The 57671-nt window shown below is 50.1% G+C and carries 49 protein-coding genes (2 of these 49 running past the window's edge); 34 read left to right on the forward strand and 15 right to left on the reverse strand.

All coding sequences use genetic code 11. The features are described from left to right. Positions 1-371, reverse strand: the 5' portion of a protein-coding gene (gene purB, locus ACQ4MZ_RS26170) for an adenylosuccinate lyase (RefSeq protein ID WP_430850124.1). The gene continues 985 nt to the left of window position 1, outside the view; 371 of the gene's 1356 nt are visible here — the first part of the coding sequence; its start codon is at positions 369-371; its stop codon lies off the left edge, out of view. Positions 372-525: 154 nt separating this feature from the next. Between purB and ACQ4MZ_RS26175 the strand changes: the two genes are divergently transcribed. Next, positions 526-1266, forward strand: a complete 741-nt coding sequence (locus tag ACQ4MZ_RS26175) for an MIP/aquaporin family protein (RefSeq protein ID WP_430850126.1) — start codon at positions 526-528, stop codon at positions 1264-1266. A 1-nt stretch (position 1267) separates the two neighbouring features. Here ACQ4MZ_RS26175 and ACQ4MZ_RS26180 read toward each other — a convergent pair whose 3' ends face one another. Together ACQ4MZ_RS26180 and ACQ4MZ_RS26185 are read right to left on the reverse strand one after the other, a co-directional pair. Beyond that, positions 1268-6727: an alpha-2-macroglobulin family protein gene (locus tag ACQ4MZ_RS26180; protein WP_430850128.1), complete on the reverse strand. Its 5460-nt coding sequence runs from the start codon at positions 6725-6727 to the stop codon at positions 1268-1270. A gap of 141 nt (positions 6728-6868) precedes the next feature. After that, positions 6869-8092, reverse strand: a complete 1224-nt coding sequence (locus ACQ4MZ_RS26185; protein ID WP_430850130.1) for a 4-hydroxy-3-methylbut-2-enyl diphosphate reductase — start codon at positions 8090-8092, stop codon at positions 6869-6871. A 179-nt stretch (positions 8093-8271) separates the two neighbouring features. Between ACQ4MZ_RS26185 and ACQ4MZ_RS26190 the strand changes: the two genes are divergently transcribed. From ACQ4MZ_RS26190 to ACQ4MZ_RS26200, 3 genes are all read left to right on the forward strand, one after another. Then, the gene (locus ACQ4MZ_RS26190) at positions 8272-8835 is read left to right on the forward strand and encodes an RNA polymerase sigma factor (protein WP_090384902.1); all 564 of its coding nucleotides are present in this window, start codon (positions 8272-8274) and stop codon (positions 8833-8835) included. Between the two features lie 267 nt (positions 8836-9102). Beyond that, positions 9103-9711, forward strand: a complete 609-nt coding sequence (locus ACQ4MZ_RS26195; RefSeq protein WP_430850133.1) for a hypothetical protein — start codon at positions 9103-9105, stop codon at positions 9709-9711. Further along, a complete protein-coding gene (locus tag ACQ4MZ_RS26200) occupies positions 9671-10732 on the forward strand; it encodes a hypothetical protein (RefSeq protein ID WP_430850135.1) in 1062 nt (353 codons plus the stop codon). Before ACQ4MZ_RS26195 ends, ACQ4MZ_RS26200 begins: the two co-directional genes overlap by 41 nt. A gap of 9 nt (positions 10733-10741) precedes the next feature. Here the strand turns inward: ACQ4MZ_RS26200 and bshC are convergent, their stop codons facing one another. The 7 genes from bshC to ACQ4MZ_RS26235 all read right to left on the reverse strand — a co-directional run bounded on the left by bshC (position 10742) and on the right by ACQ4MZ_RS26235 (position 21212). Continuing rightward, entirely contained in the window at positions 10742-12292 is a 1551-nt protein-coding gene (bshC, locus tag ACQ4MZ_RS26205; RefSeq protein ID WP_430850137.1) for a bacillithiol biosynthesis cysteine-adding enzyme BshC, read from the reverse strand. A gap of 251 nt (positions 12293-12543) precedes the next feature. Further along, a complete protein-coding gene (locus ACQ4MZ_RS26210) occupies positions 12544-14358 on the reverse strand; it encodes an acyl-CoA dehydrogenase family protein (RefSeq protein ID WP_430850139.1) in 1815 nt (604 codons plus the stop codon). A gap of 165 nt (positions 14359-14523) precedes the next feature. Continuing rightward, complete coding sequence (locus ACQ4MZ_RS26215; protein WP_430850141.1) at positions 14524-17412, reverse strand: putative Ig domain-containing protein; 2889 nt, start codon at positions 17410-17412, stop codon at positions 14524-14526. Between the two features lies 1 nt (position 17413). Then, positions 17414-18529 carry a glycosyltransferase gene (locus ACQ4MZ_RS26220; RefSeq protein ID WP_430850143.1) on the reverse strand — a complete coding sequence of 372 codons (1116 nt, stop codon included), beginning with the start codon at positions 18527-18529 and terminating at the stop codon, positions 17414-17416. Beyond that, entirely contained in the window at positions 18526-19533 is a 1008-nt protein-coding gene (locus tag ACQ4MZ_RS26225) for a glycosyltransferase family 2 protein (RefSeq protein ID WP_430850145.1), read from the reverse strand. Before ACQ4MZ_RS26225 ends, ACQ4MZ_RS26220 begins: the two co-directional genes overlap by 4 nt. Before the next feature lie 106 nt (positions 19534-19639). Further along, the gene (locus tag ACQ4MZ_RS26230) at positions 19640-20818 is read right to left on the reverse strand and encodes an acetyl-CoA C-acyltransferase (RefSeq protein WP_430850147.1); all 1179 of its coding nucleotides are present in this window, start codon (positions 20816-20818) and stop codon (positions 19640-19642) included. A gap of 160 nt (positions 20819-20978) precedes the next feature. Continuing rightward, positions 20979-21212 (reverse strand): PspC domain-containing protein, encoded by a 234-nt coding sequence (locus tag ACQ4MZ_RS26235; RefSeq protein WP_430850149.1) that lies wholly within the window; start codon positions 21210-21212, stop codon positions 20979-20981. A 295-nt stretch (positions 21213-21507) separates the two neighbouring features. On the opposite strand from ACQ4MZ_RS26235, the gene secA reads away from it, so the two are divergent. After that, entirely contained in the window at positions 21508-24852 is a 3345-nt protein-coding gene (gene secA, locus ACQ4MZ_RS26240; protein ID WP_430850151.1) for a preprotein translocase subunit SecA, read from the forward strand. A 327-nt stretch (positions 24853-25179) separates the two neighbouring features. Further along, positions 25180-25839, forward strand: coding sequence for a phosphatidylserine decarboxylase family protein (locus ACQ4MZ_RS26245; RefSeq protein WP_430850153.1), 660 nt, complete (start codon positions 25180-25182; stop codon positions 25837-25839). On the opposite strand, the gene ACQ4MZ_RS26250 is transcribed toward ACQ4MZ_RS26245, so the two are convergent. Both ACQ4MZ_RS26250 and ACQ4MZ_RS26255 read right to left on the reverse strand, forming a co-directional pair. Beyond that, a complete protein-coding gene (locus ACQ4MZ_RS26250) occupies positions 25831-26451 on the reverse strand; it encodes a rhomboid family intramembrane serine protease (protein ID WP_430850155.1) in 621 nt (206 codons plus the stop codon). The two genes, ACQ4MZ_RS26245 and ACQ4MZ_RS26250, sit on opposite strands and share 9 nt — an antisense overlap. 24 nt (positions 26452-26475) lie before the next feature. Further along, positions 26476-27450, reverse strand: coding sequence for a polyprenyl synthetase family protein (locus ACQ4MZ_RS26255; RefSeq protein WP_430850157.1), 975 nt, complete (start codon positions 27448-27450; stop codon positions 26476-26478). Positions 27451-27675: 225 nt separating this feature from the next. On the opposite strand from ACQ4MZ_RS26255, the gene ACQ4MZ_RS26260 reads away from it, so the two are divergent. Beyond that, the gene (locus tag ACQ4MZ_RS26260) at positions 27676-28506 is read left to right on the forward strand and encodes an aminotransferase class IV (protein WP_430850159.1); all 831 of its coding nucleotides are present in this window, start codon (positions 27676-27678) and stop codon (positions 28504-28506) included. A gap of 63 nt (positions 28507-28569) precedes the next feature. On the opposite strand, the gene ACQ4MZ_RS26265 is transcribed toward ACQ4MZ_RS26260, so the two are convergent. The 3 genes from ACQ4MZ_RS26265 to ACQ4MZ_RS26275 form a co-directional block, all read right to left on the reverse strand. Then, positions 28570-29427 carry a COG4315 family predicted lipoprotein gene (locus tag ACQ4MZ_RS26265; RefSeq protein WP_430850161.1) on the reverse strand — a complete coding sequence of 286 codons (858 nt, stop codon included), beginning with the start codon at positions 29425-29427 and terminating at the stop codon, positions 28570-28572. Positions 29428-29570: 143 nt separating this feature from the next. Further along, the gene (gene thiL, locus ACQ4MZ_RS26270) at positions 29571-30593 is read right to left on the reverse strand and encodes a thiamine-phosphate kinase (RefSeq protein WP_430850163.1); all 1023 of its coding nucleotides are present in this window, start codon (positions 30591-30593) and stop codon (positions 29571-29573) included. A gap of 81 nt (positions 30594-30674) precedes the next feature. Then, positions 30675-31130 (reverse strand): hypothetical protein, encoded by a 456-nt coding sequence (locus ACQ4MZ_RS26275; RefSeq protein WP_430850165.1) that lies wholly within the window; start codon positions 31128-31130, stop codon positions 30675-30677. 139 nt (positions 31131-31269) lie between these two features. Here ACQ4MZ_RS26275 and ACQ4MZ_RS26280 point away from each other — a divergent pair, with 139 nt between their 5' ends. The 27 genes from ACQ4MZ_RS26280 to ACQ4MZ_RS26410 form a co-directional block, all read left to right on the forward strand. Next, positions 31270-31506: a cytochrome b5 domain-containing protein gene (locus tag ACQ4MZ_RS26280; protein ID WP_430850167.1), complete on the forward strand. Its 237-nt coding sequence runs from the start codon at positions 31270-31272 to the stop codon at positions 31504-31506. Between the two features lie 20 nt (positions 31507-31526). Further along, a complete protein-coding gene (locus tag ACQ4MZ_RS26285; protein ID WP_430850169.1) occupies positions 31527-32396 on the forward strand; it encodes an N-acetylglucosamine kinase in 870 nt (289 codons plus the stop codon). Positions 32397-32501: 105 nt separating this feature from the next. Then, a complete protein-coding gene (locus ACQ4MZ_RS26290) occupies positions 32502-33752 on the forward strand; it encodes a sensor histidine kinase (RefSeq protein ID WP_430850171.1) in 1251 nt (416 codons plus the stop codon). Then, positions 33752-34438 carry a response regulator transcription factor gene (locus ACQ4MZ_RS26295; RefSeq protein WP_430850173.1) on the forward strand — a complete coding sequence of 229 codons (687 nt, stop codon included), beginning with the start codon at positions 33752-33754 and terminating at the stop codon, positions 34436-34438. The genes ACQ4MZ_RS26290 and ACQ4MZ_RS26295 overlap by 1 nt, the downstream gene beginning before the upstream one ends. A 93-nt stretch (positions 34439-34531) precedes the next feature. Continuing rightward, positions 34532-34771 carry a 50S ribosomal protein L28 gene (gene rpmB, locus ACQ4MZ_RS26300; protein WP_090384950.1) on the forward strand — a complete coding sequence of 80 codons (240 nt, stop codon included), beginning with the start codon at positions 34532-34534 and terminating at the stop codon, positions 34769-34771. Between the two features lie 90 nt (positions 34772-34861). Further along, complete coding sequence (gene folK, locus ACQ4MZ_RS26305) at positions 34862-35353, forward strand: 2-amino-4-hydroxy-6-hydroxymethyldihydropteridine diphosphokinase (protein ID WP_430850176.1); 492 nt, start codon at positions 34862-34864, stop codon at positions 35351-35353. Positions 35354-35633: 280 nt separating this feature from the next. Then, entirely contained in the window at positions 35634-37997 is a 2364-nt protein-coding gene (locus ACQ4MZ_RS26310; RefSeq protein WP_430850178.1) for a TonB-dependent receptor, read from the forward strand. Between the two features lie 35 nt (positions 37998-38032). Beyond that, on the forward strand, positions 38033-38956 hold the full coding sequence (locus ACQ4MZ_RS26315) for a DUF4249 domain-containing protein (protein ID WP_430850180.1): 924 nt from the start codon (positions 38033-38035) through the stop codon (positions 38954-38956). Positions 38957-39045: 89 nt separating this feature from the next. Next, positions 39046-40164, forward strand: a complete 1119-nt coding sequence (locus ACQ4MZ_RS26320) for a P1 family peptidase (protein ID WP_430850182.1) — start codon at positions 39046-39048, stop codon at positions 40162-40164. 236 nt (positions 40165-40400) lie between these two features. Then, positions 40401-41051, forward strand: coding sequence for a response regulator transcription factor (locus tag ACQ4MZ_RS26325; RefSeq protein WP_430850185.1), 651 nt, complete (start codon positions 40401-40403; stop codon positions 41049-41051). A 104-nt stretch (positions 41052-41155) separates the two neighbouring features. Then, complete coding sequence (locus ACQ4MZ_RS26330) at positions 41156-41380, forward strand: response regulator transcription factor (RefSeq protein ID WP_262510557.1); 225 nt, start codon at positions 41156-41158, stop codon at positions 41378-41380. 21 nt (positions 41381-41401) lie between these two features. Further along, positions 41402-42565 (forward strand): hypothetical protein, encoded by a 1164-nt coding sequence (locus tag ACQ4MZ_RS26335; protein ID WP_430850187.1) that lies wholly within the window; start codon positions 41402-41404, stop codon positions 42563-42565. Between the two features lie 156 nt (positions 42566-42721). Further along, the gene (locus ACQ4MZ_RS26340; RefSeq protein WP_430850189.1) at positions 42722-43654 is read left to right on the forward strand and encodes a hypothetical protein; all 933 of its coding nucleotides are present in this window, start codon (positions 42722-42724) and stop codon (positions 43652-43654) included. Between the two features lie 32 nt (positions 43655-43686). After that, positions 43687-46155, forward strand: a complete 2469-nt coding sequence (locus ACQ4MZ_RS26345; RefSeq protein ID WP_430850191.1) for an ATP-dependent Clp protease ATP-binding subunit — start codon at positions 43687-43689, stop codon at positions 46153-46155. Positions 46156-46197: 42 nt separating this feature from the next. Continuing rightward, positions 46198-46665: a hypothetical protein gene (locus tag ACQ4MZ_RS26350; RefSeq protein ID WP_430850193.1), complete on the forward strand. Its 468-nt coding sequence runs from the start codon at positions 46198-46200 to the stop codon at positions 46663-46665. Between the two features lie 43 nt (positions 46666-46708). Next, positions 46709-47548, forward strand: a complete 840-nt coding sequence (locus tag ACQ4MZ_RS26355) for a hypothetical protein (protein WP_430850195.1) — start codon at positions 46709-46711, stop codon at positions 47546-47548. Between the two features lie 105 nt (positions 47549-47653). Next, positions 47654-48739 carry a hypothetical protein gene (locus ACQ4MZ_RS26360; protein WP_430850197.1) on the forward strand — a complete coding sequence of 362 codons (1086 nt, stop codon included), beginning with the start codon at positions 47654-47656 and terminating at the stop codon, positions 48737-48739. 38 nt (positions 48740-48777) lie between these two features. Then, positions 48778-49608 (forward strand): fibronectin type III domain-containing protein, encoded by an 831-nt coding sequence (locus ACQ4MZ_RS26365; RefSeq protein WP_430850199.1) that lies wholly within the window; start codon positions 48778-48780, stop codon positions 49606-49608. Positions 49609-49612: 4 nt separating this feature from the next. Beyond that, complete coding sequence (locus ACQ4MZ_RS26370; protein ID WP_430850201.1) at positions 49613-50734, forward strand: hypothetical protein; 1122 nt, start codon at positions 49613-49615, stop codon at positions 50732-50734. Continuing rightward, entirely contained in the window at positions 50731-52050 is a 1320-nt protein-coding gene (locus ACQ4MZ_RS26375; protein WP_430850203.1) for an OmpA family protein, read from the forward strand. The genes ACQ4MZ_RS26370 and ACQ4MZ_RS26375 overlap by 4 nt, the downstream gene beginning before the upstream one ends. Before the next feature lie 16 nt (positions 52051-52066). Next, a complete protein-coding gene (locus tag ACQ4MZ_RS26380) occupies positions 52067-53077 on the forward strand; it encodes a hypothetical protein (protein WP_430850205.1) in 1011 nt (336 codons plus the stop codon). 80 nt (positions 53078-53157) lie between these two features. After that, a complete protein-coding gene (locus tag ACQ4MZ_RS26385; RefSeq protein WP_430850207.1) occupies positions 53158-53457 on the forward strand; it encodes a PAAR domain-containing protein in 300 nt (99 codons plus the stop codon). 32 nt (positions 53458-53489) lie between these two features. Continuing rightward, on the forward strand, positions 53490-53939 hold the full coding sequence (locus tag ACQ4MZ_RS26390; protein WP_430850209.1) for a hypothetical protein: 450 nt from the start codon (positions 53490-53492) through the stop codon (positions 53937-53939). Positions 53940-54109: 170 nt separating this feature from the next. Further along, a complete protein-coding gene (locus tag ACQ4MZ_RS26395) occupies positions 54110-55477 on the forward strand; it encodes a DUF5458 family protein (protein ID WP_430850211.1) in 1368 nt (455 codons plus the stop codon). An 84-nt stretch (positions 55478-55561) separates the two neighbouring features. Continuing rightward, positions 55562-55969, forward strand: coding sequence for a type VI secretion system tube protein TssD (gene tssD, locus ACQ4MZ_RS26400; protein WP_430850213.1), 408 nt, complete (start codon positions 55562-55564; stop codon positions 55967-55969). A 2-nt stretch (positions 55970-55971) separates the two neighbouring features. Next, positions 55972-56472 (forward strand): type VI secretion system tube protein TssD, encoded by a 501-nt coding sequence (gene tssD, locus ACQ4MZ_RS26405; protein WP_430850215.1) that lies wholly within the window; start codon positions 55972-55974, stop codon positions 56470-56472. Next, positions 56473-57671, forward strand: the 5' portion of a protein-coding gene (locus ACQ4MZ_RS26410) for a type VI secretion system Vgr family protein (protein ID WP_430850217.1). It continues 640 nt past the right edge of the window; only the first 1199 of its 1839 coding nucleotides appear in the window; it begins with the start codon at positions 56473-56475; the stop codon falls past the right edge of the window. It begins immediately after the preceding gene.

The following is a 57671-nucleotide window of genomic DNA, read 5'->3' on the forward strand; positions in this document are numbered from 1 at the left end:
ATATCCTGCGAAGTAAGGCCAAAGTGGATAAATTCCTGGTAAGATTCGATGCCCAGCTTTTCGAATTGCTCCTTAATGAAGTACTCGACAGCCTTCACATCGTGGTTGGTCACCTTTTCGATGTCCTTTATATGTAATGCGTCTGCTTCGCTGAAATCTTCATAGATCTTGCGCAATGACGCATATTTCTTCTTGTCAAATTCTGATAGCTGAGGGAGGGGAATTTCACAGAGTGCAATGAAATACTCGATTTCTACATACACCCGGTAGTAAATCAGGGCGTATTCCGAGAAATAAGCCGAAAGTTCAGATACTTGTTTGTAATAACGGCCATCAACCGGAGAGATCGCCGTAAGCTGATTTAATGACATGATTTTCAATACAAAAATTGATTATCAGGCAAAGTTAGCAGAATTCACGGTCCTAAAATGGTAAAACCGGAACGAAAAATTCTTTTTGGGATTGGAAACAGAAATTATAAAACTATTCGCATATTCGTTCACTAACCTTGATTATACAAAGCACATGCAGCCTTCGCCTTTCATTGGAGAATTAGTCGGAACCATGGTCCTTATTTTGTTAGGCAACGGCGTCGTCGCCAATGTCGTGTTGAAAAAAACCAAAGGCGAAAGCGGTGGCTGGATCGTCATTACCGCAGGATGGGCGTTTGCGGTGATGTTCGGGGTGTTCACAGCCAATGCATTCGGCAGCGCGGCAGCACATTTGAACCCCGCGGTAACCGTGGGTTTTGCGGTACTTCAAAACGATTACAGCCTTATTTCAACTTTCATTCCGGCGCAGCTGATTGGCGCATTCCTGGGAGCTGTGCTGGTTTGGATGCAATATCTGCCGCATTGGGGCGCTACCGAGGATGGCGGATCCAAACTGGCCTGTTTTTCAACCGGCCCGGCCATTAAAAGTACCGGGGCCAATTTCCTGAGTGAATTTATCGCAACCATGATGTTGATCGTCGGCATTGCAGCCATCGGGTATGCCGGCACTTCCGATCCCGAAAAAGGCGGCATTCCGTCCGGTGTAGCGCCTTACCTGGTGGGTATGCTCGTTTGGAGTATCGGTCTATCGCTCGGCGGTACTACCGGCTATGCGATTAACCCCGTGCGCGACCTCGGCCCACGCATTGCCCACACTATCCTGCCTATTACCAACAAAGGGAGCTCCGACTGGGGTTACGGCTGGATTCCCGTTCTGGCCCCCATTGCGGGAGCCATCATCGGTGGACTGATTTTGCGTAGCTTCTCTTTATGATCTATTCAACTGTAATTTTGCCGCCGCCTGAGTAGCTACGGAATTCGCCCCGGTACATCGCGTCGGCAGCGGCTGGTCCAATCGTAAATGTACCTTTCGCTACAATTCTCACCTGATAGTAGAATGTCCTCGGCTGACCGTCGGCATTGGTGAAGAAATGAATGCGGTCGTCGCGAATATCGTAATATTCCGGAACGGCTGCATTCGTAATCCATGGCATATCGCGCGGCTCGGTGATCCTTGGGTTTTCTATCTCGAAGCCAGCGGGCAGCAGGTCGGTAACGACTACGTCTTCCACCGGCAACCCGTTGTTGCTGCTAAGCGTCAGTTTCACCACCACGAGGTCGTTCTGATGGAAAGTTTGCACCGGCGCTCCATTGCGTGTCAGGAACTGGCGACGAATGCTGATGCCTTGGTCTTCCTCTACATAACTACCCGTGGCCGACATACCATCCGTCTGCGCGAACCAGTACAGATCGCCTTTGCCCTGCGTTTTGACCAACAGTTTCTGGTTCAAAATGCCTTTTGAAATCTTCAACTCCTTACCTGAAAACTGCCCCAGCGATTTGCCATTTGCGGAAACAGAAGCTGTTACCGTCGAATTGGATGTCTTTTTCGCCAGTTTACCCAAAGCCAGCACCGCAAATGCCGCTTCCTGCGTATTCAAATAAGAAGCAGACTGAATGGCCAGTGAAAGTTGGCGCCCCAATACCGGGATTTGCGTGTTGGAAGGATCAGATTCAATCAATGTATTCAAAACCAACGACATATTCCGTAGCGGGGATGAATAGCTGTTGTCATAATAATGCCCCGCATTCTCGGCTACATATTTTTTAGGTAACAATGCATTGAAGCTCCGTGCATCGCCCGCGAGCTGGAAAGCACCAGCGAGTAGATACTGGGAATCCTGCGTGAGCAAATGCGGGTTCTGTTTGTAATAATTCATTGCAGCGCGGTTCGGATGGCCATTCAATGCCAGGACATAAAGCGAATAAATGGCTTCCCGGCGAGCGACCGTTTTTTTCGTTTGAGTACCTTTCGGCTGGCCCTCGTAGGCCAATCCATTATTTGTACTGGCGATAATCACCTCCCTGTTCGCGGTGGTACCACTTTGTGCTGTCAGATATTCCACCGCGCGGCTCAGTGTTTTGGCATTAACCTCAAAACCTGCCCGCCGTGCTTCTTCCAGGAAATGCACAGCGTAGGCGGTAGCCCACCAGTCTTCCAGCTGCGCCCCCGGCCACATGCCCATGCCTCCATTGAAAAGCTGCTGCGATTCCACTTTACGGATGGCTTGCTGCACGTTGGTCATCGGATTAAAATCACTTTCTCCGCTCCTGACCGTGTAAACCGGTGCGGCCATTGCTTTGGTAAGGTCTGCGAAATAGATTTGCGGGAATGCTTTTGACACCATCTGTTCCAGGCAACCATAAGGATAGCCGAGCAATGTCGATAATGCCTTGCCACCACCTTGTACCAACGGCGAACGGCTCAATACCAGCTGACTACTGCTTGTGGTGGGAAGGAACGACGATTTAAGGTCGATCACCCCTTGTTTATCGCCTGCAATAAGGCCCGACGTACTGGTTTTCAGCAATGGTGATGCCGGACGAACCGTAATTTCGGTTTGATTGACGAATGTTTCTTTAAATGCATTCACCTTCACCACCACCTTCCCGATGCCGATGGCCGTAGCCGCTTTCACGGCAAACATCGCGCGGCTTTCTTTTCCGGCCGGAATATTAATGTTCTGGGTAACCGGCGCAGCACCTGCCGCCAGTGGGCCGGAGAGCTGGACGGAAACGATCGCCGTTGTCGCTTTGGCCTCGGTGTTGCTGATGTTAACCGGCAATACCAGCTCGTCGCCCGGGCTCAGGAAACGCGGCAGGCCGGCACTGATCACAATCGGATCCGCGACTTTCATATTTTTGGTAGCCGAACCGAATGCATTATCCTTGTAAGCCACTGCCATAATGCGCAGATCGCCGCTGAACTGCGGGATATTCACATCAAAAGTCACATCGCCGCTGCCATTCGCTTTCAGCTGACCGCTCCAAAACGACACCAGTTCGGTACGGCCGTTGCTCAGCGGGTTAATCCTTCTTTCCAGGTCATAACCATCACCGCCGGAGCTGGATGTTCCTGAAATGGTCAGTTCCGGGAAAAGCTGCGCATACAAATCGTGGCTGGAAACTTCCAACGCCCGTTTTTGATAAAAATGCCCGTGAATATCGGGAGTCTTTGTGTTTTTGATCTGCAAAATACCTTCATCCACCACCGCCAGCGTCACCTCCGCATTCGGTTCCGTTTTGATCCGAATCTGCTGCTTCGTCTTCGATCGGGACTTTTCCACTGCCGTAATCGCGACCTCCAGTTTCCGCTCAGGATCTTCCACCAGGACAGGCTCAAAGCCGTGTGCCACCGTCAGCGGCATATCCGACGAATCCAGCGGACGGATCAGCGTAGCTGTTACAAAAACGTTCGGTAAATGCTCTTTCTTGATTTTAAATGTCAATTCGGCCGCCTTTTTCTCGGTGGTTAGAATGTGCTGCTCGAGGACATTGTTACGCTCCACTGTAACCAGCAACCGGCCATCGAACGGCGTTTTGAACAATACGGTCGCAGTTTCACCGGTTTTGTAATGCGTTTTATCGGTTTCCATCAATACCCGGCCTTCATTGCTTACTTCAAAAGACGAATACTGGGTATAACCATAGCCATAAGCGTAGAACTTCGCGAGCGTGTAATGCGCCGCGCCGGGGCGTCGTACCCGTACCTCATATTCGCCAGAAACCGTGGGTATATATCGGAATGTCCCTTTTCCGCCGGAAAGCGTCAGTTTGTTGGAATATACCAGCTTCTCACTCTTGCGTGAGGTGTATTGCAGGCGGTCATATTTTTTTTCCACGACCGTCTGGTATTCCAGCCGTACTACTTCAATGCTCGCCACGGCGCCGTTCTGCAATGCACCACTTTTATTTACGCCCACAATATCAACAGGTACAGGCGCATTGGTTCCGACATAGGCGTCGGGAAGACGAATGCCGTAGAATACCGGCTGGGTGTACACGTCGAAACGCTGTAACCTGTTGACAGGCCGTCCGTTTTCATCGAAAACCGTTACGTAAATCTTGCCTTCGAGCACGCCGATATCCTGTAAGCCGGATAACAATGTAAACTGCTCATTCGCCTGCCCTTGCTCATTAGTCGTACCCTGGCGGCTATCGCGCTCGAAAGTAGTTTCGGCGGGGATATCGAATGTGTATTCCGGGAAACCTTTGGCCGAAAAGCCTTTCCGCTGCAACTGGAAATCCATTTCATAGGTGCGATTGCTTGCTGGCGGGCCAAACAAATTGGTAGCGGTGGCGGTAAGCGCCACTTTCTGACCTGAAACGTAATCTTTGGCAGCACCGCTGAGATCCACCCTAATGCGATCGGGCATGAACTCCTCCACGCTCACCGCCTGGGAACCGAGCAACACTTCGTTGGCATTGTACACTTCCAGGATGTAGGTACCTGTGAGTACACCGGCATCGAGCGGGATTTCCGATTCTACGGCCCCCTGGTCATTGGTCGTCTTGCGCCATGTGCGGAATTCACGGCCGTTAGGCGTTAACAGCCGCAATTTGAGCGGCACTTTTCCCGCGGTTTTCCAATCCTGGGTCCGCAAAACTGTATTGAAATGCATGGTTTCACCCGGGCGGTAAATATCACGCTGCCCGTAGATGAACACCTGGTACCCCGATGCATTATCCCGCAAGCCCTCCACATCGAACCGCGAAGTAAGTACCTGGGTATCTTCCAGCAACAGGTAATTAAAATCATCCTCCGAGCTCGCCGTAATCATTGCAATCTTAAATCCCGGCGCCTTTTCGCTTAGCTTATCGACATGCGCAATGCCGTCGCCATCTGTTTTGAGGGTGTGTACGGTCTGATTATTGGAGCTGACTAGCGTCAACTCAAGATCTTTGATCGGCTCATTGGTTTTAATGGAATTGGCAAAAACCCAGAGCTCGTCTTTTCCCTGCTTGGCGATGAGGCCGATGTCGGAAATGGAAACGAGCTTTGTGGCTCCTAGATATGCCTCTTCCTCCGAATTTACAGCAACGAGATAAACGCCCTGCCGTTTGTTGTCGTCTGGCAATGCAATATTCAATGCGGATATACCCTTGTTTTTGGATAGGTTAGCAGTCTCGACAATCTTGTTCACGATCACGTCACTTAGCTGGCTTTCGCGGTCGTCGCTGTAATTGAAATTACCTGTCGGCTGCCAGTCGTCGCCCACATATGCGTAGTCGCTCCATCTGTTATTATGGATGTAATGCAGGATATTATTGGCGTAAAGTTTTGAAATACGCACCTGTACTTTGGGCACATTCACGATATTCACACCTATATTCCTTGAACTTTTAGAAGACAAATACAGCCCCTTTTTGTTTGCGAACGAAATCGCTGCAGGCATTTTGCCAAAAAACAGGTCGCGCGATGCTTCTTCTTCCAGCGTTTGACCCAAAATGCCTTTCAAAGACTGTTTCAACTGCAATACGTACGTTTCCGTTTCATTGAAAGCGCCCCGAATGATGAAGCCATTTTCAGTAGGCTCGGTTTCCACGGCCGCTTCGGGTGTCACTGTGAAACTCCCTGCGACGCTCTCCTTGTCAAGCTCCTGTGTGGTCACAATCCGTGCGTAACCCGCATTGTTCTCAAAACCCGTTTTAATATCCACCACTTCCAGATGCAGCGGCGAGGGGATACTTACCGTTTTCGAAAGCGCCTCGTTACTGCTGTATGAAGTATTCTGAACTTTTACACCTTTGTCAATGGCAATACTGACCGGCGTTTCATTATTATCGGCCTTCCCTACCTTCGCCAGGGCCAGCGTAACTGACGTTTCATCCTGCGACGGCAATACCCGGTAATCCAGCGGCTGATCCTCGAACAAGACTTTGAGCTTCTCGGCCACATTCTGCGCATTGACAGGATAATTGAAATTCAGCCTTAACCGCGCCTCCTGCCTGCCACTCTCTGTGGAAAGTGTCCACCAGCTCTCCGTTTCGACCAGTTGCAGATACGGTGTATGGAATGTGATCGGGTCCTGGGAGAGTTTATATTTCTTCTCCTTGTCTGCTTTTTCGGTGATCAGCTCGGTTAGTTGCGCCTGATAGGACGTAGCGGCCCCGAAACCTGCTACCGGTGAAAACACGAGCTCGTTCGGCGCGGTCCATTTGAATTTGCCACGAACCGCCGGCTCGAACGTTACATACTGTGTAGAGTCCCAGTTATTCAGTTCAGCCGTAGAAACTAGGTCCTTGTTAAATGTAAAAACCAGGTTTTGCGATTGTCCCACCTCGTCCGTGAAGTTGGTACCCGCCACGCGGATTTCATTAAAGGAAGAACAGCTGCTAAAAAACCAGGCAAAAAGTAAGACGCAAAAAGAGCTCAGGATGGCAATCTTTTTCATAGGAAAGGAGATATAAAAAACGGATGATTTTTGTAACCAAAACCATCCGCCTAAATTAAACTATACAAGTTAATTCGCTCTTAATAACCGCTTTCAAATGATTCAACGGTGCCCCTGCCAGATTTAGCGGTAGCCGTTGCTTCAAAATGCCTGCATCACCTCCTCGATTGGCCTGGCGCCCTCGAAAAATGAAAGCAACCGCACGAGAATCCCTTCCACCACCGCATCCGGGCACGACGCCCCGCACGTCAGCATAATACGCACGGGAGTTTTTGCCGGAATATAGTTTTCTGTGACCACTTCTTCTTTCTTATGCAGGTCAAAATGGCGGATCAGTTGCCTGTCCAGGATTTTATTGACTGATTCGATAAAGTATGTCGGGAATTTCTGTTCACATAGCTCCACCAAGTGCGAGGTGTTGGAACTGTTATATCCGCCTGCAACAACCACCAGATCGGCATCATGCGTGAGCAATGCGTAGGTAGCATCCTGGTTATCGTTCGTCGCATAGCATAACGTGTCGCGCGTGTTCGCGAAACGGTCCTCCACCTGCTCGCGACGCAGGCTGTAATGCCTGATCATCACATTTTTGAGATAGTCGGCAATACCCTGGGTGTCGGAAGCCAGCATGGTCGTCTGGTTCACGACGCCGATGCGCTGCAAGTCTTTTTCTGGGTCAAAACCCTCCGAATACTGGTTTTTGAAATCTTCAAAAAACTGTGATGCGGGCCTGGATCCCGTCATATATTCGGCCAGGATCTGGGCCTGTCTCATATTCTCCACCACCACGGTCTGGGCATTTTGCTTGCTGTGCGAGAAGGTAGCGCGGGTCTCTTCGTGATTCGGCTTGCCGTGGACCACGATCGTATAGTCTTTCTCCCCGATTTGCGCAGCACGGTTCCAGACTTTCTCCACAAAAGGGCAAGTGGTGTCGTACACGTACGCATTCACGCCCAGTTCCGACAACTTTTGCTGATTCTCCACCGTAGTTCCGAATGCCGGAACGATCACGATATCTTCCGCAGTCAACTGCTCCCAACCGATCAGCTGGTTGCCTTTGGTATCCATGATAAACTGCACGCCGCGTTCTACCAGATCACGATTCACGTCCGGATTATGGATCATTTCGCTCAAAAGGAAGATCCGCTTGCCCGGGTTTTCAGCAATGGCCTTATAGGCAATATCGATCGCGTTCTCTACCCCATAACAAAAACCGAAATGGCGCGCAATGAGAAATTGTACCGGTCCGAAGTCAAGCACGGTGGGAGAATAATCCCTTTTCAGCTTATCGTTCTTACGGCGGAATTCCTTGATTGGCGTGATAATGCGGCTCCGGTAAAAATCGGGGATATTGAAAGTTTTCATGTACTAAAATCGGTAGATTGCATTAGGCAGTGCAAAGATATACCTGCCTTTTCTAAGAACAACACGGTGTCCCCCTTTGTTCGATATGCGGCATTTTGAAAATATTTTTAAAATGAAGTGCAACATGCCGGAGAATCGGTTGTCTTTGATTCAGAACGTTCAAAATATAAACCTTCTGCTTGAAAACACAAATTTACCCCGACCGGCACGTCGAACTGGTGGAGCGTTGTAAACTCGGAGAGCGCAAAGCGCAATACGAGCTTTATAAACATTACTCGAAAGCCATGTTCAACATCTGCATGCGGATACTGAACCATTTGGGAGAGGCTGAGGATGCTTTGCAGGAGGCTTTCGTGGATGCATTCACGAACCTCCACCAGTTCAGGCAGCAGTCGACGTTTGGGGCATGGTTGAAGCAAATCGTGGTCAATAAGGCGATCAACCACATGCGCAGCAGGAAGGTAAAATGGGTGGAAATCGACGAATTCCACGAAACATTGGAGCAAAGCGATCGGAATGAGGATTCTTTCGGACTGGATGAGAGCGACACGACGCTCGAAATAGAAAGGGTCCGCAACGCGGTACAGAAATTGCCGGATGGTTACCGGGTGGTGCTAAGTCTGTATTTGTTCGAAGGCTACGACCACGAAGAAATCGGCGAAGTGCTCGGGATCAGTGAAACCACCTCCCGGACGCAATACATGCGTGCCAAGCGTAAGTTGACCGAAATGCTGGTACGGTAGCGGAGTGGTCAGGAAGTGGTCAGGAGTAGTCAGAAATGGTCAAGTGTGGTCAGGAAGTAGTCAGGTATGGTCATGAATAGTCAAATGGGAGAGAAACAACAAATGACAAGACTTGACAATACATGACTAAAAATGACAATACCTGACCGCGCGGCGGACCGCTACAAATGACTAAAAATCAGATTGTGCAAAACACTAATTACGATACTTACCTAAAACTCTTACGGATTTGAGACTATTATTTACACTTGACAAGTTAATTAATCTATGAAAAATTCTTCTGATAAAAAGGATCGATTGGAGCGGTTTGTGCGTGATAACAGGGATGGATTTGATACTTTCTTACCGCAGGATTCTTTATGGAGCCAGATTGAGAACCAACTACACAACGAGATTCCGATAGTACCTGAAAAATCGAAAAAAAAAATCAGGCGTCTGAGTAACCCCTATTTCGACTGGCGCATTGCTGCGGGGGTATTCCTGGCGCTCGGGATCGGGTTTCTGGTTTATCTCAATAACGAGTATGGCATTACCCGTGATCCGAACGTGGCCCTGAAAGTTCCCGCATATGCCCGCGAATTCAATCAATACAATGTTGCAATAGACCAAAAAAGGGAGGAGATCATCAAGCTGGCCCGGAACAACCCGGAGCTTTACAAAGATTTCTCCGCTGATTTGGAAAGTCTGGAAGCGAACTATAAAAACCTTCGCTCCAACTTATCGAACGCCCCTAACCAGGAAGCACTGCTCGAAGCAATGGTTCAGAACCTGCAATTACAGGTCGATCTGCTGAACCAACAACTGGAAATTTTGCAACGCATTAACAAAGTGAAAAATGATAACGATAAAGAAAATAGCGACGCTCCTGTTATTTAGTGTGATCGCCACACTTCCGCAGGTAGCCAGCGCAGCCCTCGATCCCGACAATTCCGAACAAAACGGTCTGATAGAGAAGCGTAGGAATATTGTGAAAGTATTCGATGTCAAAAAGAGCGACGCGCTTGAAGTTGACAACCAATTTGGTCTCGTAAAAGTGAATCTGTGGGCCAAGGAAGAGATTAAAGTGGAGATCGTCGTTACCGCCAATGCGCCCTCCGACAACCGCGCCGCGGAATATCTGAGCTCCGTGAATATCGATGAAAAACGCGTCAAAAACGTCATTAGCCTCACTACCCGCATTGACCGTAACCAATTCGGTAACAGTGGCTGGAATAAAGGCAAGGGCGACAAGAATTTCATTCAGATCGATTATACGATCTATATGCCGAAGGAGAACTCGCTGACCGTTCGCAACAAATTCGGGAATACCGATATCCCTTCGTTCTACGCCCCGCTGACCGTCGATTCCAAGCACGGTAACTTTATGGCGATGCTCCTCGAAAACCCGGACAATGTGATCGATATCCAGTTTGGAAGTGCCAAAATTGGCAAAATGGACGGCGGGAAACTGGATTGCCAGTATGCCAACGTAAAACTCGACCAAGCCAAGAAAGTATGGCTGAGCAACAAATTCGGCGAGTTAATGATCGGCGATGTCGTTAACCTGGACGCGGCCATTGATTATTCAGGGGCTAAAATCGGTACGATCCGTGGTACCGGTAAAATCAAGCTCAACTATTCGGGTAATTTCAAAATCGACGAGCTGATGCATTCAGCCCAGAATGTGGATATCCAGGCGCAGTACTCTTCGATTGTGTTGCCTGCCGAGTCCAATCAGTTCAATGTAAGTGTAACGTATGGTAAATTCAGTTACCCGACGGAGAACGTCAATTTCTCGATGCAACCGGATAAAGACGGCCGGCCTGACAAAATGAAGCATTACCAGGGAAAGGTTGGTTCCGGCGGGCCCAAGATTACCGTCACTTCGGTCTTCGGTGATGTAAAAATGAAGAATTAAACCCCTCTCCTATTCTTCCAGGAGCACATTATACCTGAAATCCAGCGGATCGAAGGCATTAATCAGCTTCTGAATAAACTGAGGATCGTTGATATAGAAGTTCAGCAGATTGTCATACCGTTCCTGGGCGATTCCGTTCGGGAACAGTTTGTTTTTAAGGGTCAGCAATTGTTCGATCTCCGATTCATGATTGCGCTCCTCTGCGCGGATAATGCGTTTTTCGAGGTGCTTCAATGAATTCAGAAGCCGCGTCTGCTCTGCTTTCACGGCGCCGTGCATAGTTTGATCTACCTCCGTTGCCTTGGCAAGGATCTGGTCAAAAATGGCGTTGAACGCTTCTTTCTGCTCGTTCAGATTTAGCTCGTGCTCGGTATTACGTTCGATGAAGGTCTTACGCAACGCGATTTCGTCGAGGAACAGATCTTTGTAGTCAATTTTCAGCTTCTGTGCCTTCTTGTACTGATGACCATTTATGTACAATGCGAAATTCCGCGGCATCAACATCGGGTAAGGCACGCCGAAATGATCGAAAACGCCTTTCAGTTGCATCCAGTATGGCACTTCTGACGGCCCGCCTATATACGCGAGGTTAGGCAAAATCACTTCCTCATACAATGGCCGCAAGATCACATTCGGGCTGAAACGCTCCGGATTGGTTTCGGCCAGTGCCAACAACTCTGTTTCGCGGAATTCCAACTCGGTATTGAGCACTTTGAACACGTCGCCCTCGCGTACAATGCGTTCGCGCAGGTTGTCGTCAAGGTAGAAGAAATTGATCTCGCGCGCGTGCAGGGGAGTATGGTAACCAAGCGCATTCAACCGGGAAGTGGTTTCTGTAACGAGTTTCTCCGAAATGGAGTCTTTCAGTTCTTCCTGAATGACCGGCAGGAAGTGCCGTTTTAAATCCGCATGGTCGGCGTCGAGGCTAACCAGCCCGTAACGTCCGAAGAGCTCGTGCATATAACATCGCACGGCGTCGGCCAATGTATTGTTTTCCAGATAAGCCTTAGCGAAAAGCAGCGGTTTATCCGGCAACTGCTTCAAAATACCCGCCAATTCTTTTGGATTCAGCCTTCCTACGGCTCCCTTGTGCTCGCCCGTCCATTTGTGCGTCTGTCCGAAAAGATGGAAGGAAGCGATTTCTTCAAAATCATGATCCTCCGTAGCCATCCAGTAAATGGGTACGAAATTGTACTCAGGATACTTTGCCTTTAATGCCTCCGCAAGCTTGATGATCGTTACGATCTTATAAATAATGTACAACGGGCCCGTAAAGATATTCAGCTGGTGCCCGGTTGTTACAGTGAAGGTATTCTCTTGTAGTAAAACCGAAAAATCGGGCAGGAAAGGGAGGCCGTGGTATTGCTTCGTAAGCACATCGACCAGCGTTTTACGCTTATCGGCCGTAAAGCCCTTTTTATTCAAAATAGCCTTTTCCGCGTTTTCTAACGTCGGGAAGATGCTATAAAAAGATTCAAGCGTCGGTTTCTGATCGAGGTAATCGAGTAGTAATGCAGGAAACTGGCCTGTGGTACGCAGATCCACGGAATGCAAAGTCATGAAAGGTGGTTTTTCAGTAGCTAGTAGAGAATCCAACGTATTAATTTTTGCTATTTGACTCAAAAAAGAAACCTAATACCTAACGAGAAAGGCGTCGTTTTTGGTTTCCCAAAATTGCGCATTTTGGCCAATAATCGAAAACCTTTCACCAAGATACAAAAAAGCCGCATCTGAGTCAGATACGGCTTTCAAACGTGTACATTTTGGTTTTCAGTTGTAGCAGGTTATTCGCCTGAGGTATTTATGGTTTCTTAAAAGACGTAGTCATTTTTGGCTATCAGTTCGTCGGCAATACGGCGGCGCGCATCTTTGAGGTTCATAGGCTCGATCTTCGTGAATCTTTTCAGTCCCATCAGCATTACACGGAGCTCATCGCTCCCGGCAAAACTGGTAATCGCCGAACGGCCCGCATTGTTCACCCTTTCCACCGCGCGGTTGAGGTAAATGAGCGCTATATCCTTATGCAATGCATTCGCCCCTTCCCCCAGCAGCCCAATCCGCTTTTCTACCCGTAACAACACGGATTCCGCCACATAAATTTCAATGACCATATCGGCAATATTCATGATAATCTCCTGCTCCTCAGAAAGTTTCATCATAAACTTTTGCACCGCGGCACCGGCAATCATTAAAGCGGCCTTTTTCAGGTTTTTGATCACTTTTTTCTCCGCCGCAAACAACGTTTCATCTTCATCCGAACTAAAATCCGGAATTGATAGAATTTCCTTACCCACTGCCATGGCCGGGCCCATCAGGTCAAGCTGACCCTTCATCGCCCGTTTCAGGAGCATATCTACCACCAGCAAGCGGTTAATTTCGTTGGTACCTTCAAAGATCCGGTTAATCCGGCTGTCGCGATAGGCGCGATCCATGGGCGCATCGGCCGAGAAACCCATCCCCCCATACACCTGCACACCTTCGTCTACCACGAAATCCAGCACTTCCGACCCATGCACCTTCATGATCGCGCACTCAATCGCAAATTCTTCCAGGGCCTTCAATTTCGCCTCGGCATCGTTCATCCTCTTGTCCTTGAAGGCCTGGATGAGGTCATCTATATTTTGTCCTACCCGGTAAGCCGCCGATTCCGTTGCGAACATTCCCACCGCCATTTCAGCGAGTTTATGCTTGATAGCACCGAAATTGGCGATCGCCGTACCGAACTGCCGGCGTTCGTTAGCATATTGTATCGCTTGCGAAGCCACGCGTTTGGAGCCACCCAGTGCTGCCGCTGCCAGCTTAATACGGCCGATATTAAGGATATTAACCGCTATTTTAAACCCGTTACCCCGTTCGGAAAGCATATTTTCAACCGGTACCAGGCAGTCGTTAAAGAACAACTGACGTGTGTCCGAGCCCTTGATGCCCATTTTGTGCTCAGGTTCGTTCATCGTAATGCCGCCGAACGACTTCTCGATGACGAATGCTGTCAGGTTTTTATCTGTTTCACCATTCTCCTCGATTTTGGCAAAAACAATAAATACATCCGCAAAACCGCCATTCGTGATCCACATCTTCTGACCATTGATCACATAATGCTGCCCGTCGACGCTCAGCTTAGCTTTTGTTTTACCTGAATTGGCGTCCGAACCCGAATCTGGTTCGGTGAGGCAATATGCCGCCTTCCATTCGCCGGAAGCAAGCTTCGGCAAGTATTTGCGTTTCTGGTCTTCATTGCCATAGTAGAGAATAGGCAATGTACCGATGCCCGTGTGCGCCGAAAGCGCCACCGAAAACGAATTGCCCGCGCCCGTGGCTTCTGCCACGAGCATGGAAGTATTGAAATTCATCCCAAAACCTCCAAACTCTTCGGGAACCGCAGTTCCAAGCAAGCCAAGCTCCCCTGCTTTATCCATCAACTCGGAAATCAGTGCCGGGCTTTTGGCCTCGTCGATTTCATTCAAACGCGGCCACACCTCCTTTGAAAGGAAATCGCGGCACGTATCAGCGATCATTCGCTGCTCTTCATTGAATTCTTCCGGGATAAAAATCTGGTTCGCCAGGGTTTCCTTGATCAGAAATTCACCCCCTTTGATGGACGTCTGGTTTACTGCTGCAACGGACATATCTGAATGCGGGTTAGTCGGAAAAGTATTGAGTATGCTTGCATACTATTAGCGATTGATGCAAATATAGATTATAAAAATTATTATGCAAGCATACTATTGTCAAAATAAATGAAAATGACCGCCTTCCACGGACGGTCATTCGCAATGCAGCGTAGGCATCTGCTATTTCTTAAAAATCCTGAATTGCTTCACCAGCTCTCCGTTGTTTTCTACTCTGATAAAATAGATTCCTGCGGACAATCCGATCGCGTCCAGGTCCAGGTTTGCGAGCTCATCCGACACCTTCACCAGCGAATTGGCAACAGGCATTCGCTTACCTGCTACCGTGACAATCTCCCAGCTCAGATTGTCGCCAGGCTTGTATTCGGGGAGTTTGATATTAACAATACTTTCTACCGGGTTCGGATAGAACGCCCAGTCTTTCATGTTTTTGCTGATATCCACCTTATCTCCTGCCGAAATACCGAATTCGATGGAGTTCGTAACCACAGCGGAGTCTGCTCTGAACGCGGTAACGGTCAATGTATATCTCCCCACATAAGGCGCAAAACCGGTGGCATCTTCATACAAGGCGTACGGAAAAATCGCCGTTGTTGACTTTCTGCGGAAAGGGCCGTTCAAATCGAACGAAACTTTGTCGTACTCGAAATTCCCATACGCATACATATTCAGCTTTGCAGGTAAGGAGTCATAAGGGATTACATCATCGCCAGACAATTTCCTGATCACCCGCTGATCCACTTTACTGCCGCCCTGTACAAGTTCAAAACGGAGCTCGGGAGTTTGCACCAGCAATACCAGCGGGATTTCCACGTATGCGCCCGCGTTGTCGTATGCGCGGATAATCAGCCGGTACTCGCCCTCCTCAGTAGGCGTTCCTGAAAATTCATTGAGCGCAAACGTAAGCCATGAAGGCCGGTTTTGTACGGTAACCGATGAAATGTAGCCATCTGCGTCACCGAAAATATTGGTAGGCAGAATATAGCTGAACGGCATGTTGATCTGCGCATATTTCGTAGGCAACCCGCTCGTGGCGAATGGCGGGGAGTTCAAGAACTGTGGCTCGACGACTTTAACTGTAAAATAAGTTTCCACAAATGCATTCAAATCATCGTATGCTTTGAGGATAATGCGGTAATCGCCCAATTTGGTAGGCGTACCACTCAGTACCCCATTCGAAAATGTCAGCCAGGAAGGCAGTTCACTGGCCTCCACTTTAGTAATGCTTCCGTCCGGATCAACAAATGCGGTTTTGGGAATGGCAATGGTAAACGGCTTGTCCACTGCCACCAGCTGGTTGGAGAAATTACTGTCGACGGTCGGCGGTTTGTTCGCATTCTCGCGGGTATCCACACGAATGGTAAAAAAAGCTTCCGCCGAACCGCCCTCGTCGTCGATCCCCTTTACTGAAATGCGGTAGTCGCCGAGCGTCGTGGGCCTTCCCCTCAAGACGCCGTTCTCGTAGCGCAGCCACGCGGGTAACGCGCCCACGTCCACACGAACGATCTTGCCATCCACATCAGAGAAGGTATCGATAGGAAGCCTGTATTCAAAATCTTTGTTAACCGGAATGATCTGCATCGGCACCGGTCTGAAGACGTAGGGCATGTTATTGGACGCATCGTCCCAATAACTTGGTGATAAAATGTCCTCGATCAAACGAATCCGGACCGGGCGCGGCTTCGCCGGATCGGCATAGGCACGTTTGGCCCATTCATCGTAAATCACCCCTTGTGCGCCGCCTTTTTCGGTCGCCGCCGACAAGCGGTACGATACCGAGTCGGCATACACGATGGGCGTCATTGGTTTGTTCAGCCAGGTAACTACGCCCTGCCTCAAAAAGCCTTCGGCGCGGGCCATCTGTTCTTTTGTCGAAATCACCGCGGCCACCACATTCGCTCCATGCTCGAAGTTTTCGTTGATCTGCTTCATATGAGCGGCATTATCAAGGTACGAACTCACAAAGAGTTCATTGGCTGTGATAAAACCCGCAGGCGCATCGCTTTTCAGAATGTCCACCGACCACCGGTGATCATGTGCCGCCAGATTGTCGTTAACCTTGATCCCATCTGTTTTTTCGTTGAGATCGCGAAAACCCAATGTTCCCCGTGTGGCTGATTGCCCATCGAATACCGACCCGTAATCCGACACATATTTGATACCCGGATCGACGCTTTTAACCGCCGCCACCATTTGCTCGGTAAACCTTTTGAGCATCATGTGACGATAAATGTACCAATCCTTTCCATAGCGCTGACGGAACGAAAGGTTAGGCTCCCAGGCAGTCGCCGGCGGATTTGCCTCATCGAACGACTTGAAAGTCATCCCCCACAGGTAATTGATCCGCTCGATCTTTTTGTATTTCCCTTTAACAAATTCCTTAAAACCCTTCACCATGGAAGGAGAATAATCGTAGACAGCCGCATTCTCCTTACCATTTTCGATCAAACCGCCGCCATATTCGCCTTCCTGCGTACCTGTGCAGGTTACCGACACATACAGCAGTTTTTTCTCGGTCTGCAAATACTTATAGTGATTCATTACCTCTTTCACAAAGGCTACTCCCTTATCCAGAATAGGCTGGTTATCAAATCCGAAAAAAGTATCCCCATAACCACTGAGCAGGGACTTACCGGAATGGCTGATCTGACTGTCGGAAACGTCCCAAAAGCCTTTGATGCGCGTGCTGTGCCGGCCGAGGTGAATGCGCAATGCTACCTTCATGCCCAGGTCAGTCGCAATTTTGATCTGCTGGTCGTACTTAGCCCACTGTGGTGTATCGGTAGGAGAATTTAAATAAATTTTGTCCCAGGGAATGGTGATATATACCGCATTGAGCCCGTAACTCTTTGCTGATCGGATCAGGTCCGGCTCCGGACCGATATCGTCAGGGTTAGTAAGGTTCAGGAGCATCAGCGCAAGATAGCGCTGGTTATCTGTTTCAGTGGTTTTTTGCGGGCTTTGCGCTGCCACAGGGCCAGCCCATATGAAGACTGTCAGCAATAAAGCAATACGGATCAAAAACTTAAACGCGCACGTAGAATTGAGCATACTAACAGGTTTTGTCAATTAATTCGATCCATTCATTATATCCGTTTTCCACATTGAAGCGGCTTGCCACTTCGATGCTCCGGGCGCTATCGGTTTTGATTTCTCCATTCATCAACGACCGCATCGCTGCTACCATCTGCCGGACGCTTAGATCGTCGGTAACGACGCCCATTCCATCCTTGATAAACTCAGAAACGCCTCCGGAAGGAAATGCAACAATAGGCTTACCCAGCAACGCAGCTTCTATCATCACCAGTGGGAAAGGGTCCTGCCGTGAGGTAAGCAGAAAACCATTTCCCATATTAAGATAGGCATAATAATCTTCTTTCTGCTTGCCGACCAGGTGAATTTTGGTCGCAGACGTGTTGTTGGCGCAGCGTTGCTCGGTATAATACACCAATCCGTCGTCAATCGTTGCACCGACCCACACCAGATGTACCCGCGGATCATTCACCTCGGCGGCAATATCGGGCAGCATATCAAAACCCTTGCGCTCGGAGGTCATTCCCGACAATACCCAAACAAATGCATCCGCCGGGATACCCAGCTTCCTCCGCAATTCAGCGGAACGATTATCGTCCTTTTTTACCAGAGAGGGGTCGATAAATGAGTAAAGCAACCCTACATTTTTCCCTCCGGCATCTTTCAGTGAATCACAAGTGGTTTGTGAGCACCCTATCAGCAGCTCCGAGTAATCCACAATGCTTTTGAAGTCGGGCGCGCTCAGGTACGCGTATGTGAGCGGCATTTCGTGAAAATGGGTAATTACCTTAATCCCGAATTCCTTGGCCACCACGATCGTCTCGGGGATCATCGTCGTATTCACATACCAGAAATCGGCATTGAAACTTTTAGCAAGCTTCCTTAATGCTCGTAACGTGGGATTAATGCCCAGGTGGAAAGAAATTTTCTCGATCGTATTGAATTTGCGCGGGGCAATATGGACGGGAATGTCCTGAGGAAACTCGGCGAGCAGCTCGCCATTTGCGAAACTGACGATACCGACGTCGAACCGCGAACGGTCTATTTTTTTCAAAATGTACAACAGCATCATTTCCGATCCTGTCCGTGTGGCATAGGGCGTAAAAAAGAGGATTCTCTTCTTGGTTTGATTCATGCAGAGGCAGTTAAGAGGTCGATGTTCTCCTGGGGCTTGATTTTGTACAGCCCTTCGCGGAGGAACAGCGTTTTCCAGAAATATTTTAAAAGAACGCGTGTCTTCCTTACATATATATGTTGTGTGCGAAGTTCCGAGAACGGATTTCCGCTTTTCCTCAAATTAAACAGCATTTTCCACCCATAAACCACCGGCACCATAAAAATGTAATGCAGGATCAGCATGATGTACTGAAAAATACCGTACTGTTTCCTTACCCACAGGAAATTGGAAACCTGCATCTGGGTGCTGAACCGGTTGATCCACGAAATATGCGTCCGCCGGAACGGGTTGTTGTTTTCCAAATGGATAAAAGTGCAATCCTGAAAATAACACAGCTTGCCCAGCTTTCCCAACCGGCCCGACCATTCCACGTCTTCGCCGTACATAAAAAACTCTTTGCTGAAACCGCCTGTCTTTTCAAAACCTTCCCTTCTTACAAACATGAAAGCGCCTACAAGCCAGTCGTGCTGATCAGGATCGGAGTAGGTCGGTTCTGGATAAAGTTTATTGATGACCTTATCTACCAGGCTGCTCGGGGGAAGTATGAAAAACGTCTTCCGGAACTCGTTAAAGCTTCGGTAGAAAGGCATCGGGGTGCCGTCGGGATAGTATTGCAATGCGCCACAGGCGATAATATCGGGCCGCTCGTTCATCCGGTGAAAGCACCGGCCGATCACATTATCGGTCAGCAGCGTATCGGCATTCAACAGCAGCAGATATCTGCCTTTGGCAATCTCCATGCCGCGGTTATTGGCAATACCAAAACCTGCATTATACTCCATATCAATCCACCGCACTTCCGGATGGGCTTCCCTCACCAATGCACCGCCGCCATTCTCAGGATCGTTGTCAACAACAATAACCTCATAAGTTACTCCGGAAGTGACCCGGTTGACAGAATCTAAGCAATTGATAATGAGTTGAGGCGTCCTGTAATTAATGATAATAATGGATACATCCATGAAAGCGGGCGTGCATGATGAAAGGGCAAAAATAAAAAATCTCCCCGGAAGATGGGTAACCATTCCGGGGAGACCTGTAAAATCAAGCCGAATGTTAGTCTACGGCCTAATTGAGCCTTTCATAAATGCCGGCAACGCCCTGTCCGCCACCAACACAGGCAGTTACCATGCCATATTTCTGGTCACGGCGCTTCATTTCGTTGAAAAGCTGGACGGAAAGCCTGGCGCCTGTCGACCCTAATGCGTGCCCCAATGCAATGGCGCCGCCATTCGGGTTCACGATCGCGGGATCGATGCCCAGCTCCTGGATCACGGCAAGAGATTGTGCCGCGAATGCTTCGTTCAATTCCACCTGCTGAATGTCGCCTAGTTTCAACCCGGCTTGTTTCAATGCAAGCGGCACGGCTGCCACAGGCCCTATACCCATAATGCGTGGGTCCACACCCGCAGTCGCGTACGACATCATGCGTGCGATAGGTTTCAGGCCGAGTTCATTTACGAGCCTTTCCGACATAACCAGCACAAATGCAGCCCCATCGGATGTTTGCGAAGAGTTACCGGCCGTCACCGATCCCCCTGCCGCGAAAACGGGTTTCAGTTTATTCAATGCTTCGACGGTCGTATCCGCACGAGGGCCTTCGTCCTGGCTGATGACCGTTTCCTTCGTTTTCTTCTTACCGGAAGCCTGGTCGAAATAAGTCTCTTTGACGGTTACCGGCACAATCCCGTCGGCAAACCAGCCTTCCTTCTGTGCACGCAGTGCCTTTTGGTGCGACTGAAATGAAAATTCATCCTGCGCCTCACGGCTGATATTGAAATCCTTTGCTACCTGTTCCGCCGTAAGGCCCATGCTGAGGTAATAATCCGGATTGGTATGTGCTATTTCGTAGTTCAAAGCGGTTTTCCAACCCATGGTGGGCACGAGCGACATCGATTCGGTACCACCTGCGATAATGCATTCAGCCATTCCGGCATGGATTTTCGCCGACGCCATCGCTATCGCTTCCACGCCCGAGCCGCAATATCGGTTGATAGTGATTCCTGATACATTTTTAGGCAGCGACAGCAATGCCACGTACCGGCCCATCTGCATGCCTTGCTCGGCTTCAGGCACGGCATTGCCCACAATCACATCGTCCACACGGGTAGGATCCAGCTGCGGGGTTTGTTCCAGCAAATGCTTGATCACCGTTGCACCCAGGTCGTCGGGACGTGTAAACCGGAAACCGCCTCTCGGCGCCTTGCCCACCGCGGTACGATAACCCGCAACAATGTATGCGTTCATATTGGATCTGTTTTTGAATCGATATTAATGCAGGCCACCTCGGTAGTATGCCTGCATACCATTCGTAAAAATAGGTATTAATCCCAAAACAACAAACCGCCGGAGTTTGTTTTCCGGCGGTTTGCAACTACCAAGTCTTTGCTGATGGAGTTTTCAATTTTTAAGAAGGAATGTGCCCTTGTTCCAGCTCTTTAGGGCGTTTTGCGCTATCGGGCATGACGATCCAAAGGATAATGTAAAACAAAATGACAGGGAAAGTCACCGGAATGAAAACTGCGAGCACAAACAATACACGCATAATCGTGACGTCAATATCGAAGTAATCGGCTAATCCTGAGGCTACTCCGCCGATCATTTTGTTGCTGGTGTTACGGAACAATCTATTGTGGTTCATGGCTATGTCTGTTTAAATCGTTTGGATGTTTCAAAGGTACTATGCATTACCTAGTAGTCGTTTTAAATTCGTACAAACGGTCTTACACCATTGGCACGGGTGATTTTTGAGGATAGATAAATGGATATTAAAAGATTAGATATGCATTAGGATTCTGCCGGATATTGCGTAATACTATTGGCAATGAATTACCTTTGGGATTGTAAATGCGGGTTTTGCTGACAATGTGACACGCGATTTGTGGCAGGCTCAATATTTTATAAGGAAAAACCGGTTAAAAAACATACATCACATCATGTTTAAAATATTTTCCAAGCTATTTGGCACGAAATCGGAACGGGACCTCAAAGAACTGACCCCGTACGTTGAAAAGGTAAATGCCGAATATGCCCTCCTGGCCTCCCTGTCGAATGATGAGCTCCGGGCACAGTCCGCGAACTTGAAACAACATATTGCCGATCAACTGAAATCTGTCGATGAACAAATAGCAGCGTTGAGACAGCAGGCAGCCGACGAGCCGAATGTGGACAGTAAAGAGGCGATCTTCAAGAAAATCGACGCGCTCGAACTGGAAAGAAATAAAGAACTGGAAAAAGTATTGCTTGATATTCTTCCGAAAGCATTCGCGATCGTGAAGGACACGGCGCGCCGTTTTACAGAAAACGACAAACTGGAAGTAACCGCCAACTATTTTGACCGCGAAGTAGCCACTAAAAAATCGAATGTGACCATTAGCGGCGACAAAGCCATTTGGAATACAACCTGGGACGTGATCGGCCAGCCTATCAAATGGAACATGATCCATTACGATGTGCAGTTGATCGGTGGTGTGGTGTTGCACCAGGGCAAAATCTCCGAAATGGCGACCGGTGAAGGTAAAACCCTCGTAGCTACCCTTCCTTCATTCCTGAATGCGCTCGCAGGACAAGGCGTTCACATCGTAACCGTGAACGATTACCTCGCCAAACGTGACGCCGAATGGAATGCTCCGCTCTTCGAATTTCACGGGTTGAGCGTCGACTGTATCGACCGCCATCAGCCCAACACCATCGCACGCCGCAATGCGTACAAAGCAGACCTTACTTACGGTACCAACAACGAATTCGGCTTCGACTACCTGCGTGACAATATGTCACGGACGCCGGAAGAACTTGTGCAGCGCAAGCACCATTTCGCGATGGTCGATGAGGTCGACTCCGTATTGATTGACGACGCCCGTACGCCATTGATCATCAGCGGACCGGTACCACGCGGCGACGAGCAGGAGTTCCTTGAACTGAAACCCCGCGTTGCGAGGATCGTGGAGGCGCAAAAACGCCTTGCCATGGACTTCCTCAATGAAGCCAAAAAGAAAATCCAGGCTGGTGATAAAAAAGAAGGCGGTTTGGCACTGTTCCGCGCGCACCGCGGTATGCCGAAATACAAGCCTTTGATCAAATATCTCAGTGAAGGCGGCGTGAAAGCCATTATGCAGGAATCGGAGGCGATTTACCTGGCTGAAAACCAGAAACTGATGCCGCAAGCCGATGCCCCGCTTTACTTCACGATCGACGAGCGCCATAACAGCATCGAACTGACCGAAAAGGGGATCGACTTCCTCACCGGCGAATCGGAAGAATCCAATTTCTTCATTCTCCCCGACATTGCTGTCGATCTGGATGCGATCGAAAAAGACACTTCGCTCAGCGAGCACGACCGCGTGATCGCGAAGGAGGCTCTGATCCGCGATTATTCAGTCAAAACAGCCCGTATTCACACCGTAAACCAGCTTTTGAAAGCATTTACATTGTTTGAAAAAGACGTGGAATACGTGATCATGGACGGAAAGGTGAAGATCGTCGATGAGCAAACCGGCCGTATCATGGAAGGCCGCCGCTATTCCGACGGCTTACACCAGGCAATCGAAGCGAAGGAAAATGTGCGCGTAGAAGACGCTACGCAGACCTACGCGACGATTACCCTGCAAAACTACTTCCGGATGTACCACAAATTAGCTGGTATGACCGGTACCGCGGAAACAGAAGCAGGCGAGTTCTGGGAAATCTATAAACTCGACGTCGTTTCGATCCCTACCAACAGAGGAATTATTCGCAAAGACCAGGAAGATAAAGTTTACCGCTCAGTTCGCGAGAAATACAATGCAGTAACCGACGAAATCGTAGAACTCGTAGAAGCCGGCCGGCCGGTACTCGTGGGTACGACTTCGGTTGAAAACTCCGAGATCATCAGCCGAATGCTGACGCTCCGCAAAATCCCGCACCAGGTTTTGAACGCGAAACAACACCAGCGCGAGGCGGAAGTGGTTGCCGAAGCCGGTAAACCAGGAACTGTAACGATCGCCACCAACATGGCTGGCCGTGGTACCGACATTAAGTTGACGCCGGAAGCGAAAGCCGCAGGTGGTTTGGCGATCATCGGTACGGAACGCCACGAAAGCCGTCGCGTCGACCGCCAGTTGCGTGGCCGTTCGGGACGTCAGGGTGACCCGGGTTCATCCCAATTCTTCGTGTCCCTGGAAGATAACCTGATGCGTCTGTTCGGTTCTGACCGTATGGCGAAGGTAATGGACCGCATGGGCCTCGAAGAAGGCGAAGTCATCCAGAGCAGCATGATCACGAAGTCGATCGAACGCGCGCAGAAGAAAGTGGAAGAGAACAACTTCGGAATGCGGAAGCGCCTGCTCGAATACGACGACGTGATGAACTATCAGCGCGACGCGATCTATACCCGTCGACGCAATGCATTGTTCGGAGATCGTCTGGCGGTAGATATCGCCAACACATTGTTCGATGTGTGCGACGAAATCGCGACTACCGCGGGAAGCTACGCCGAACTGGAACTCGCGGCCATTACCACATTGGGCATGGAAGTTCCTTTCAGCGAGGCTGAATATGGCGCGATGAAGCCTGCCGACCGTTCACAGAAACTGTACGACGCTGCCGAAAAACAATACCAGGACAAAAACGATGCGATTTCAGGCAAAGCACTGCCGGTTCTCCGCTCGATTTACGCGGAACGCGGTGCGGTCATTTCGGAAATCATGATCCCATTCACCGACGGTATCCGTCAGGCGGGTGTAGTGGTAGGCCTTCAAAAAGCGATCGAAAGCGAAGGCAAAGAGATTACCCGTGAAATGGAGAAAGCGATTGTGCTTTCGCTCATCGACCAGGAATGGAAAGAGCATTTGCGTGAAATGGACGATTTGAAACAGTCGGTTCAGAATGCCGTATTCGAACAGAAAGATCCATTGTTGATCTATAAATTCGAGTCGGTGGAGCTCTTTAAACGCTTCCTGAGCAAAGTAAACTTTGATATGATCTCCTTCCTGATGAAGGCCGATATCCCGCAGGAAGAAGCGGCACCGCCAACCGCCGTACCACAACAGGTACGCCGTCCGGAACCAGCGCCCGAGCTGCATACCAACCGCGAGGAAGACTACGACGTTGAAACCGACACATTCCATTCACAGGAGTCGACGACCAAAGCGCAGCCTGTTCGTACCGTTAAAATCGCCGACCGTAACCAGCGCGTTTCGGTTCAATACCGCGATGGCCGCATTGTCCGCGATGTGAAGTTCAAGAAAGTAGAACACGAGGTGAAAAACGGCGATTGCGTCGTGGTTGACGTGCATGAAGATTAGTCACTTATGGTCAGAATTGGTCAAGCTTAGTCAGGTGTGGTCAGTCAAGAGTAGTCACTTATAGTCAAGGGTTGACATTAATAGTAATGTGAGAGAAGAATAATTCTCAAAACAATCATAACAACACCTGGCAAATGACCGCATCTGACAAAAAATGACCATACATGACAACACATGACTACAAATGACCCCTTGACAATACCTGGCAAAAACTGTCGGTAAAATACAGCCCTGGCGCCAAGCGTCGGGGCTTTTTCGTTGCCGGAAAATCAGGATTTATGCGATATTTGCATTTCGGAGACCATCATTAACAAAAAACGAGCCTGCATGAAACTGCATAGAGAAGGATATACGATCATGGCTGTAACGGCCATTGTACTGATCATGATCAATTTAGGGATCAACTATCTCCTTCCCGACGGCTATTGGATCCCACGTCTGACGCTAATCGCCAGCATCGTGATTTTCTTCCTTGTAGTGCAGTTCTTCCGCGTTCCCACGCGTGTTGTACGCAAGAGCGACCGCGAAATCGTGGCTCCGTGTGATGGTAAGGTCGTTGTGATTGAAGAAGTGGTTGAGACAGAGTATTTCAAAGGCCCACGCCGCCAGATCAGCATCTTCATGTCGCCATTGAATGTGCATGTCAACTGGAACCCTATCAGCGGGGTAATTCAATATTTTAAATACCATCCAGGCTTGTACCTTGTTGCATGGCACCCGAAGTCCAGCACAGAAAACGAACGTACGACGGTTGTAATCCGCAATAAGGAAGGTGTCGAAGTACTATTCCGGCAGATCGCAGGCGCGGCCGCACGTCGTATACGCTGGTATGTGAAGGAAGGCGATAAAGTGGAGCAGAGCACCGAGATGGGCTTTATCAAATTCGGGTCCAGAGTCGATCTTTACATTCCCCTGGACGCCGAAGTCAATGTTAACCTTCAAGACAAAACGGTAGGTAGCGTCACTGTGCTGGCGACATTAAAATAAACGCCAGCTCAGAATCTGCTCAAAAAACTGCGGTACCGCGCTTGGATACACCACAGCCATAAAAACCATCCCGAAAATGGCCCCGTACATGTGCGCACTGTGGTTCACATAACTGGTCCCGCGTCGCGCTTCGTAAAATGAATACCCGAGGAACAGCAAGCCAAAAATGAATCCGGGCATGCAAATAAAGAAATAAAGGCAAATCTGCATTAGCGGTGCATATAATATCGCCGCAAAAAGCACCGCCGATACTCCACCGGAAGCTCCAAGAGAATTATACTTCGAATTTTTACGGTGCTTTAAGAAGGTCGGAATGTCGGAAACTATAATACCCACCAGGTAGAGGAACAGGTAATAAAACGTCCCGCTTGGCCCGAAAAGCATTGAAAACAGCCGCTCGATGCTCTCTCCCACAAACCACAGGGAGAGCATATTGAAAATCAGGTGCCCAAAATCTGCGTGCACGAAACCCGAGGTCACAAACCGGTAGTATTCGTTGCGTTGCGTCACGCGGTAAGGATTCAGGATCAGCTTATCCATCAAGCTGTAATTGTTGAAAGCGTAATAGCTGATCCCAGAAGTTATGATCACTAAAATGAGGGTAATCGACATATAATGGATTATTTTTTGATAAGATTACTTTTCCCGCGCCACAAGCTGCTCTACAAACTGTAAAAGCACTTCTTTCTGAACGCTCTCCGTGCGCAGTTGCTGTAAACTAGCCATTCCTCGCGAAAAATATTCATTTATTTTACGTTCGGTAAATGCCCGGATGTCCAGTGCATCGTAAATACTGGTTACAGCGGCTACTTTCTCCGCATTATCGAACGTATCAAGGTTTATCCATCGGTCGAGCTCAGTTTTCAAACTACCTCCCGATTTTGACAATGCCTCAATCAGCAAGAATGTCTTCTTATTGGCGATAATATCGCCGCCTACCTGTTTCCCAAATTTGGCAGGGTCGCCGTAAACATCCAGCAAATCATCTTTCAGCTGAAAACCGATGCCCATATTCTCACCCGCCGAATACAAAAGTCTTGTTGTTTCCTCATCCGCCCCGGCAATCATCCCCCCCAGCTCCAATGCGAAACCGAGCAACACCGACGTTTTCAGGCGGATCATACCGATGTACTCTTCCTCCGTCACATCCCAGCGTGTTTCGAAATTCATATCGAGCTGCTGGCCTTCGCACACTTCCGCGGCTGTCTGGTTAAACCGGCTCAATACCGCCCGCAGCTTGTTCGGCGCCACATCCAGCAGCAGGTCATAGGCACGGATCAGCATTACATCGCCCGACAGAATGGCTGTATTCGCATTCCATTTCTCATGTACGGTAGGCATACCCCTGCGCAGGGGCGCACGGTCCATGATATCGTCGTGCATAAGTGTGAAATTGTGGAAAACCTCCACCGCCATAGCCGGTTTCAGGGCTTTTTCAATATCCGTATCAAAAATAGAGGCGGCAAGCAGCGTCAGCAACGGCCGGAAACGCTTCCCGCCGAGCGACATGATATAGGTTATCGGCTCATAAAGCTCCTCAGGCGCATCGCCATAGGAATGCCGGTCAAATTCAATCTGAAGTTTTTCAAGTAATGATGTGGGTTGGATCATGCGAGGCCTAATATTCATTTTATGAAACGTAAAATTGGCGAATCGTGCCGACAATCGCTCTATAAGTTGTCAAATCCCCGACGCAACCAGGTCGAAAATTGCTTTATCAACTATAATTTTCAAACGATTCACTAATTATTAATGCTTTGAAAGTTTGACCCCAAAAGCAGCCACACTCTTTCACATTATCAATAACTTTACCCCAATCAACAAAATCCGCTTTCAATGCCTTTCTTCCAATATTTTAACGGCGAAATCGTCCCGCTCGACCAGCCCGTTTTTCAAACCAGCGACCTTGGCTTACTGCGGGGTTACGGATTATTCGATTTTTTCAGGACTTATAATGGCGTCCCGTTCCGGTGGGACGATTACTGGCAACGCTTCGAGAATTCGGCGCGGTTATTGAAACTGCCGCTTCCGGTGACCCAGCAAGAGACGGAAAAGATCCTGGCCGATTTGCATTCTATGTCCGGGGAGGCAGAAGTAGCGTTCCGGTTTGTACTCACCGGCGGCTATGCGCCGGATAGCGTGCATGTGGTGCAACCCAATTTACTGATCCGCACCGAAGCATTGCCCCAGGATAACCCAGCCGGCCGTTTGAAAGGTATTAAAGTGCTACCTTACGAATATGTTCGCGATTTACCGGAGATTAAAAGCACCAATTATGTGCATATGGTGCTCATGGCCGACGAAATGAAACGCCAGCAGGCCGCAGATTTGCTTTTTCACAAAGACGGTGAAGTGAGCGAACTTACACGAAGCAATTTATTCGCATTCCAGGGCGATAAGCTTGTTACTTCTGACCGCAATGTCCTCAATGGCGTAACACGCCGTGTGGTGATCGAGCTTGCCAAAGCAGATTTTGAGGTGGAAATACGTCCGGTTACCTACAAAGAAGTGATTACCGCCGACGAAGTGTTCACGACCAGCACCACTAAATGGGTAATGCCCGTGGTGCAGATCGGCGACCAACCCGTTGGAAATGGGCTAGCCGGCAAGCGGACTTTACATTTGCAGAAGCAATTTGAAGAACTGGTAGCCCACTGGGGCAAATAATAAAAAGTGGCAATCCCGCGCGGGAAAGCCACTTTTTGACTACACTTCGTAATAAGCACTTATTTAGTTAGGCGCAATAGGTGATTGCAAATTGACGATCGGCCAGATTCCCGGCGTGGGGACGCTCACGCCTTTAGTGGCGCCCCTGGTAGCTGCGTCGGGGCCGAAATAGTACAGCGGCCAACCTTTATAAGTAAGCTGTTTCTTTCCAAACACATCAATCGTGCTGAACAATGCCTTATCGACACCCGTTGGCAGCGATTTCAGGTCGGCCGTGTAAATAGGCCAGGTCGCGTCATTCGAGAAATCGGGTTTGGTGTAGTTATTCTTGTTGTTTTTATCCTTTACAAACGCGTACAATGTCCGTCCCTTACCGTCGGTGAAGAACTGGGTGGCACCGGTACCCTCGGTGTAATCCGATTTGTACGATTTTCCATCGTTGCCCACTAGCTGGCCACTGGCAATCATAATGGTGTAATCCGTTTTGGCGGCAAACCAAACTGTGCCCACATTATCTCCATTGGCATCTCCGCCAGCCACATCATCCTTATAATAGTAAAGCGGCCAACCTTTGTAGGTGGTTTGCGACTGGCCACCGGTTGTAATCGTTCCGAAATCGGCCTTATCCAAACCCGCGTCGAGCTTGATTGCCGTCAGGTCCCCCGCCGAATAGATGGGCCAGTTGACCAGGCACTGTCCCGTGCAAGTCGAGACGCCGGCAGGGTCTTTCGAGAAGAAATAGAGTGGTCTGCCATCCTTGTCTGTAAGGATTTTACCACCTACTTTGGCATTGTCTTTCAATTGAACATCGTTGGTAGGGGTTGGTGTAGGATCGGTCTTGTCGTCGTCCGAGCAAGAGAAGCTGACGGCCATTAACAGCCCCAATACAACCAGCATTCTGGAAGTTGAAAAGATTTTCATCGGATTTAATTGTGATTTGTTAGAGATGAATTGGATACGTCGCGATTACGACCAAATCTTTCCGATGGTTGCGTGTATGGGCTAAAACAAAAAAGCATAACCGGTGAGGGTTATGCTTTGAAGCTTTTATGGCGAGGAGCCAATCAGGTATTCCAACCCTGCGCCGTGAGCGGCACGCGGGAATCGCCCTTGGTGTGAAGCTCCACTTCGCCCTTTTTATCGGTGATATAACCTACAAAAGTAATTTTGGGATTATTCTTGATCTGCTCGTAGGCCGATTGCGAAACCGTGAAAAGCAGTTCGTAATCTTCGCCGCCATTCAATGCTGCGGTCGCCGCACCAATGTTCAGTTCGGATGCCGCCAGGTAGGTTTGTTCGTCGATCGGCAGCCGCTCTTCGAAAACCACCGCGCCCACACCCGATTGCGCGCATATATGCAGAAGATCGGAAGCGAGCCCGTCCGATAAGTCGATCATCGAAGTCGGTATCACTCCGGCTTCGTCAAGTTCGTAAACCACGTCCATTCTCGCTTCGGGGCGCAACTGGCGCTGGATCACGTAATCCTTTCCTTCCAGCTCCGGTTGCATATTCGGGTTGGCCAGGAACACCTGTTTTTCTCTTTCGAGCAATTGCAGGCCCATATAGGCTCCACCCAGGTCGCCTGTTACACAAAGCAAGTCGTTCGGCTTTGCCGTATTCCGGTATGCGATCTTGTCTTTTTTGACCTTGCCAAAAACACTTACGGATATGATAAGCCCCGAACGCGAGGAAGTGGTATCGCCGCCTACGAGATCTACATTAAAATCCTTGCACGCCAGCTTCATTCCCTCATAAAGCTCGTCCACAGCTTCCACCGAAAAGCGGTTGCTTAATGCAAGGCTAGTCGTGACCTGCCGCGGAATGCCGTTCATAGCCGCGATGTCGGAGATACCTGCCGCGATGATTTTATAACCAAGATGTTTGAGCGGGAAAAACGTGAGGTCGAAATGAATGCCTTCGAGGAACATATCGGTAGTCAGCAAGCCGAATTCTTCGCCCAGATCGATCACCGCCGCGTCGTCGCCTATGCCCCGGACAGTGTCCGCCAATGTGGTCCGTATTCCTTTATTTATTCTTTGGATCAGCCCGAATTCTCCCAGGCTGCTTATTTCAGTTCTTGTTTCCATGCCGCAAAATTATACAAAAAAGCGAAGCCATTCCCGCATTGGAAATGGCTTCGCGATGGATATGCGATATTGACTTTCCGCTTACGGGTTGGTCAATGTGTATTCATTAATGGTATTACCCGTTTTAGGACTTGCCGTGAGTCGTGTGAGCACCACTTTCGCATCGTCGATCGAGTTGATCGTGAATTCGAGCTTCCCGCCTGAGCCGGTGGGCGCAGGGGTCAAATTAGTGAGTACCAGCTTGGTATCGCCTTCCACGTCCCAGTTTCCGGTGAAAGTTTTGCCATCAACGTCCGTCAGGCTCACTGTTTTTGTACCGCCGGTGTTGGTAAGCGTCAGCCGGAAGCCGGAGTAAGCGGCTTCGATGTTCCCGGAACCGCCACGGGTATAAACCACCGTCGCACCGTGCTTAACAGATTCTGCGGTCCAGGCCTTTGCGATCCTTTCTGATACAGGCTTAACCTTGTCCTTACAGCCCGCGGCAACCAGCCCTAGAATCATCACCGAACACCAAAGAAGAGCGTAACTTTTTCTCATATTTTATTTTTCGTGAATGTCTTTTCAAAACGCCAAGTTCTCACATTTTAGTCTTATAATCAAAATATTCATGACAGATCGTTTTCTAAATTTTCCAACGGAATACCCTTATCGCTAAATTGCACGCTAAAACAATATAATGAAAGTATATACCAGGGCACAACTGGCACTTCGCAACGGGCAGGACCGGGAAGAAATATGGTGTGCATATAAAGGAATGATTTACGATGTAAGCGCATCGCGGCTCTGGCGCAACGGCCACCATTATGAGCACTGGGCCGGCCAGGACCTTACCAAGGAACTCGGCGACGCCCCACACACCGACCGCGTTTTCGAGCGGTTCAATGTCATCGGCAAGCTGCAATTACCCGAATAACCCTATTGAAAGATTCCCATATGTCTTCCAAATATATCCTCATTGCCGACAGCGGTTCTACCAAAACAGACTGGGCTTACATTCACATGGAAACCGGCAATTATCAACCGGTGCAGTCCGCGGGCATTAACCCGTTTTACCAGACGACCGAGGAAATAATTCCCGTCCTGCAAAGCCAGGTCGTGCCCGGCATCGGAGGGGACATTGAGGAAATCCATTTTTACGGTGCCGGGTGTGCCAACGAGCAGTCCAGTTTACCTGTTACCAATGCATTGAAACACTGCTTTCCCTCCTCCACGGTTGTGGAAGTGGCTTCGGATATGCTCGGCGCGGCGCGCGGGTTATGCGGGCATGAGCCCGGGCTCGCATGCATATTGGGCACCGGCGCGAACAATGCGTTTTTTGACGGCCACCGCATTGCGCATTCGATCGGCTCGCTGGGTTTCTGGCTGGGCGACGAGGGCAGCGGCTCCTACCTGGGCAAGACATTGGTCGTGCATTACCTGCAAAACGAGCTGCCGGAGGATCTTCACGAAAGTTTTACCAGGGAATATCCCGGCCTCGACCGCCTTACCGTGCTCGATCATGCCTACAAAAAGCCTTATCCGAACCGGTACTTTGCTTCGTATTCCAAATTCATTGCTGAAAATCGTACCCATGAATTCATTCGGGATTTGCTCAGTAATGCATTCGGGTTATTTGTAAAAAAATATGTTTTGAAACATGCGAATGCGGCGCAATACCCCGTGCATTTCACTGGTTCAATCGCGTATTACTACCAGGATATTCTTCGGGCGGTGCTGGAAAATAATGGCTTGAAAACCGGCCGGATTCTGAAATCGCCTCTGGAAGGATTGATCGGCTACCATCTATCCGATTTAAAAGCTTAAAAAGTTAATGAAATGTTAAACAGCACAACGCCGGTCATGTTACGGCTGGCACGGCTGTTTAATTGAACGAATGGCCGTATATTTATTGGTCATTTCGAGTTAGTTATGTCAAGACGTACCATTCAATCCCTCACGGTTTTTTCTGCATTGCTCATTATCGGTGTGGTTATTACGCAGATTTACTGGGTAAAACAGGCGCTCGACCTCCGGCACCGGCAGTTCAACCAGAATGCCCACATAGCATTGCAGGACGTAGCCGGCAAACTCGCCAACGTGTGCGGGGTAATGCAAACCACCAATCCCGTCGAGCAACTTTCACCGGAGTATTTTCTGGTGAACACCAACGCCACCACCCAGCCTGAAATGCTCGAACATTTTATCAAGGACAGTTTTCAAAAACATAACCTGATCACCAATTTCGAGATCGGAATTTACGATTGTACCACCAACCGCATTCGCTACGCCATGTCGTTGAGTACAAAAAACAATGATAAAAATCCCGCCAAAACGACCAACTGGGTTAAAACCGACAAATACCCCTATTACTTCGGCGTGCGCTTCCCCGAGCAGGAAACCTATTTCGCGGGCAGTATCAATGGGGCCATCTGGTCGTCGGCGCTGGTTATGGTGGCAGTGTCGTTCTTTGCGTATGCATTATTTGTGATTTTAAGGCAAAAACAGCTCTCGGAAGTGCAGCGTGATTTTGTCAATAACATGACCCACGAGCTGCAAACGCCTATTTCGACGATCCGCATTGCGGCCGATGTGCTGAATTCCGATAATATCGTGTCCCAACCCGTGCGGCATAAGCGGTATGTGCAGATCGTGCAAGACGAGATCCTCCGCTTGCAGGGCCAGGTGGAAATGGTACTCTCCATGGCCAAAGCCGAACGCGATGCACTGCATTTGCAAAAAGAAAGGCTCGATGCCCGGCAGATGATCGAATCCATCCTGCTGCCTTATGAAGAAAAGGTGCGTTTCCAGGCTAATGCAACCAACAGTATGATTGAGGCCGATCCGTTCCACCTCCGCTGCCTGATCAGCAACCTCGTCGATAATGCATTGAAATATTCCGACGATGTTCCCGATGTGGTGGTGGAAACATACAATAAAGGCAATAACCTCGTTATAGCTGTCCGCGACCAGGGCATTGGCATTGCGCCCGAATACCAGAAAAAGGTGTTCAACCAGTTTTTCCGCATTCCTTACGGCGATGTGCATAATGTGAAAGGCTTCGGGATCGGTTTGAGTTATGTCAAACAGATCGTTCGGGCGCACCGCTGGCACCTCGGCCTGGAAAGTGCCCTGGGCAAAGGCAGTACATTTAAAATTACTATTCCGCAGAAACACGCTTGATGAAAAAGAGAATCCTGTATGTCGAAGACGACCCCAATCTGGCATTTGCCACCAAGGATAACCTCGAACAATACGATTACGAAGTCGTACATGCTACCGACGGCGCCGAAGCGCTGGAATTTTTCGGAAAAGAACATTTCGACATTTGCGTGCTCGATATCATGCTGCCCAAAATGGACGGCTTTACATTAGCGGAGAAAATCCGCGCTTCCGACAGCCAGGTGCCTATTCTCTTTCTTTCCGCTCGCTCGATGCAAGAGGACAAGATCAAAGGCCTCAAACTCGGCGCCGACGATTACGTTACGAAGCCATTCAGTATCGAGGAACTGAAACTCCGGATCGACGTCTTCCTCCGCCGCAGCAAAGCCGATTCGGTATTGGTAGTGAAGCCCGGCAGCAAGCAGATCGGGAAATATGTGTTTGATTTTCAAAAGCTGACATTAACCCTCGACAGCAAATCGCAAAGCCTCACCTTCCGCGAAGCCGAAGTGCTGAAATTCATGGCCGAACGCACCGATCAGGTAATTCGCCGCGACGAGCTTTTGAAGGCCATATGGGGCGACGACGACTATTTTATGGGCCGTAGCCTTGATGTTTTCATTTCGAGATTGCGCAAATATCTCTCCGGCGATCCGGACATCCGCATTGATAATGTGCACGGTGTGGGTTTCAGGATGAGATGGTAAAAAGGTGTTTTTTTGAAAATTTGTTTTGTCCTTACTTGCTCAACAAAAATTAATTACGCATCTTTGCACCCTCATTTGGAAAAATTGTAAGTCATGGCTAAGGTTTGTCAAATAACAGGTAAAAGAACTCGCGTCGGAAATAATGTTTCCCACGCTAACAATAAAACAAAACGTAAATTCTTCCCGAATTTGCAAAAGAAACGTTTCTTCCTTCCTTCATCAGGAGAGTGGGTTACGTTGAAAGTAGCAGCTTCTGCTCTTCGTACCATCAACAAAAACGGTATCGAAGCAACTATACAAAAAGCATACGACAAAGGAACGCTTACGTTCTAAAAGGAATTTTACGAATTTATTTGGAAAAGGACTTTCCTCCGATCGGGAAGTCCTTTTTTTCGTGGATTGATTATTCCAGACCAACTCGTAATGGTAGCAACCGGCCAGGTTTTTCTGTTGTTAGGCTCCAACCTCGGCGATCGCCCGCAGGTACTCGCAGCCGCGCGTGAAGCCATTGCCGAACAGGCCGGAAGCATTACCTGTCAGTCGGCGATATATGAAACCGCTCCCTGGGGCATTACCGACCAACCGGCGTTCCTCAACCAGGTACTCGAAATTACCACCTCCCTCCAGCCTGAGAATCTACTCAGGATCATTCTCAACATCGAGCACGACCTCGGGCGCGTACGTTACGAGCGCTGGGGCGCACGTGTGATCGATATCGACATACTGTATTTCGGGCAAACCGTCATGGATTCCGCTCGGCTTACATTGCCACACCCACGCATTCAGGACCGCCGTTTTGTATTGGCACCCTTAGCTGAAATCGCGCCCGACTTTATTCATCCCGTTTTACAAAAAACCTCCTCCCAATTACTGGAACAATGCCCCGACACATCTACCGTGTCAAAAATACCTTGAAATAGTACCATAAGCGTTTTCCCTATTTCATTTCGGGCTCAAAGCCATTTATTCAGGTTTTTTACCAGTTCATCATTTTTTACTGTCTTTTTAGGCTGATTAACACGTGCTTTGTCGGGCCCGTTAAGAAAATGTCGAAATATTTTTTAGTCGTCGGCAGGGGGTATATCCACACTGAGTTGTCACGGAGAAAAGGAAAAATTCAATTTGATCGTCTGTAAGAATGACTGCCTTCGCTCACAGCAACATAAACCAATTTGATAGTAAACAAACCAAGTCCATGAAAAACAGAATACTCAAATGCCTTCTATTAGCCTTGATCAGCCTGCCGGCGCTCGCACAGAACCGGCACTCCGTGAGCGGTTACGTCAAAGATAACTCCAACGGTGAGGGGCTCATTGGCGTATCCGTTTACGTACGTGAAGCCGAAACCGGCGTGGTTACCAACCCTTACGGTTTTTATTCACTCACCCTTCCCGATGGCAAGTACACGCTCGTATTTAGCTACATCGGTTACCAAAAGGTGACCCGCGAGGTGATACTCGACGGCGACAAGACCGTGAGCATCGAAATGGCCGACGAAAGTAACCAGCTCGCGGAGGTGACGATTTCAACACAAAAAGAAGATGAGAACGTCCGCAGTATCGAAATGTCGGTGAACAAGGTGGAAATGAAAACCATTCGCAAAATGCCTGCATTGCTCGGCGAGGTCGATTTGATCCGCAGCATTCAGTTGCTTCCCGGCGTGACGACCGTCGGTGAAGGTGCTTCGGGCTTTAACGTGCGTGGCGGGGATGTTTCTCAAAACCTGGTATTGCTCGATGAAGCGCCGGTTTACAACTCTTCGCACTTGTTCGGGTTTTTCTCGGTATTCAACCCGGACGCGGTGAAAGACGTGAAGCTCATCAAAGGCGGTATTCCCTCGCAATACGGCGGCCGTATTTCTTCCATTCTCGACGTGCGTATGAAAGAAGGTAATGCCAAGAAGCGCGAAATCAACGGCGGTATCGGTTCGATATTCTCCCGCCTGACTTACGAACAGCCTTTTGCAAAAGGAAAAGGGTCGTTCATCGTGGCAGGCCGTCGTTCGTACATTGATATTCTGGCAAAACCTTTTTTGAACTCGGATTTGAAGGATTCCAAATTCTATTTCTATGATTTGACGGCTAAGGTGAATTATCAATTGGGTAATAAGGATACCTTTTATGCCTCGGGTTATTTTGGAAAAGACGTGTTCGGCGGCGGAGATTTCGGCTTCGGTTGGGGCAACAAAACGGCAACAGCCCGCTGGAACCACATTTTCTCGAACAAGCTTTTCATGAACCTGACCGGATATTACAGCAACTACGATTATAACCTGGGCCAAAACCAGAACAAACCCGACGCAAAAGACAAGTTCGACTGGAAATCAAAAATCATCAGCACCAGTATCAAACCCGATTTTACATTCTATATTACCCCTAACAACCAGCTGACGTTTGGTGGCCAGTATATTTATTATGATACACGCCCGGGCAAAGCGACCTTCGTTTCGGAAGGCGATATGCAGGACATTAGCCTCGAACCACGCTATGCCGACGAGTCTGCATTATATGTCGGTAATGAATTGAAATTCGGCGACCGCATTTCATTACAATATGGCGTGCGCTACTCCTATTTCCGCAGCCTCGGGCCGGCTACCGAATACGAGTATGCCGACAAGGGCAAGGGCGTCCGGAAGGATCCTATTTTCCCGGGTACCGAATATAAAAGAGGTGATGTGATCAAAAGCTACGGCAATCTGGAACCCCGTGCGGCATTGAATATCGGTATCACCAGCAATGCGTCTATTAAGGCAAGCTATAACCGCACATCGCAATACCTGCACTTGCTTTCCAACACCGCAGCCAGTTCTCCACTCGACGTCTGGACTTTGAGCGGTATTAATATCAAACCCGAAAAGGCTGATCAGGTAGCGTTAGGCTGGTTCCAGAACTTCCAGGATAATACTTACGAGGCTTCTGTGGAATTGTATTATAAAAAACTCTACAACCAAATCGACTATGTGCCGGCTTCCGACCTGCTGCTGAACGAATACTTCACCGGCGACCTGTTGTTCGGTAAAGGCAGGGCCTACGGAGCTGAGTTTTATGTAAAGAAAAACAAAGGCAGACTGACCGGTTGGGTTAGCTATACGCTTTCGAGAACAGAGCGTTTGGTCGAATCCATTAACAATGATGATTGGTTCCCCGCCCGTTTTGACAAACCGCACAACATTACGGCGGTAGCGATATACGAACTAAACAAGCGGTTATCCCTGTCATCCAACTTCACGATTCAAAGCGGAACCCCGGCAACATTCCCGACCAACCGTTATAGCACTGGTGGGTTTGAAATTGGCAACAATTACAATGGCCTACGCAACAACAGCCGCATTCCCGCTTACCACCGCCTGGATCTGGCCGCGACATTGAAAGCGAAAAAGAAGCTTTTCAAAGTCGGCGAGGGCGAATGGGTATTCTCGGTGTATAATGTTTACAACCGCCGCAACCCGTTCTCTGTCTACACACGGGTCAATGAGGATAACCCGCTTAAAACAGAAGCCGTACGCTATTCAGTGATCGGAAATTTCATTCCTTCCGTGACCTACAACTTCAAATTCTGACACCAGCAAACTGAAATCACGCCAGAAAAACAGCAATGATGAAAACATTAAAATATATCAAATACCCTGCATTGTTCGCGCTTGCATTGATGTCCCTCACAAGCTGTGAGGATGTGATCGACCTCGATACTGCAAACGGTCCCTCCCAACTTGTCGTAGACGCCTGGCTTACCAACCAACCCGGTGAGCAGGCCATCAAATTGTCGTGGTCGCAAGCTTATTTCGACAATAATGCCCCGAAACCCGTGCTAGGTGCGCAGGTAACTGTTACCGACGACAAAGGCAAGGTTTATAAATTCGAAGACACCGACGGCGACGGCAAATATACCTGGGGTAAAACCACAGCCGACACGCTCGGGCACGTCGGCCGCACCTACTCACTCAAAGTCGTGAACGGTACGGATACGTTCACCGCCCAATCAGCGCTCAAACGCGTACCAACCGTCGATTCTGTGGTGTACCGGCACGAAAAATGGCCTTTCGAACCCGACAAAGGTCCCCGCGAAGGTTTTGTTGCCTCATTCTACGCACGTGATCTCGAAGGCGTGGGAGATACCTACTGGATCAAACCGGTGATCCGCGGTAAAGCGGTGGTAGAAAAAGCTGCCAACATTTCCATTGCCTACGATGCTGCATTCGGTGCCGGCGCCCCATCCGACGGGCTGATATTCATCCTTCCATTACGCGAATCGATCACGACCGATTCATTGTACTCGGCAGGGGCTCAAATAGGTGTCGAACTGCACAGCATTACCTATGAGGCATTTGAGTTTCTGAAACAGGTAAACGAGCAAGGTACGAATGGCGGATTGTTCGCCACTCCAATCGCCAACGTCCGGTCAAATATCATCAATGCCGATCCCAAGGGTCCGAAAGCACTCGGATTTTTCAGCACGTCAGCAGTGAGTCGCATGGAAACGGTGATCGACCCGGAAAAAGCCCGTCCCGACAACGACTAAAATTACACTTCAACAGCAGATGTATCCACTGGAGAGCCCCGGTTCCCAGTGGATTTTTTACTATATTTCATCCTGAATCAAACCGACCTATGAAGCGCTTCCTCTCACTCCTGCTCATACTCCCGATCACGCTTGCCGCCCAGAAACGTCCCCGCGATCTGGGTATCAAAATAGGCGTGCTGCCCACAGGTGCATTGAATGCGATCACCGATGTAACGGGCGTGAAGGTAGGCCAGGTGACGCTCACGGAAGGCGCGGATGTACGTACGGGTGTGACGGCCATTCTCCCGCACGACGGCAACATGTTCCAGCAAAAGGTGCAGGCGGCGATGTACATCGGCAATGGTTTTGGTAAAATGACGGGCTATTCGCAGGTCGAGGAACTTGGTACGATTGAATCTCCCATTGTTTTAACCAACACATTGAGCGTACCCACAGCCGCCGACGCGGTAATTGACTGGACATTGGCCCAGAAGGGCAATGAGAATGTAAGATCTGTAAACCCGGTCATCGGCGAAACGAATGACGGCTTTTTGAACGACATCCGGGGCCGCCATGTGCGTAAAGACCATGTCCTGAATGCATTGGCCCAGGCCGAAACCGGCCCGGTAGCCGAAGGTAACGTGGGTGCGGGAACCGGCACGGTTTGTTTCGGATGGAAAGGCGGCATCGGCACGGCATCGCGAAAATTGCCTGAAAAGCTGGGCAACTACACGGTGGGAGTGCTGGTACAGACCAATTTTGGAGGTGTTTTGAAAGTAAACGGCGTGCCCGTAGGCCAGGAACTAGGGAAGTATGCATTCAAGGAATCGCTCGACAAGTCGTCGGACGGCTCCTGCATGATGATAATCGCTACGGACGCGCCCCTGGACGCCCGCAACCTGAAACGGCTTGCCAAACGCGTTATGCTCGGCATGGCGCAAACGGGCGGCATCGCCGCGAACGGAAGCGGCGATTACGTGATTGCCTTCTCGACAGCCAACAAGGTACTGCACGAAACATCCGAAGCAGTGTTCAGCTCGGCATTCCTGCACAATGACTACGTTTCGCCACTCTTCATGGCGGCCATCGAAGCTACTGAGGAAGCCATTATCAATTCGCTTTTCATGGCCAGGACTTCCGAGGGTACTCAGGGCCACAAGGTAGAAGAGCTCCCGAAGGACAAGGTACTGGAAGTCATGCGTAAATACGGGCGAATTAAGGAATAGCCTGAGAAATAATTCGACGTATATAGCATATAGTCAGTGAATACCCCTAAGGGAATCCCTTGTATTTTGGATAATGCAAACAATTAGTTAGGATTTTAGCTAAAAAACGCTAATTTTCAACCCTTTACGAAACCGGGTAATCTTACCTGGCTTTTCCTGTACTTTCCCGTATTGACCAGACCTGTCGCTTAGAATTAATTTTGATGTGTAAATTCTAGTACTCAACCCCGAAAAGTATGGAACATTCTATTACACACGCGTGCCTCGTCCATCCGCATCCATTAGAGTGCGAGGCGGTTGCAGAATGGCTGAGGAGGAGGTCTTACATCGAACTGGTTGGTAAGTGTAATAATCTTGAACAAATCACCCAGTTACCCTACCTGAAAGAAATTGATATAGTAGTTGTATTCGCCCATCACGCCGAGAAGACGGCAGACCAGATTTTAAAGATCAGAAAACTCTACCCCAAACTGAAATTCCTCCTACTCGCCCCCAGTCCCTCCACCGAATCGGTTCGTGAGGTAGTGCGATCGGGCGTAAGCGGCTACATTGTTTTTGAAGCCGAACTCGATGAGTGGGAGCGGGCCATACGGGCCGTTTCGGAAGGGAAAGTGTACTATGGGCAGGAAGTAATGCTCAAACTCGCCGAGACCTCCATGGACAAATATATTCAGGAACCGGCCCCTTCCACACGTGATTTTTTAAGTAAAAGAGAAGTGGAAATCCTCCGGCTCGTAGCCAGCGAATACTCAACCAACAAGATTGCCAGCGAGCTATGCATCAGTGATAAAACGGTCGAAACCCACCGTCGTAACCTCTTTCAGAAACTGGGTGTCAGAAACTCGGTAGGCCTCACCAAAATAGCCGTCCGCATGGGCGTGGTGTAGTTTTTCATAGGTCATCATAATGGAAAACCCTTAAAAGCAACAGTCAAAACCATTAGTAAAATCAGGGTAAAAATCCGGAAAATTCAGGGTATCTGCCGATTGAAATAGCGCTTGCGCCGCAACAACTTTGTCTAAGTGTTTTAATTATGGAACTGACAAAGCGCGAAAAGGAGATCCTGGATTTGATCATGGACGAAATGAGCTCCAAGGAGATCGCCGAAAGGCTGCAAGTGAGCATTTCCACGGTGGAAGCTTATCGGCGAAGTCTGTTCAGGAAATTCGGTGTACGATCAGTGATAGGGCTGGTGAAAGCAGCCATGAAAATGTAGTACTCGTAATTACAAATTAGTATGGCAGATATTCGTCGCATGGCCGTCAACTGGGTCGACGGGATGAAAATCTCGCGGCAGCATTTCATCGAAACAGATCATTACCACACCGATCAGGTTCGACGCGCCGGGGCCGCATTGCTCACTCCGCTGAACTTTGGCCTGCTGCTCCCGAAAGACGGGAACGACCCGCTGGAAGTACAGGTGTTGGGCGATGCCGGCAATCAGATCCGCGTAAAAGTGAACCGCTGCCAGGCCATTACGCCCGATGGCAGCATGCTCGACGTCGAAGAAACCGACGACCTGAAACTCGACACGTCGCTAGCCGGAATCCTGGAACAATACCGGCTCCCGATGACGCAGAATGTGGAAATATATATGGTACTCAGCGTAGGCATGTTCGAACGACAGCCGACCGGAACGCCTTCGGAATCAGAAATCCCCGTGCGGCATCCTTACACTCTGGCACTCTCACGCGTGAGTCTGGTACCTTCGGAGCTCATCAATATCGAGCAATGGGGTGGCCCGGGGCTGATCATCGGCAAGCTGGCATACAGCAATTCCGAACTGCGCGTTTTGCACGATTTTGTACCGGCAAGCCGGGCAGTGCGCAGTCACAAAAACCTGCGCGAATGGCACAGCCGCTGGTCGGGCTATCTGAACGACATCGAAATGTATTCGTTCCGGATCTTGCAGAAGATCAAGACCAAAAGTCAGAAGAGTACGCTCTCGGACAGTGTTCAATTGATGGTGGAAGGGCTGTTAACTACCATGACGATGGTGAACATCAGTTTCCAGCGAATAATCCCTTCCGAGCCGCCGGTGCAAATGGTGACCTCGATGATCCAGACGGCCCAAGCCATTAGAGTGGCGATGGAATGCCTTACCGACAGGGAGAAAGAAGAACTACTGGGTTATCTCGGCGAATGGGCCGATGACTCACCCGGAAGCATTGAAAAGCAGCTGTTAGCCGTGATACAAGCGCCGTTTAATCAAAATGACATGTTGCCCGGCCTGCGGGTCATCGACAGTTTTTACAGTATGTGGACGGCGCTGTTCCTGAAACTCAGCCAACTTGAATTTATCGGAAAACGCAAAGGACAGCAGGTATTTATCATCGAAAGTCCTGTACACGAGCCACCTGTGCAGCCGGAAAAAGCAAAATCGCGGTGGAGCCCATTGTAACGACCCACTATGTCCCTTTCCCAGGGATTTAAATCCCTGGATACAAAATGTACCGCGCCTCTGGCGCTATCTGAGATACCCTAACCCAGGGTTTCAACCCTGGGCCTCCAGACGACACGTTACCCTGCCACATAACGGCACGCACATGTAGCAACTATGGAACCAACTAACAAAAACCAGAGAAAAACAGCGATCGGGCGGTTTGTAGGCATGTACGTATTGTCGCTCACGTTCCCGCTCGCGGCCGTGTACCTGCTCATGCGGGTGCCAAACTCGGTATCCGCTTCCGAAACCCGCCGGTACCGGGAAATTGTCGAAGAGCAGGACCCGATGCTGGTTGACACCGACACGCTCAGCCAGATATCGCGCAGGCTCATCCAGCTGGACGGCGTTTACAGCAGCGCCACCGACGAAATGGCCAAAGCCACGGCGCGTACACAGTTGGTGGACATTGAAAGCCGCGTCAACAGCATTATGAGCCATTTTAATAATCTCGCGGCCGCCGCGGCGCACGAGCAGAACAAGCGATTATCGACCGGCATTGCCAAACTGACCGAAGCGCTCGTCACTTACCGTCAAACCATCGGCGAGCTGAGGCGCACATTGGATAGCAAGGGCATTGATATGCAAATGGTGAATGACCTCCGTAATCAGATCAACATGAAAGACTTAGAAATCAAGGGAATGGAACGTCAGCTGCTAACTGCAGCGGCAGGGGGTGGCGGCGGCGGCGGTGGTGGATCCGACAAAGAGCTACAAGCCAAGCTGACTGCGCTGCAACGTGACCTCGACAATTGCAGGAGTTCCAAATCGGGTGGTGGCGACATCGCGGCTATCCAACGACAACTCGATGAATGTCTGGCCGCCAAAAACGGAACCGCCGTCACATACCGCGAATGGCTCCGGTATTCGGAGGCCGAAGGTTACTACCAATTGCTTACACAGGGGAACCTGCGCAAAAACGACCGGAAAGTTTATTACGACCAGGCGAAACAGATATTCGACGGTTTACAGGTTTCGACCGTCAACAAAGACATGAAAGCTAAAGCGACTGAGCGGCTATTGGCATTACAAAAAAATCAGCCCTGAGAAACAGCATTCCAAATCTATCCTATTGATCCATGCAAACCGAAGCACTCAGATACGCGATCACGATCGCACAGTCGCTTGCGCGCGAATACCGGCAAGAGCGGTTTGGTCCTGCGCACTTACTCATGGGCCTGCTACATAATGACGTGGGTCTCGCTTCCGAGCTTGTAATGGCAGGCAAAGACCTTGCATACCTGCGCGACTGGGCCGAAGTGCGACTGGAAGAAAGCGCTAAATCGGTGCGCGTGCCCGAGTTACCCCAGCCCGACAACCAGGCCGCCGCCGCGCTGGAACTCGCCGAACTCATTGGATTACAACTCAATATAGACACAGATCCACTTTGTACATTAGCCGCTTTACTCAAACCCGGGGTGGGATTTTCTTCCGATCAGTTGAAGTCCCTTCCTGTTACTCAGAAAGAAGTACTGGCACTCCATAATGCCCCGCTTGTTACCGCCAATGGGGAAAGTGAAAGCTCAAAGCAATCGGCGCCAGCGGCAAAGGGAGCCGGGTATCTTGAAAAATATACTTCCGACAAAACGCAGCGGGCAGCCGAAGGCAAAACCGACGACATCATCGGCCGTGACCGGGAAATTCGCCAAATGGCCGAAATACTGGGCCGCAGAAGCAAACCCAATGTGATATTGACCGGCGAACCGGGTGTAGGCAAATCGGCGCTCGTGGAGGGCTTTTCCAAGCTCATTGCAGAGAAAAAAGTCCCTCAGCTGCTACAAAACGCCCGTTTGTTGGAACTGGACACGGGTACGCTGGTAGCCGGGGCTTCCTATAAAGGTGAAATAGAAGAGCGGCTGAAAGGTATTTTGAATGAACTAAAGGGGTTTGACAAAGCGATTCTGTTCATCGACGAAATCCATATGCTGCTTGACCCGAAAGGTTCAATCGGCGCAGGAGTCGCCCAGTTACTCAAACCCGAACTAGCGCGGGGCGAACTCACATTAATAGGAGCCACCACACCTGAAGAATACAGAAAATACATCGAAAAAGACGAAGCGTTCTCCCGCCGGTTCGAAATACTCCATGTGGAAGAGCCCGACGAAGCCACTGCCACGCGCATGATCGAGCATATGCTGCCGGTTTACGAAGCGCACCATGGGTTGAAAGTGTCAGAAGGCACCGCCGCTGAGGCTGTGAAGCTCGCTAAAAGGTACGTCAAAGACCGTCGCCTGCCCGATGTAGCCCTAGACCTGCTCGACCGCACAATGGCGGCGATGCGATTAATGGATGAAGTTTCTGAAAACGAATTAAATACATTACAAACCGACCTCGATATGCTGACGGCGGTCGACGAAGCGGAAAGGCTGCACGAACTCAGATGGTTTGCCCGGCAGCTTCCCAACCGACTAAGCCCATTGCTCACCGGCCAGCTCGATGCGAATGAAGAAACCGACCTCGAAACATCCGAAGGCATTCACAATCAATTAAGTACCAAATTATCCGCATTGCGGAACCTGGCCACGCGCCGCTCCGATTCGATTGATAAAAATGATGTCGCCGCCATTATTTCCCACAAAACCGGCATTCCGCTAGGCAAGCTGCAAAGTTCTGAACGGGACAAGCTGCTGGGCATCGATGAAGTTTTGAAGAAAAGAGTTGTGGGCCAGGATCAGGCTGTCAAAGCATTGAGCGAAGCTATTTTGGAATCACGCTCGGGCCTCATCAAGGCCGGGCAACCCATCGGTTCGTTCTTCCTTCTGGGACCAACCGGAACGGGCAAAACCGAAATCGCGAAGGCGCTCGCCGATTTCCTGTTTAACGATGAGTCGTTCCTGATCCGGTTCGATATGTCGGAATTCAAGGAAGAGCATTCGGCAGCATTGCTTTACGGCGCGCCTCCGGGATACGTGGGTTACGAGGAAGGCGGGCTGCTGGTGAATAAAATCCGTCAGAAACCCTATTCAGTAGTTCTTTTTGATGAAATAGAAAAGGCGCATCCCTCTGTTTTTGATCTCTTCCTCCAAATTCTCGACGAAGGAAAATTACATGACAGGCTCGGCAAGGAAGGTGATTTTTCCAATGCGGTGATCCTCTTTACTTCCAACATCGGGCAGGAACATATTATCCACGAATTTGGCAAAGGAGGCATTCCGCAATCATCCGACCTGATGGAGATTATGGCCAAATATTTCCGGCCGGAATTCCTCGCTCGGCTGACCGAAATAGTACCGTTTGCACCGATCTCAGAGGATAATGTGATAAAAATATTCGATATCCATTTGCGCAGTCTTACCGACCTGCTCGATAAACAGGGCATCAGCCTCAACCTGACTCCCGAAGCACGAAAAAGCATCGCGATGCAAGGTTTTACGCCGAGATACGGCGTGAGGCCTCTGAAAGGCGTCATCCGGAACCTGCTAAGGCGGCCGGTAAGCCGGATGATTATCTCCGGGCAGGCCGGAAAAGGTTCGGTGATCGACCTCAGCACTGACAACCATGGAGAGGTCATTTGGAATGTCCACCAGGCCGAAAGCATATTGGAATAGCACCCATTTTGATAAACTATCCACACCTTCCTGAATCGAACAATGAGTGTACTCGGAAATGCAGTGGCGCAATTCGCGCAAACCAACCTGGCCAGCCAGGTTGGGAACGGAGAATGCTGGACGTTGGGCGAACGCGCCTTGCAAAGTGCCGGCGCCAGAACTTCCACGGAAATCATGGGCCACATTGGTCCGGATGACAATTATATCTGGGGAACCGCTATTACAGCGGCCAATCTCGAAGCGGGCGATATTATCCAGTTTCGGAATTACACATTCCGGTTCGATAGTTCGGATGGCGCCTGGCGGACAGAATCCCGTCCGCACCACACGGCGATTGTTATGTCGGTCGACACTTCCGGCGCCGTGGAAGTGTATGAATGCAATGTCAACGGCAGCAAAAATGTACAGCAGAACCGCCTGTACCTCCGTACCGGCGCGATGAGCGGAGGAAGCGTGACCGTCTCAGGGCAAATGTGGTTCTACCGCCCGCAGGCGCGGCCAACTACCTGACCCTTCGCACCGAAAAGTTATCTATCCGAAAACCTGAAACATTATGCACATTCATCTATTCAGAAACGCGAAGCGGTGGGATTCGTGCCTTATTCCGATCGACGATACGACGTTCGGGATGATCCTTCAATTCAAAGTGCGCCTGGTGCGCATCGAACCGACCACCCGCTTTTTTATGGGCGAAACCTATGCCACCGGTAATGGCAGGCTGCACGACACGTACGGGCATTTCCACCTCGACCGTTGGGACGACCACGAATGGGAAAGCTACAAGGACCGGTTTGTAACAGTGGTGCAAAGGCATTGGAGCGATAAATTCATCCTCGATCCCAACAAGGACTGGCACGTCCCCCGCACTACATCTCCGCGCAATTCGGCCACCATTCAATGCGGGTTATCCATTCAGCTCGTGGATAGCTCCTCTCAGGCGCACCAGACATACCGGATCATTCACCCGCGCGAAAACACCTTCAGATCCTACGTGGAAGAGTTTAACCGAACCGGCGTGTTCACTCATAATGACTTGGAACCTCATTGGAATGACCGTCTTACCCGCATTGGCTCGGAAAACCATAATGTGTCGTTTTTACAAACTACCGTCAATCACGAATTCGGCCATACATTGGGATTGAACCACGTCAAGGGTGTTGGTAACAGTGATGCCAACTATGGCGTGACATTATCCGAACGCGAAAACCAGATGGGCATGGGCGGATTGCTCACGCCGCGTCACGCACAGCCGTGGATCACGCGCCTGCGTAACCACCTGATCCCGCAAACGCATTACGACACCACTGTTTCCTTCCGCGGAAGGGTTGCAAGCCCGCAGCTGATCGAATATTGGGATAACGACTGGCGTCCGGCAGCCCCCGCAGCTTCCTGAAAATATGAATGAACCAATCCGCTGAACACAGCGATTAAAGCCATGCAAAAGTTAACCAGCTTATTAATCTTTACAATAATTGCTCTCCTCAACGCGGCATGCAATATGTTCGCACCGGTGGATCCGCTGGCGCCCGCGGCATCGGAGGTGAGTGTTGAGCAGGTGTGGACATCGGGCGCAACCGTGAGAGGAAAAATCGATAATCTCGATCCTAAAAACGATCGTCAGGAAAAGAAAAGCGGCAAAATCCTTGAATATGGCTTTGTTTGGGGTACTCAAAACCAGCCTACGCTTGAAGCCGGAACAGTGATCAAGGTAGGAGAAGACAATCCTCCCACCCCGTTTGAATTTGTACGGGAAATCAACCGGCTCTCCGTGCTTACCACCTATTACGTGCGCACCTACGCCCGAAACCAGGGCGGCGGCATAGGATACGGGCCTGTGGCGACTTTCAAAACGGACGATTATGTTTTTGCAGAGCTCTCATTGGGTAAGATAACCACCACTTCCAAGGTGTCGGCTGACGTCGTCGTCAATATATTGTCCCTGGGCAATGCCGAAATCTCGTCCTTCGGGGTCTGCTATTCGTCGACCAACAATGAGCCTACCACCAAAGACAGCCGGGCGACAGCAAACGGCAAGGCGGCCAAGGGTAGCTTTACAGTCAATGTAGGCGGATTAACCGCGGGAACCACCTATTATGCCCGCGCGTATGCGATTACCCTGGGTGGCATCATTTACAGTGATGCAACGACCGGCTTCTCACTCGGCGAACCTACTGTTTTTACACCTAAGAAATCGTTCACCATGTACTATTCCAACCCTTATGACCTGGATCAGGGGGCGTTGGTGTCGCAAGTAGGCTCCGAAGATTTAGACTGGTACCCCTATAACGACAAGCCGGGCATCTACCCCAGGAACGGAGCGAAGTTTGCGGTTTTAGGTGCTGTGAATTTCGACCAGGTAAAATACAGCGACCTGACCCGGGCCAACCTTAGTACCGGCTTCATCAACGGCAGCTACACGGATGTAATGGCAAACCAGTTGCAAAACGGCACGGTGATCGCATTTATGACCAATCAGGGCAGGTACGGCAAGCTGCGTGTCGATGCCCACGGCGAAGACCGCCGGCCTGGCTCCGCAAGTGGTGGCGATATGGAAGTGACTATTTTAACCTACGACAAACCGTAAGCGTATACACGTAAACGTAAGGTAAATTATTTAAATTCATGAAAAACGGGCTGTTCACATGGGTGGCTTTCATATCGACTGCGCTATTTCAGTCGTGCAACCTCTTTGCACCGGTCGATCCGCTTCCACCTGTATTGTCAAAGCTGGAAGTGGTGGATATCAAACGCACCGAGATCACTGTCAGCGGAACAATCAACAATCCTGGCAGCAAGAACGACCGGCAGGAGAAAAAGAGCGGCGTCATTAAGGAATATGGTTTGGTATACGGCACCGCATCCGCACTAGATGTTCAGAAGGACAAGGTGATCAAACTTGGTGAAACACCCGGGCAAACCCCGGTTTTGATTCAGAATCAGAAAATAACAGGGCTTATGTCCGACACCCGCTATTACATTGCGCTTTACGCCCGTAATGAGGGTGGCGGAATGGCCTACGGAGAAACACTGGACATCAAAACGACCCTCATACCACCCGCCGTAGTGATACGCAACTCCGTGAAGGTTGCCAGAACCAAAGCGCTTTGGTACGACCTGGACACCGGGACTGTAATAACTAATGCAAACGACCCGAAAACCGATGTTACGATTGATTTCTTTGCCATCACAGGCAGAGGAACTGTGCTTGAAATTAATTCCGCGAACAAGTTGCAATTCGCGAATCTGAACCTTGCCGATTACGACAAACTCACGTACCTGGATCTCGTGCGGGTCGCAAACTACGGTAGCATGAGCATTACCTATGTATTCAGCGACCAAACGGACAATACCGTGATCGCATTTAAAACCGGAGAAGGCCGGTTCGGGAAATGGCGGATCGAGGACGTGACGGCCAACGACATCACGATGAGCCTCATCACTTACGAAAACTAATGGAATGATGAAGAAACTCTTTACCCTTTTGATGACGCTGCTCGCAATGCAGGTATTTGCCCAGGACCGGATCTGGCTCGATAACGGGAACCCCGTACAAGCCAAACTGAGCCGTGCCATGGACAGCAAACTCGAATGGGTCGCCTCGGACGGCATCCCGCGGGTCTATCACCGGAAACGCTTTCTCGTCATATTCGGGTCGGCCGGGCAATTTATGGTGATTTCCGAGCTGAACGAAAGCCCAAACAAAGCCCAGACGCAAATTGAAGCATTTTACAAGGCTCCTCCCCGAAACGTGAGCCAGGACATTATCATCAAAAGCGTCCCGCTGACCGTGATTACCGGCAACATTTCCTATGAAAGCGACGACGTGATCAACTACCTCACGATGGAAGGCAATGCGGCGTCGATTAACAAAGAGGAAGTGGCAACGGTGATTTACCGCGACGGCCGGCACGAAATCCTGCGCGATGTAGTCGATGTGGCACCACTACTTGCATTGGCACATAAGGAGATTGAAAAAAAGGAAAGAGAAATCGTCAGGAAGGAACCGGATCCTGCCCAAAACCAGCCTGTTGCCAAGAAAGACGTCCCGTCCGCACCAAAAGAACAGCTAAAACCGGTACTGACCGATGCCGAATACAAAGAATACAGTGCAAAAGGCATTCGCCGGGTGGATGAATTCACCTCCTACCTGCGCATTATTGGCGATAAAAGCATGAAATCGGAAGATAAGAACAAGGCGGTACAGCAAGCACTAAGCTTGTTCGAACCGCAGGCTACCGTGGCCGTGAGTTCGACAAAAGGGGTGAAGAAATATCCGGTTAAAGAATACCTCAACCGCCTGAAACTCCTGCCGTATGCCAAAATCAATATTACCTGGAATGAGGTCAAATATGTGAGTGAGCTGAAACAGGAGGCTGACGGCAACTACTATGGCACGATCGCCGGACAGCAGGTTTTTGAAGGTTATTCAGCCAACGGAAAGGTCGCCTACGGGGATATTACCCGCAAGAATATCCGTGTCAAACTTGAATCGTATCAGAAAACCATCGATGGAAAGGATACGGTGAACTGGGAAGTTTTATTGGGAAATATAGGGATCGAAACCAACGAGGGACAATGAAAACCAGGCTATACATCATCCTGCTTTTGTTTCAGGCCGCGACCGCCCCGCTGCATGCGCAATGTGGTTACCTGGCGGGCAAGATCACCGATATTTCGGGTGCGACGCCGCTTGTTGCCAGTCTCTCCGCCAAAACTGAGCAAGGCAAACAGCGACTCGGCAAGTCCGACAGTCTGGGCGTATTCAATGTGGAAATGCCTTGCCACATCGTTGAGCTCACCATCGAATGCCCGCAATTCCAGACACAGCATATCCCGGTGAATATCGACGGCAAAACCGAAGGCACGTTTTTCATCACATTAGCCATGATGCCCCTGGGCAAACAAACCAGCGACGAACCGTATGCCCAGTCGGAGCAAAAGCATTTTGAATTGAAGGATTCGCTGAAAGCCGTTTCCATTGTGAGGCGGATCGAAGTGCGCGATGCATTGTCCGACCAACGGCTACCTGCGGAGATCTGCCTTTATTATACCCAAAAACAAAAAAAGGATTGCTTCTCTCTGACAACTGATCGCCCAAGGGCTGAAATCGTGTTTACAGAGAAAGATATTGTAGCTATTGAAGTTAAATCCGTTGGTTACCAGTCTTACAACGGAAACCTGATCCTCGACAAAACCGACCAGGAGCCCCGGACGTACATTATCAAACTGAACCGCCAGCGGTCCATCCTGTCCGTCAATATCCTGCAAGCCCAGCAGGGAATGTTGTGCAGGTTATGGAGCGACGGCCAGCCTGACATTTCCCTGAACCGCGTAAACGACAGCCATTATTTCGCCGACCTCGTACCAGGCCGAAGCTATAAATTCGGCATTGCACCTGCATCCAGCCAGCCGGAACTGGTTACGGCCATGGCCTCGGTGAAGGAGGGCATTACTTTGAAGACTTTGCGTGTGGCAGAGCGGGCAACGGAGCGCCCGGCACCGGCAGTAGCCCATGTCGAAACGCCGCCCGCCAGGGGCATTACCGCTTCTGACAAAACGCTCTACTTTCCAAGAAGCGACTACAAGCTGCCGCTGCAATCGCGTACCTACCTCGATTCGGTAGCACTGTACATCCTTGAAAACAAGAATAAAGGCTTGCGCATTACCGGCCATACCGACAATGTAGGCAACCCCGGCCTGAACGTCACGCTCTCGGAATACCGTGTGCGGGTAATCTCCCGGTACCTCATCGGCAAAGGCGTTCCCGAAGGGGTGATCGCGGCGATGGGCGTCGGCAGCAAGTTCCCGGCCCGCCCCAACGACAGCGAGGAGAACCGGCGCATGAACCGGCGCGTAGAGGTGCAGATCATTGATTTAGACCCAAAAAGCAACTAAAAATATGAAAACGGGAATGAAAAACTTTACCAGTTTCAAATGGCGGGCTGCCTTGCTATTACTGGGCATAATGGGCGCCGCTTTGCACGCAAGCGCACAGGCGCTCACACGCAGGGATGCGGACGAGATACGCGTACTGGCGCGCGAGAAAGTCAAAGGTCTCAACGATCTGCTCAATGCGATTGCCAACGAAGACCTCAGCAATTACGAGCGCCGCTACCTGATGATGAACAGTTACATGCCGAGCAATGACCAGATATTTATCAACGACGGCGTGATTGTGGAGGACGATGTGGATCCGAAACATAAAGGCAGCGCACCCGGCCTCGACACGCCCATCGAGAAGTACCTGAGTAATTTTGACCTGTTTTATGTCAAATCAGAAACCAATACCATTGAATTTACCAACCTGGTGGTGTCTGACGTCAAAGTCGATAAATACCCGTTTGTAAAGGTGTTCTACACCCAGCAATTCAAAGGCAAAAGCAACAAGGACAATACGCCGTACGCACCCATTGCACGGGTAGCCGAGCTCCGGGCCGACAAATCAGGCAACGACTGGATCGTGTTCCTGACACGCGTCGCATTCAATTCTGCCGAAAGCGCCAAATCGGTGCCGGTAAGCCCCAAACCGTCGGCTATGTATGACTCGTTACAACGTAAAAAAGAGCCGGTCGTAAGCCGGGCGTCGGACCGGCCACCGGTTGCGAAGCCTGAGGACGCAAAGGAAGGCGAACGGGTTTTTAAAGAACTCAATAAACCCAACGCCGAAGCAGCAGCCAATGCCCGCAAATGGGGTGCGATCAAACTCGGAGCCGGCGTGGCAGCGCTCGCGTTCGGTGCGGTGACTTACAGCATGCTCAACAAGGATTACAAAGAATACAAGAAGCTGATAGACAACCCGGAAGGGCTCACCAGCTACGCCAAGCCCGGCATTTATGTCTCCGTAGGCGCAGCAGCGGTCGGGCTCGGCGTATCGCTCACTTCGCTGTTCGACTTCAAACGTGCGAAGCAGCTTTCGCAGTAACGCATTCAAACTTATAACATTCACCAGACTGACAGCCCGCGGCCGAAAGCCGATGGCCGACAGCCGAAAGCCTTAAAACCATGTCCCAACCCGCAGCAAGAATTGGCGATATGCACATATGCCCGATGGTTACCCCCGGAACACCTCCGGTGCCCCATGTAGGCGGACCCGTGCTGCCCCCGGGTACCCCCACTGTGCTTATAGGCGGGCAGCCGGCCGCTTGTGTCGGCGACATGTGCGTATGTACAGGCCCGCCCGACTCCATAGTTATGGGCTCCACGTCGGTGCTTATCGGGGGAAAACCCGCGGCACGCCTCGGCGACACCACGGCCCACGGCGGAAGTATCGTAGCGGGCTGTCCCACAGTTTTGATCGGTTAGTAACAACAGTATTTACTTAATCCTATACAACTATGTTCAACTACGGAATAGGCGGTAACGAACGCAAGATCGACCAGTCCAGTGAAGGGATTGCTGATATTCCTCAAAACCGCACGCTTTTCGCCACGCAGCTGACGAGCGACCCGTCGCCCCGGCCGGAAATGGTTTACGATCTCAAAACCATTGACGAAGTTTTCGCGCATTACCAGCCCGAAGCGGAAGTAGAGTTCATCACTTCCGACGGCAGTTTTATCAACGAGAACCTGCGGTTCAGAAATCTCGGGGATTTTGGTAAAAAAGGAATTATAGCCCAAAGCGCATTCCTGCAAGACCTCGACGCACGCAGCGAAGCCTACCAGCAGGTAGTAAGGCACCTCAAAGTGAACAAAATCCTGAAAGCCGCATTGGAAAAACCCGAAGCCAAAGCCGCATTGCTCGGCGTGTTCCAGACGCTGATTAACGAGTTGGAGGAAGCAGGGTAGCGATAGAAGTTAATGATTGAATGATCGACCGAGTCGCCGGAGCGATGATTGAATGACCGAATACCTCCGGTTGGAGTGCACTGGTAATTCAAGAATCGAAAGCGCCCATTCAATCACAATTCAATCACAATTCATTCAGTCATTCAATCATTCAGTCATTCAAAATTCACATGGCAGACGATACAAAAACATCCCAGGAAGCCACGCCGGCGCTTCGCGAACGCGTGGCAATTCCGCTGGAAACCGGCCTTCCGCAGCTCGCCAAATATGGCAGCTTCGACCTCGTAGAAACGATTATCGAAGGCGCTGCTAATATTAACCCGGAGAAAAAGGCCCGGAAAAAGATATTTCTCACCGAAGCCGACAAGAAGAAAGAGCGCCAGCAATTGAAAAAGCGCCTGGAATTATGGTCGGAGCTGCTGAGCAGCGCGGAAAGCGTGCCGGACATGATCGAAGCGGGTCAGAAACAGGCAGACGCCGCATTTGAATTATTGAAAGAAAACCTGGGCAAGGCCGTGGAGCAGATCCGCCCGCTGGAACAATCCTACCGCTCGGTGGCGATGTTTTTCAAAAATACGGAGCAGGATAAGGTCAAAAACGTCACATTCTTGAATGCGGCCGCCGATCAGTTACAGGATCTGGACGTTACCACATTCATCGATGCCGTAGGCGAGGAACTCGCTTCGAAATACGACCGCCTGGATCTGCGCGAAAACTACTCAATCCTGAACGTGCCGGGCTACCTGGGTTCGGGTAAAGTAGTAGACAAATGGGCGAAAATGGCGCATAAGAACAAGGTTATGTTGTTAACCGACTTCATGCACCTGGATGCGCCGGAGGACGTGATGGAACTTTTCGAATCGGCTAACCTGACCGGCGGCGCGGCACATTTGTCGAATGTGATGATGACTTGCAACTGGCTGGTGGGCCGTGCCAGACACGACGACCTGGGCGAAGAGGATGATCTGTACATTCCGCCATCGACGGCATTGGCCGGTAATGTGTATAAAACACTGATGTCGCAGGTGGCTGCGGGTAAAAAGCACGGTACGCTCAACGAAGTGGACGGCGTGCGGTTCCCGCTGAAAAAATCGGAAATCGCCGATCTGGAAAAAATGGGGCTGATCCCAATGGTGAATGAATACAGCAAGGTAATGGCATTCTCGGCCAAAACGCTGTTCAATGGCGATAATGTTGGTTTGCAGACCTATTCGGTGGTACGCGTTTTCGACTACATTACCAAAGTGCTGATCGACTTCCTGAACCGCCGCGCATTCGAAAACTTCGATTACAACACCAAAAACGATCTGAAAAAGCAGATCATCAAGTTCCTCGACAGCGTTACCGGCCCCGGCAAGCTGATCGAGAAGTTCAGCGTGATGCGTTTCGAGCAGGATAAGGACCAGAAAGACAAGGTTTACCTCGACATCCACATGGTACCCTATTTCCCCGCGAAAAACTTCATGATAGCCCTGACGGGACAGAAGGGAGATGATCTGGACGCTGCCGCCTGGGCGGCGGAGTATGCGCAGCAATGACCGTGAGTTCATGAGTTAAGAGTTTATGAGTCAATCACTCTAACTCACGAACTCATAAACTTTAAACTCATCTACTCATAAACTATGCCATTCAGCGCAAACGTAAAAATCGACGGCGATCACGAGTACAGCGTCATGTTCATGCAATTTGAACTGCATCAGACGGTGGACGACGCGATGTCCATTACCTCGCCGATCCAGTGGGCGCATTTGTATATGGAGCTGGAAATGGTCCTCGACGATTTTCTGGTCGAATGGGCCAACAAGCCTTCGCAGAAATACGATCTTACGGTGGAGCAGTTCGGCGAGACCGGCTCTTTCAAAACCCTGAGTTTCAAGGAGGCGGTTTGCATTGAATTTGTAGAAATGTTTGACGACGGTACCGACGACCTCGACAAGGCGCTTTCCAACCGGTTGCAGAATTTTATCACCTGCATTACCGTAACGGCCGGCAGCGTGGAAATCAACGAAGCGAAACTCGAAAACTTTTAGCCATGGCCGAGCAGGATGCCAGTATCGGAGTAGAAGCGCACCTTACCCTGGACGGGAAGGAATTTACGGTCAAAAAGATCGCCTACGGATGCAACCGCAATGCCGACGAGCGCGGGAGCCCGACAGACTCGCCCAAGGTGCGGCTGATACGAATGACCATCTCGCCCACGAAGAACGACGATTTTGCATTGCTCTACGACTGGGCATTCAAAAACGACCGCCAGCTCAGCGGGCAGGTGGAGTTCAAATACGACAACGACTCGCAGGTCCTGCGCAAAATGGAGTTTGAAGAAGCCTATTGCGTCGGTTTCCGGGAATCCTTCCGGGCAAAGCAGTCGACGATCCGCGGGAACAAGCTGGCGCACGTGCCGGATACCAGAGGCTATCTGCCGCAGCACCGGGGCAAGGACTATTTCCTATGCGACAGCAGTGTCGCATTGGTTTACGAGCTGGTAATCTTACCGCAGAAAGTTAAAATCGGTCAGGTTGAAATAAGCAGTTAAATGGCACGACAGGTTAACACGAGCATTGAAATCGAAGGCGGCGTAGAGATTACCCGGCACCTCGGACTGGTGATCGAGCAGGATTTGTTTGCGCATCACCGGTTTGAGCTGCTGGTCCCATTCGATCAGCTGGAAGATGAAGGAGAGCATTTTTTCAACCGTTCGCACCGCGCGGTCATGGGCAAGAAAATCACTTTCTCGTTCAGCCCGCGCCTCGGCTCCGATTCCTTCGACTTTGTATTCCAAGGCATTGTAACCGAGATCCGCCTTCGCAGTCTGAGCGATATGAGCAGCGCATTTGTATTGAAAGGATATAGCCCAACCATTGTGCTCGAAGACTCGGTACAGCGGCGCTCCTTCCTGCGCGGGACAGTTCAGGACATTTTCAATACGGTCCTTCAACCCTACCCGCAAAATCTGCTCCGGAAACAGCTTAACCCTGAAAACGGAGGCAGACAAGTCCCATTTACCCAATACAATGAAAGCAATTACAAATTCCTCTGCCGGGTAGCCGACCGGTGCTGCGAATGGTTCTATTATAATGGCCGCGAGCTCGTGCTCGGCAACAACAGTCAGGAAGAGGTTGATTTTCTGGTGGATGGTTTGCAAAACTTCGATGTGGCATTGCAGCTGCAACCGGCTGCATTCAGCTACGAAGGTTATAACTACACCATTCCCGAGGTATTCACCGGGCAATCGTCGCAGCAGAATGTGGATGGGCTGACGTCGCTCAGCGAGTTCGCTTTGGAACAATCTGACAGCCTTTTTGCCCAAACTTCCCTCCTGCCATCGCCAGAGATCGTGGGTGGCCAGGGCGAGATCGATGAACTCACCAAGATGGAACGCTCAGCGAGGGTTACGTCCATGGTTGATTTCCGGGGTTCGGGCGAAACGCCTACCATGAGCGTGGGTACCGTGCTGGCAGTAAAAGGCCAGCGACTGAACGAGCGTGGTGAAGCCTATGAGGAGAATTTCGGGAAATATCGTGTGGTACATATCCGTCACGAAGTCAATACGGCGGGAAGCTATCAGAATACGTTCAATGCAGTGCCGGAATCGGCGCAGCATCCGCCGAACAATCCATATGTGCGCAATCCACTGGGCGAGACCGAACAGGCCGAAGTGATTGCCAATGACGATAACGAAAGCCTCGGGCGCGTGCGTGTGAAGTTTTTTTGGAGCCAGAGCCGCCAGCAGGA

The organism is Dyadobacter sp. BHUBP1 (assembly GCF_050587785.1).
Classification (GTDB): domain Bacteria; phylum Bacteroidota; class Bacteroidia; order Cytophagales; family Spirosomataceae; genus Dyadobacter.

Bases quoted from the DNA above. Each gene is read 5' to 3' on its own strand.
- ACQ4MZ_RS26255 (WP_430850157.1), bottom strand. From the start codon at position 27,450: ATGATCCAACCCACATCATTACTTGAAAAACTTCAGATTGAATTTGAC.
- ACQ4MZ_RS26375 (WP_430850203.1), top strand. From the start codon at position 50,731: ATGAAAACCAGGCTATACATCATCCTGCTTTTGTTTCAGGCCGCGACC.
- ACQ4MZ_RS26290 (WP_430850171.1), top strand. From the start codon at position 32,502: ATGTCAAGACGTACCATTCAATCCCTCACGGTTTTTTCTGCATTGCTC.
- ACQ4MZ_RS26365 (WP_430850199.1), top strand. From the start codon at position 48,778: ATGAAAAACGGGCTGTTCACATGGGTGGCTTTCATATCGACTGCGCTA.
- thiL (WP_430850163.1), bottom strand. From the start codon at position 30,593: ATGGAAACAAGAACTGAAATAAGCAGCCTGGGAGAATTCGGGCTGATC.
- ACQ4MZ_RS26180 (WP_430850128.1), bottom strand. From the start codon at position 6,727: ATGAAAAAGATTGCCATCCTGAGCTCTTTTTGCGTCTTACTTTTTGCC.
- ACQ4MZ_RS26280 (WP_430850167.1), top strand. From the start codon at position 31,270: ATGAAAGTATATACCAGGGCACAACTGGCACTTCGCAACGGGCAGGAC.
- ACQ4MZ_RS26220 (WP_430850143.1), bottom strand. From the start codon at position 18,529: ATGAATCAAACCAAGAAGAGAATCCTCTTTTTTACGCCCTATGCCACA.
- ACQ4MZ_RS26395 (WP_430850211.1), top strand. From the start codon at position 54,110: ATGGCAGACGATACAAAAACATCCCAGGAAGCCACGCCGGCGCTTCGC.
- ACQ4MZ_RS26320 (WP_430850182.1), top strand. From the start codon at position 39,046: ATGAAGCGCTTCCTCTCACTCCTGCTCATACTCCCGATCACGCTTGCC.
- ACQ4MZ_RS26210 (WP_430850139.1), bottom strand. From the start codon at position 14,358: ATGTCCGTTGCAGCAGTAAACCAGACGTCCATCAAAGGGGGTGAATTT.
- ACQ4MZ_RS26315 (WP_430850180.1), top strand. From the start codon at position 38,033: ATGATGAAAACATTAAAATATATCAAATACCCTGCATTGTTCGCGCTT.
- ACQ4MZ_RS26225 (WP_430850145.1), bottom strand. From the start codon at position 19,533: ATGGATGTATCCATTATTATCATTAATTACAGGACGCCTCAACTCATT.
- ACQ4MZ_RS26235 (WP_430850149.1), bottom strand. From the start codon at position 21,212: ATGAACCACAATAGATTGTTCCGTAACACCAGCAACAAAATGATCGGC.
- ACQ4MZ_RS26285 (WP_430850169.1), top strand. From the start codon at position 31,527: ATGTCTTCCAAATATATCCTCATTGCCGACAGCGGTTCTACCAAAACA.
- ACQ4MZ_RS26275 (WP_430850165.1), bottom strand. From the start codon at position 31,130: ATGAGAAAAAGTTACGCTCTTCTTTGGTGTTCGGTGATGATTCTAGGG.
- ACQ4MZ_RS26310 (WP_430850178.1), top strand. From the start codon at position 35,634: ATGAAAAACAGAATACTCAAATGCCTTCTATTAGCCTTGATCAGCCTG.
- ACQ4MZ_RS26370 (WP_430850201.1), top strand. From the start codon at position 49,613: ATGATGAAGAAACTCTTTACCCTTTTGATGACGCTGCTCGCAATGCAG.
- ACQ4MZ_RS26335 (WP_430850187.1), top strand. From the start codon at position 41,402: ATGGCAGATATTCGTCGCATGGCCGTCAACTGGGTCGACGGGATGAAA.
- ACQ4MZ_RS26215 (WP_430850141.1), bottom strand. From the start codon at position 17,412: ATGCTCAATTCTACGTGCGCGTTTAAGTTTTTGATCCGTATTGCTTTA.
- ACQ4MZ_RS26360 (WP_430850197.1), top strand. From the start codon at position 47,654: ATGTTCGCACCGGTGGATCCGCTGGCGCCCGCGGCATCGGAGGTGAGT.
- ACQ4MZ_RS26385 (WP_430850207.1), top strand. From the start codon at position 53,158: ATGTCCCAACCCGCAGCAAGAATTGGCGATATGCACATATGCCCGATG.
- folK (WP_430850176.1), top strand. From the start codon at position 34,862: ATGGTAGCAACCGGCCAGGTTTTTCTGTTGTTAGGCTCCAACCTCGGC.
- ACQ4MZ_RS26325 (WP_430850185.1), top strand. From the start codon at position 40,401: ATGGAACATTCTATTACACACGCGTGCCTCGTCCATCCGCATCCATTA.
- rpmB (WP_090384950.1), top strand. From the start codon at position 34,532: ATGGCTAAGGTTTGTCAAATAACAGGTAAAAGAACTCGCGTCGGAAAT.
- tssD (WP_430850213.1), top strand. From the start codon at position 55,562: ATGCCATTCAGCGCAAACGTAAAAATCGACGGCGATCACGAGTACAGC.
- ACQ4MZ_RS26195 (WP_430850133.1), top strand. From the start codon at position 9,103: ATGAAAAATTCTTCTGATAAAAAGGATCGATTGGAGCGGTTTGTGCGT.
- bshC (WP_430850137.1), bottom strand. From the start codon at position 12,292: ATGACTTTGCATTCCGTGGATCTGCGTACCACAGGCCAGTTTCCTGCA.
- secA (WP_430850151.1), top strand. From the start codon at position 21,508: ATGTTTAAAATATTTTCCAAGCTATTTGGCACGAAATCGGAACGGGAC.
- ACQ4MZ_RS26230 (WP_430850147.1), bottom strand. From the start codon at position 20,818: ATGAACGCATACATTGTTGCGGGTTATCGTACCGCGGTGGGCAAGGCG.
- ACQ4MZ_RS26200 (WP_430850135.1), top strand. From the start codon at position 9,671: ATGATAACGATAAAGAAAATAGCGACGCTCCTGTTATTTAGTGTGATC.
- ACQ4MZ_RS26175 (WP_430850126.1), top strand. From the start codon at position 526: ATGCAGCCTTCGCCTTTCATTGGAGAATTAGTCGGAACCATGGTCCTT.
- ACQ4MZ_RS26355 (WP_430850195.1), top strand. From the start codon at position 46,709: ATGCACATTCATCTATTCAGAAACGCGAAGCGGTGGGATTCGTGCCTT.
- ACQ4MZ_RS26380 (WP_430850205.1), top strand. From the start codon at position 52,067: ATGAAAAACTTTACCAGTTTCAAATGGCGGGCTGCCTTGCTATTACTG.
- ACQ4MZ_RS26350 (WP_430850193.1), top strand. From the start codon at position 46,198: ATGAGTGTACTCGGAAATGCAGTGGCGCAATTCGCGCAAACCAACCTG.
- ACQ4MZ_RS26265 (WP_430850161.1), bottom strand. From the start codon at position 29,427: ATGAAAATCTTTTCAACTTCCAGAATGCTGGTTGTATTGGGGCTGTTA.
- ACQ4MZ_RS26245 (WP_430850153.1), top strand. From the start codon at position 25,180: ATGAAACTGCATAGAGAAGGATATACGATCATGGCTGTAACGGCCATT.
- ACQ4MZ_RS26185 (WP_430850130.1), bottom strand. From the start codon at position 8,092: ATGAAAACTTTCAATATCCCCGATTTTTACCGGAGCCGCATTATCACG.
- ACQ4MZ_RS26295 (WP_430850173.1), top strand. From the start codon at position 33,752: ATGAAAAAGAGAATCCTGTATGTCGAAGACGACCCCAATCTGGCATTT.
- ACQ4MZ_RS26345 (WP_430850191.1), top strand. From the start codon at position 43,687: ATGCAAACCGAAGCACTCAGATACGCGATCACGATCGCACAGTCGCTT.
- tssD (WP_430850215.1), top strand. From the start codon at position 55,972: ATGGCCGAGCAGGATGCCAGTATCGGAGTAGAAGCGCACCTTACCCTG.
- ACQ4MZ_RS26390 (WP_430850209.1), top strand. From the start codon at position 53,490: ATGTTCAACTACGGAATAGGCGGTAACGAACGCAAGATCGACCAGTCC.
- ACQ4MZ_RS26260 (WP_430850159.1), top strand. From the start codon at position 27,676: ATGCCTTTCTTCCAATATTTTAACGGCGAAATCGTCCCGCTCGACCAG.
- ACQ4MZ_RS26250 (WP_430850155.1), bottom strand. From the start codon at position 26,451: ATGTCGATTACCCTCATTTTAGTGATCATAACTTCTGGGATCAGCTAT.
- ACQ4MZ_RS26340 (WP_430850189.1), top strand. From the start codon at position 42,722: ATGGAACCAACTAACAAAAACCAGAGAAAAACAGCGATCGGGCGGTTT.